52 protein-coding genes, 1 tRNA gene and 1 riboswitch are annotated in these 56,893 nt (G+C 71.4%); of the genes, 36 read left to right on the forward strand and 17 right to left on the reverse strand.

Annotation, left to right across the window (positions count from 1 at the left end; translation table 11 throughout):
* Positions 1-240: 240 nt before the first annotated feature.
* A complete protein-coding gene (locus H5397_RS05510; protein ID WP_182815444.1) occupies positions 241-864 on the reverse strand; it encodes a hypothetical protein in 624 nt (207 codons plus the stop codon).
* 36 nt (positions 865-900) lie between these two features.
* Here H5397_RS05510 and H5397_RS05515 point away from each other — a divergent pair.
* Positions 901-973, forward strand: a tRNA-Lys gene (locus tag H5397_RS05515).
* Positions 974-1,004: 31 nt separating this feature from the next.
* Positions 1,005-1,754, forward strand: coding sequence for an alpha/beta fold hydrolase (locus H5397_RS05520; protein WP_182815446.1), 750 nt, complete (start codon positions 1,005-1,007; stop codon positions 1,752-1,754).
* On the opposite strand, the gene H5397_RS05525 is transcribed toward H5397_RS05520, so the two are convergent.
* Both H5397_RS05525 and H5397_RS05530 read right to left on the reverse strand, forming a co-directional pair.
* The gene (locus tag H5397_RS05525; protein ID WP_182815448.1) at positions 1,755-2,876 is read right to left on the reverse strand and encodes an acyl-CoA desaturase; all 1,122 of its coding nucleotides are present in this window, start codon (positions 2,874-2,876) and stop codon (positions 1,755-1,757) included.
* A gap of 15 nt (positions 2,877-2,891) precedes the next feature.
* Positions 2,892-3,947 carry a ferredoxin reductase gene (locus tag H5397_RS05530; RefSeq protein ID WP_182815450.1) on the reverse strand — a complete coding sequence of 352 codons (1,056 nt, stop codon included), beginning with the start codon at positions 3,945-3,947 and terminating at the stop codon, positions 2,892-2,894.
* A gap of 193 nt (positions 3,948-4,140) precedes the next feature.
* Here H5397_RS05530 and glpX point away from each other — a divergent pair, with 193 nt between their 5' ends.
* The 9 genes from glpX to H5397_RS05575 all read left to right on the forward strand — a co-directional run bounded on the left by glpX (position 4,141) and on the right by H5397_RS05575 (position 13,337).
* Complete coding sequence (gene glpX, locus H5397_RS05535; RefSeq protein ID WP_182815452.1) at positions 4,141-5,148, forward strand: class II fructose-bisphosphatase; 1,008 nt, start codon at positions 4,141-4,143, stop codon at positions 5,146-5,148.
* Positions 5,148-5,558, forward strand: a complete 411-nt coding sequence (locus H5397_RS05540) for a rhodanese-like domain-containing protein (protein ID WP_182815454.1) — start codon at positions 5,148-5,150, stop codon at positions 5,556-5,558. Before glpX ends, H5397_RS05540 begins: the two co-directional genes overlap by 1 nt.
* Positions 5,559-5,662: 104 nt before the next feature.
* Positions 5,663-6,991, forward strand: a complete 1,329-nt coding sequence (gene lat / locus H5397_RS05545; RefSeq protein ID WP_220492029.1) for an L-lysine 6-transaminase — start codon at positions 5,663-5,665, stop codon at positions 6,989-6,991.
* 1 nt (position 6,992) lies between these two features.
* Complete coding sequence (locus tag H5397_RS05550) at positions 6,993-8,294, forward strand: VOC family protein (RefSeq protein WP_182815456.1); 1,302 nt, start codon at positions 6,993-6,995, stop codon at positions 8,292-8,294.
* On the forward strand, positions 8,291-9,811 hold the full coding sequence (locus H5397_RS05555) for an aldehyde dehydrogenase family protein (protein WP_182815458.1): 1,521 nt from the start codon (positions 8,291-8,293) through the stop codon (positions 9,809-9,811). Before H5397_RS05550 ends, H5397_RS05555 begins: the two co-directional genes overlap by 4 nt.
* Positions 9,812-9,850: 39 nt before the next feature.
* Entirely contained in the window at positions 9,851-10,798 is a 948-nt protein-coding gene (locus H5397_RS05560; RefSeq protein ID WP_182815460.1) for a GH25 family lysozyme, read from the forward strand.
* A gap of 16 nt (positions 10,799-10,814) precedes the next feature.
* Positions 10,815-10,945: riboswitch (FMN riboswitch) on the forward strand.
* 88 nt (positions 10,946-11,033) lie between these two features.
* Positions 11,034-11,843, forward strand: coding sequence for an ABC transporter permease (locus tag H5397_RS05565; RefSeq protein ID WP_309224285.1), 810 nt, complete (start codon positions 11,034-11,036; stop codon positions 11,841-11,843).
* Between the two features lie 13 nt (positions 11,844-11,856).
* Complete coding sequence (locus H5397_RS05570; RefSeq protein ID WP_182815462.1) at positions 11,857-12,867, forward strand: ABC transporter substrate-binding protein; 1,011 nt, start codon at positions 11,857-11,859, stop codon at positions 12,865-12,867.
* 14 nt (positions 12,868-12,881) lie between these two features.
* The gene (locus tag H5397_RS05575) at positions 12,882-13,337 is read left to right on the forward strand and encodes a cytidine/deoxycytidylate deaminase family protein (protein WP_375539338.1); all 456 of its coding nucleotides are present in this window, start codon (positions 12,882-12,884) and stop codon (positions 13,335-13,337) included.
* 30 nt (positions 13,338-13,367) lie between these two features.
* On the opposite strand, the gene H5397_RS05580 is transcribed toward H5397_RS05575, so the two are convergent.
* Positions 13,368-13,622 carry a PLDc N-terminal domain-containing protein gene (locus H5397_RS05580; protein ID WP_182815464.1) on the reverse strand — a complete coding sequence of 85 codons (255 nt, stop codon included), beginning with the start codon at positions 13,620-13,622 and terminating at the stop codon, positions 13,368-13,370.
* Between the two features lie 77 nt (positions 13,623-13,699).
* Between H5397_RS05580 and H5397_RS05585 the strand changes: the two genes are divergently transcribed.
* Positions 13,700-14,575: a 1,4-dihydroxy-2-naphthoate polyprenyltransferase gene (locus H5397_RS05585; RefSeq protein ID WP_182815465.1), complete on the forward strand. Its 876-nt coding sequence runs from the start codon at positions 13,700-13,702 to the stop codon at positions 14,573-14,575.
* On the forward strand, positions 14,575-15,039 hold the full coding sequence (locus H5397_RS05590) for a hypothetical protein (RefSeq protein WP_182815467.1): 465 nt from the start codon (positions 14,575-14,577) through the stop codon (positions 15,037-15,039). Before H5397_RS05585 ends, H5397_RS05590 begins: the two co-directional genes overlap by 1 nt.
* Position 15,040: 1 nt before the next feature.
* Here H5397_RS05590 and H5397_RS05595 read toward each other — a convergent pair whose 3' ends face one another.
* Together H5397_RS05595 and H5397_RS05600 are read right to left on the reverse strand one after the other, a co-directional pair.
* The gene (locus tag H5397_RS05595) at positions 15,041-16,732 is read right to left on the reverse strand and encodes a TM0106 family RecB-like putative nuclease (RefSeq protein WP_182815469.1); all 1,692 of its coding nucleotides are present in this window, start codon (positions 16,730-16,732) and stop codon (positions 15,041-15,043) included.
* Between the two features lie 17 nt (positions 16,733-16,749).
* Positions 16,750-17,451: a demethylmenaquinone methyltransferase gene (locus H5397_RS05600; RefSeq protein WP_260519432.1), complete on the reverse strand. Its 702-nt coding sequence runs from the start codon at positions 17,449-17,451 to the stop codon at positions 16,750-16,752.
* A 26-nt stretch (positions 17,452-17,477) separates the two neighbouring features.
* Here H5397_RS05600 and H5397_RS05605 point away from each other — a divergent pair, with 26 nt between their 5' ends.
* The 19 genes from H5397_RS05605 (at position 17,478) to H5397_RS05695 (ending at position 39,314) form a co-directional block, all read left to right on the forward strand.
* Positions 17,478-18,164, forward strand: a complete 687-nt coding sequence (locus H5397_RS05605; protein WP_182815592.1) for an ABC transporter ATP-binding protein — start codon at positions 17,478-17,480, stop codon at positions 18,162-18,164.
* Positions 18,164-19,867 (forward strand): DUF6297 family protein, encoded by a 1,704-nt coding sequence (locus tag H5397_RS05610; protein WP_182815471.1) that lies wholly within the window; start codon positions 18,164-18,166, stop codon positions 19,865-19,867. Before H5397_RS05605 ends, H5397_RS05610 begins: the two co-directional genes overlap by 1 nt.
* 192 nt (positions 19,868-20,059) lie before the next feature.
* Complete coding sequence (locus tag H5397_RS05615) at positions 20,060-21,346, forward strand: geranylgeranyl reductase family protein (protein WP_182815473.1); 1,287 nt, start codon at positions 20,060-20,062, stop codon at positions 21,344-21,346.
* A gap of 25 nt (positions 21,347-21,371) precedes the next feature.
* Positions 21,372-21,731 carry an NADH-quinone oxidoreductase subunit A gene (locus H5397_RS05620; RefSeq protein WP_182815475.1) on the forward strand — a complete coding sequence of 120 codons (360 nt, stop codon included), beginning with the start codon at positions 21,372-21,374 and terminating at the stop codon, positions 21,729-21,731.
* A 23-nt stretch (positions 21,732-21,754) separates the two neighbouring features.
* Positions 21,755-22,312 (forward strand): NADH-quinone oxidoreductase subunit B, encoded by a 558-nt coding sequence (locus H5397_RS05625; RefSeq protein WP_182815477.1) that lies wholly within the window; start codon positions 21,755-21,757, stop codon positions 22,310-22,312.
* A complete protein-coding gene (locus H5397_RS05630; protein ID WP_182815479.1) occupies positions 22,309-23,049 on the forward strand; it encodes an NADH-quinone oxidoreductase subunit C in 741 nt (246 codons plus the stop codon). Before H5397_RS05625 ends, H5397_RS05630 begins: the two co-directional genes overlap by 4 nt.
* A 56-nt stretch (positions 23,050-23,105) precedes the next feature.
* Positions 23,106-24,386, forward strand: coding sequence for an NADH-quinone oxidoreductase subunit D (locus tag H5397_RS05635; RefSeq protein ID WP_182815594.1), 1,281 nt, complete (start codon positions 23,106-23,108; stop codon positions 24,384-24,386).
* Entirely contained in the window at positions 24,383-25,117 is a 735-nt protein-coding gene (gene nuoE / locus H5397_RS05640; protein ID WP_182815481.1) for an NADH-quinone oxidoreductase subunit NuoE, read from the forward strand. Before H5397_RS05635 ends, nuoE begins: the two co-directional genes overlap by 4 nt.
* Positions 25,114-26,433, forward strand: coding sequence for an NADH-quinone oxidoreductase subunit NuoF (nuoF, locus tag H5397_RS05645; protein WP_182815483.1), 1,320 nt, complete (start codon positions 25,114-25,116; stop codon positions 26,431-26,433). Before nuoE ends, nuoF begins: the two co-directional genes overlap by 4 nt.
* The gene (locus H5397_RS05650) at positions 26,430-28,826 is read left to right on the forward strand and encodes an NADH-quinone oxidoreductase subunit G (protein ID WP_182815485.1); all 2,397 of its coding nucleotides are present in this window, start codon (positions 26,430-26,432) and stop codon (positions 28,824-28,826) included. Before nuoF ends, H5397_RS05650 begins: the two co-directional genes overlap by 4 nt.
* Positions 28,823-30,130: an NADH-quinone oxidoreductase subunit NuoH gene (gene nuoH / locus H5397_RS05655; protein ID WP_182815487.1), complete on the forward strand. Its 1,308-nt coding sequence runs from the start codon at positions 28,823-28,825 to the stop codon at positions 30,128-30,130. The genes H5397_RS05650 and nuoH overlap by 4 nt, the downstream gene beginning before the upstream one ends.
* Positions 30,130-30,690: an NADH-quinone oxidoreductase subunit NuoI gene (gene nuoI / locus H5397_RS05660; protein ID WP_182815489.1), complete on the forward strand. Its 561-nt coding sequence runs from the start codon at positions 30,130-30,132 to the stop codon at positions 30,688-30,690. Before nuoH ends, nuoI begins: the two co-directional genes overlap by 1 nt.
* On the forward strand, positions 30,687-31,502 hold the full coding sequence (locus H5397_RS05665; protein ID WP_182815491.1) for an NADH-quinone oxidoreductase subunit J: 816 nt from the start codon (positions 30,687-30,689) through the stop codon (positions 31,500-31,502). Before nuoI ends, H5397_RS05665 begins: the two co-directional genes overlap by 4 nt.
* Before the next feature lie 8 nt (positions 31,503-31,510).
* Positions 31,511-31,810, forward strand: a complete 300-nt coding sequence (gene nuoK, locus H5397_RS05670; protein ID WP_182815596.1) for an NADH-quinone oxidoreductase subunit NuoK — start codon at positions 31,511-31,513, stop codon at positions 31,808-31,810.
* Between the two features lie 55 nt (positions 31,811-31,865).
* Complete coding sequence (nuoL, locus tag H5397_RS05675) at positions 31,866-33,731, forward strand: NADH-quinone oxidoreductase subunit L (RefSeq protein WP_182815598.1); 1,866 nt, start codon at positions 31,866-31,868, stop codon at positions 33,729-33,731.
* Between the two features lie 13 nt (positions 33,732-33,744).
* Positions 33,745-35,253, forward strand: a complete 1,509-nt coding sequence (locus tag H5397_RS05680) for an NADH-quinone oxidoreductase subunit M (RefSeq protein WP_182815493.1) — start codon at positions 33,745-33,747, stop codon at positions 35,251-35,253.
* Positions 35,253-36,833 (forward strand): NADH-quinone oxidoreductase subunit NuoN, encoded by a 1,581-nt coding sequence (gene nuoN, locus H5397_RS05685; protein ID WP_255438648.1) that lies wholly within the window; start codon positions 35,253-35,255, stop codon positions 36,831-36,833. Before H5397_RS05680 ends, nuoN begins: the two co-directional genes overlap by 1 nt.
* Complete coding sequence (locus H5397_RS05690) at positions 36,830-37,813, forward strand: polyprenyl synthetase family protein (protein ID WP_182815494.1); 984 nt, start codon at positions 36,830-36,832, stop codon at positions 37,811-37,813. Before nuoN ends, H5397_RS05690 begins: the two co-directional genes overlap by 4 nt.
* A 106-nt stretch (positions 37,814-37,919) precedes the next feature.
* On the forward strand, positions 37,920-39,314 hold the full coding sequence (locus H5397_RS05695) for an amidase (protein WP_182815496.1): 1,395 nt from the start codon (positions 37,920-37,922) through the stop codon (positions 39,312-39,314).
* 100 nt (positions 39,315-39,414) lie between these two features.
* On the opposite strand, the gene aceB is transcribed toward H5397_RS05695, so the two are convergent.
* Together aceB and aceA are read right to left on the reverse strand one after the other, a co-directional pair.
* Positions 39,415-41,022 (reverse strand): malate synthase A, encoded by a 1,608-nt coding sequence (aceB, locus tag H5397_RS05700; RefSeq protein WP_182815498.1) that lies wholly within the window; start codon positions 41,020-41,022, stop codon positions 39,415-39,417.
* A 31-nt stretch (positions 41,023-41,053) separates the two neighbouring features.
* Complete coding sequence (gene aceA / locus H5397_RS05705; protein ID WP_182815500.1) at positions 41,054-42,334, reverse strand: isocitrate lyase; 1,281 nt, start codon at positions 42,332-42,334, stop codon at positions 41,054-41,056.
* Positions 42,335-42,454: 120 nt separating this feature from the next.
* Between aceA and H5397_RS05710 the strand changes: the two genes are divergently transcribed.
* From H5397_RS05710 to H5397_RS05725, 4 genes are all read left to right on the forward strand, one after another.
* A complete protein-coding gene (locus H5397_RS05710) occupies positions 42,455-43,939 on the forward strand; it encodes a helix-turn-helix domain-containing protein (protein WP_309224286.1) in 1,485 nt (494 codons plus the stop codon).
* A 44-nt stretch (positions 43,940-43,983) separates the two neighbouring features.
* A complete protein-coding gene (gene thrC, locus H5397_RS05715) occupies positions 43,984-45,420 on the forward strand; it encodes a threonine synthase (RefSeq protein WP_182815502.1) in 1,437 nt (478 codons plus the stop codon).
* A 101-nt stretch (positions 45,421-45,521) separates the two neighbouring features.
* On the forward strand, positions 45,522-46,154 hold the full coding sequence (locus H5397_RS05720; RefSeq protein ID WP_182815504.1) for a serpin family protein: 633 nt from the start codon (positions 45,522-45,524) through the stop codon (positions 46,152-46,154).
* Between the two features lie 32 nt (positions 46,155-46,186).
* Positions 46,187-46,981 (forward strand): hypothetical protein, encoded by a 795-nt coding sequence (locus H5397_RS05725; protein WP_182815506.1) that lies wholly within the window; start codon positions 46,187-46,189, stop codon positions 46,979-46,981.
* Between the two features lie 24 nt (positions 46,982-47,005).
* Here the strand turns inward: H5397_RS05725 and H5397_RS05730 are convergent, their stop codons facing one another.
* The 9 genes from H5397_RS05730 to H5397_RS05770 all read right to left on the reverse strand — a co-directional run bounded on the left by H5397_RS05730 (position 47,006) and on the right by H5397_RS05770 (position 56,842).
* Entirely contained in the window at positions 47,006-48,034 is a 1,029-nt protein-coding gene (locus tag H5397_RS05730) for a 2-oxoacid:ferredoxin oxidoreductase subunit beta (protein ID WP_182815508.1), read from the reverse strand.
* Positions 48,034-49,899, reverse strand: coding sequence for a 2-oxoacid:acceptor oxidoreductase subunit alpha (locus tag H5397_RS05735; protein ID WP_182815510.1), 1,866 nt, complete (start codon positions 49,897-49,899; stop codon positions 48,034-48,036). Before H5397_RS05735 ends, H5397_RS05730 begins: the two co-directional genes overlap by 1 nt.
* Before the next feature lie 18 nt (positions 49,900-49,917).
* Entirely contained in the window at positions 49,918-50,616 is a 699-nt protein-coding gene (locus tag H5397_RS05740) for a sirohydrochlorin chelatase (RefSeq protein ID WP_182815512.1), read from the reverse strand.
* On the reverse strand, positions 50,613-51,524 hold the full coding sequence (locus H5397_RS05745; protein ID WP_182815514.1) for a sulfite exporter TauE/SafE family protein: 912 nt from the start codon (positions 51,522-51,524) through the stop codon (positions 50,613-50,615). The genes H5397_RS05740 and H5397_RS05745 overlap by 4 nt, the downstream gene beginning before the upstream one ends.
* Positions 51,524-52,828: a sulfate adenylyltransferase subunit 1 gene (locus H5397_RS05750; protein ID WP_182815516.1), complete on the reverse strand. Its 1,305-nt coding sequence runs from the start codon at positions 52,826-52,828 to the stop codon at positions 51,524-51,526. The genes H5397_RS05745 and H5397_RS05750 overlap by 1 nt, the downstream gene beginning before the upstream one ends.
* Positions 52,828-53,748, reverse strand: coding sequence for a sulfate adenylyltransferase subunit CysD (gene cysD, locus H5397_RS05755; RefSeq protein ID WP_182815518.1), 921 nt, complete (start codon positions 53,746-53,748; stop codon positions 52,828-52,830). The genes H5397_RS05750 and cysD overlap by 1 nt, the downstream gene beginning before the upstream one ends.
* Positions 53,745-54,518 carry a phosphoadenylyl-sulfate reductase gene (locus H5397_RS05760; protein ID WP_375539412.1) on the reverse strand — a complete coding sequence of 258 codons (774 nt, stop codon included), beginning with the start codon at positions 54,516-54,518 and terminating at the stop codon, positions 53,745-53,747. Before H5397_RS05760 ends, cysD begins: the two co-directional genes overlap by 4 nt.
* Positions 54,519-54,568: 50 nt before the next feature.
* Complete coding sequence (locus H5397_RS05765; protein ID WP_182815522.1) at positions 54,569-56,290, reverse strand: nitrite/sulfite reductase; 1,722 nt, start codon at positions 56,288-56,290, stop codon at positions 54,569-54,571.
* Between the two features lie 270 nt (positions 56,291-56,560).
* Entirely contained in the window at positions 56,561-56,842 is a 282-nt protein-coding gene (locus H5397_RS05770) for a 4Fe-4S binding protein (protein WP_309224292.1), read from the reverse strand.
* Between the last annotated feature and the right edge of the window lie 51 nt (positions 56,843-56,893).

The following is a 56,893-nucleotide window of genomic DNA, read 5'->3' on the forward strand; positions in this document are numbered from 1 at the left end:
TTGCCTGAGCCAGTACAAGCTGACGAGGGTGCTCGCGGCAAGGGGATTCGCCGTCAGCCCTGAGAGCGGGACCCGCCGACACGCCGGGCGCGGGGGGAGAACCACATGGTTGTCATTTCAAGCGAACCGCGTCACGTTTCCCCTAGTCGGAAGGGGGTTCGGGGTGGCGGGGTGGGCGTGCCGGGCTGAGCCCTCCCCGGGGGCGGGGCCTCCCCAAGAGGACCCTGAGAGATCTCAAGGTCAGGTTGAGGGTGCCGGGGTGACCCACGAGTCGTCGAGGTCGGCCACCCAGGCAGCGCACGTCCCGCGCCGGTCGGCCGGCCACCAGCCGGAGCGGAGGTCGGCGTCCGGGACGACGGTCGAGCCGCACAGGGTGGCCGCGCGTGCGAGCAGGTCGGGGTCGGCCAGCTCGACGGGGACGGTGGTGACCCGGCCGGTGACGTGGTTGGCGCGCAGGGTCCCGAGCAGGGCCGGGCCGAAGCCGGGCGCCACGAGCACGAGCGCGCGGCGGTGGGTGTGGGCGGCGTCCAGCAGGTGGAGCACGAGCCGCTCGTCGTCGAGGTCGGTGTCCGTCACCACCACGTAGGGGTCGACGACGGCCGCGACGCCGCGCTGCGGGTGGGTCAGGAAGGCGCGGTCGGCCAGGCCCGCCGGGAAGGTCGGCTCCGGCCCTCGCGAGGCCAGCAGCTCGCCGAGCCGGTCCTCGGGGATGCCCGGTGGGGGAGCGGCGGCGGCCAGGTCCTCCTCGGTGGTGAACCCCTCGGACGCCGCGCGCTGGCGTCGGCGGTCCCACCACCAACCGCCCAGGATGATCGCCGCGCCCACGACGAGCAGGACAGGGATGCCCCACCACGGAGGGTTCATGCGGCCACTCTAGGCCGCCGGTAGAGTGGGCCGGCGGGGCCTATAGCTCAATTGGCAGAGCAGCGGACTTTTAATCCGCGGGTTCAGGGTTCGATCCCCTGTGGGCCCACCGCGGGGCCCCGGTCTGCTTGCATGGCCCCATGCGACGTCTCCTCAAGGTGCTGCTCGTCGTCCTGGTCGGCCTGCTCGGCTACGGGGTTGGGCTGGCCCAGCCCCATGTGCTCCGCCCGCCGCTGGTGCCGGGGCAGGACGCGGCGGGCGACCCCGCCGGCGCCCGGGCCGTGGTGTCGCTCGACGACGTGGGAGGCCGCGTCCTGTCGGTCCGGCCGGAGGCCGATGCCGACATCCTGTTCGTGCTCTACCCCGGCGGCCTGGTCCGGCCCCAGGCCTACGAGTGGCTGGGGCGCGCGCTGGCCGGCCGAGGGGTGCACACCGTGATCCCCGAGTTCCCCGTCGACCTCGCCGTGCTCGACGCCGGTCGGGCGCAGCGGTTGGTCGACCACTACGCCGCGGGGCGTCCGGTCGTGGTGGGGGGCCACTCGCTCGGCGGGGCGATGGCCGCCGCGTGGGCGTCCGACCACCCCGACGCCTTGGCGGGGCTCGTGCTGCTGGCCGCCTACCCGCCCGACGGCGACGACCTCACCGCGGCGGGGTTCCCGGCGGTGGTCCTGCAGGCCGAGCACGACCTCGTCGCCGACGGGGACGCCGTGCGCGGCGGGCTGGACCGCCTGCCGGCCGGCACCGACCTGGTCGTCGTCGAGGGCGCGGTGCACAGCTTCTTCGGCCGCTACGGGCCGCAGGCCGGGGACGGGATCCCGACGGTCAGCCGGGCCGAGGCCGAGGCGTCCATCGTTGCGGCCCTGACCGATTTCCTGGGCCGCGTCGCCTGATCAGCGCGCGACGGCGAGGCGGTCGGGCAGGCTGAGGCGGGCGATCGTGCGCCACGTCTGCGCGATCTGCCGGTGCAGGGGGCCGGAGGTGTACTTCAGGCCGTAGCGCTCGCAGATCTCCTTCACCTTCGGCGCCACCTGCGCGTACCGGTTGGAGGGCATGTCGGGGAACAGGTGGTGCTCGATCTGGTGGCTCAGGTTGCCGGCCATGATGTGGAACAGCCGCCCGCCGGAGAGGTTCGCCGAGCCGAGCATCTGGCGGACGTACCAGTCGCCGCGGGTCTCGCCCTCGATCGCCTCCTCGGTGAAGGACTCCACCTCGTCGGGGAAGTGCCCGCAGAAGATCACGGTGTGCGCCCAGATGTTGCGGATCGTGTTGGCCAGGAACGTGCCGGCCATCGCCTGCAGCCCCGACCGGGTGGCCAGGTGGGCCAGGCCGGGCGTGCCGGCGTAGTCCTTGCCGATCATGCGGGCGAACTTCACCCCGACGGCCTTGAGGTCGTCGACGAGCGCCTTCTTCGGCTTGCGTCCGGCCTTCACCTCGTCGATCTCGAGGTCGTAGATCGCGATCGCCCACTCGAAGAACGGGGCGATGAGCGCGTTCATGGGCACGTTGGCCAGGAAGCGGGGTTCCCACGGCTGGTCGCGGCTGACCCGCAGCACCGAGTAGCCGACGTCGCGGTCCTTGCCGACGACGTTGGTCCAGGTGTGGTGCACGTCGTTGTGGGTGTGCTTCCAGCCCTTGGCCGGGGCGACGAAGTCCCACTCCCACGTCGTGGAGTGGATGTCGGGATCGCGCATCCAGTCCCACTGGCCGTGGATCACGTTGTGGCCGATCTCCATGTTCTCGAGGACCTTCGACAGCGCCAGCATGCCGGTGCCGACCACGAACGCCGCCGGACGCCGCGCGCCCAGCAGCAGCGCCCGCCCGCCGACCTCCAGCATGCGCTGCATCTGGATGACGCGCTTGATGTAGGCCGCGTCGGCGGCGCCGAGGGAGTCCATGACCTCGGCCCGGATGGCGTCCAGCTCGCGGCCCAGCTCGTCGACCTGCGCGCGGGTCAGGTGGGACGCGCCGGCGGGCCGGGCGGCGGGCCGTTCGTCACGGATGGCGATGGTCATGGTCTCTCCCTGTCGTCAGGCATCGAGGTGGACGTCGCCCGCGGCGGCGGACACGCAGGTTCTGATGAGGTCGCCGGGCTCGCCGTGCACCTCGCCGGTGGTGAGGTCGCGGACGCGCCCGGCGTCCAGCTTGGTGAGGCAGGTGCGGCAGATGCCCATGCGGCAGCCGCTGGGCAGCGGGACGCCGTTGGCCTCGCCGGCCTCGAGCAGGGCGGTGGCCCCGTCGGCGGCGACCTCCTTGTCGGAGCGCGTGAAGGTGACCGTGCCGCCGGTGCCGGCGGGTGCGGCGATCCGGCTCACCTCGAACCGCTCCATCGTCAGGTGCTCGCCGGCGCCCTCGGACGCCCACAGCCGCTCGGCGTCCGCGACCAGGCCCTCGGGGCCGCAGACGTAGGCGGCGCGCTGCCTCCAGTCGGGGCACAGCTCCTCCAGGGCCGCGACGGAGGTGAGGTCGAGGCGTCCGCGCTCGCCGCTGAGCCACAGCACGTGCCGAACGTTCGGGGCGGAGGCGGCCAGGGCGTCCAGCTCGTCGACGAACAGCGCCTCGTCGCGGGTGCGTGCGGTGTGGAGGAGGACGACGTCGGCATCGGGCCGGCTGCCGGCCAGCGTGCGCAGCATCGACATGACCGGGGTGATGCCGCTGCCGCCGGTGACCATGAGCAGGGGTCGCGGGTGCTCGGGCAGCACGAACTCGCCCTGCGGCGGGTCGAGGTAGAGGATGTCGCCGCGTCGCGCCCGGCGCACGAGCGCGCCCGAGACGCGACCGATGTCGGTGACGGTGATGGCCGGGTCCTGGCCCGGGGCGGTCGACAGGGAGTACGACCGCCAGTGCCGGACGCCGTCGATCTCGACGCCCACCCGCACCCACTGGCCGGCCTGGTGCTCGCGCCAGCCGGGCGGGGGGTGGAACCGGATGGTCGCGGTGCGCGGCCCCTCGCGCACGACGTCTGTCACGCGGGCGCGCGGCTGCTTGGACGAGTAGCGCGGGTCGAACAGGGCGGTGATGTCGTCGACGTGCAGGGGGTAGGTGAGCGCGGACAGGATCTCGGCCAGGGGCCGTCGTCGGCGCATGGGATCCTCCCCCGAGAGACACCACCTACGCAGGCGTAGGTTCGGGGGCCAGTCTAGCCGTCCCCGGCCGTGGGGGTAGAACCCCTGCGGGTGACCCGGGTCGCCGTCGCGTGCGCGAACCCGGGGGATGCGGAAACATGGGGGCGGGACACAGCGCGGCCCGTCGACGCCGCGCCGGACGAGGAGGTCACGGATGGGTCAGGGTATGGAGCGGTTCATGCTGGCGGGTCACAACCTGGGGCTGGACCTGATGCGCGCGACCGAGGCTGCGGCCCTGGCCGCCGGCCGCTGGGCCGGGCGCGGCGACAAGGAGTCCGGCGACAAGGCCGCCGTGGACGCGATGCGTGCGATCCTGAACCAGGTGCGCATGGCCGGCACCATCGTCATCGGTGAGGGCGAGAAGGACGAGGCCCCCATGCTCGCCAACGGTGAGAAGGTCGGCACCGGCTGGGGCGACCGCATCGACATCGCCGTCGACCCCGTGGACGGCACCCGACTGCTGGCGTGGGGCATGCGCAACTCGATCGCGGTGCTCGCCGCGGCCGAGGGCGGCACCATGTACGACCCGCACATGTGCTTCTACATGGAGAAGCTGGTCGTCAGCCAGAACGCCGCCGACGTCATCGACCTCGACGCCCCCATCGCCGACAACATCCGCAAGGCCGCCGCGGCCGAGGGCAAGGACGTCTCCGAGTTCGTCGTCGGCGTGCTCAACCGTGAGCGCCACAACGACCTGGTCAACGAGATCCGCGCGGCCGGTGCGGCCACCCGCATGTTCACCGACGGCGACGTGGCCGCCGCCGTGGCCGCCGCGACCCCGGGCGTGAAGATCGACATGCTCGCCGGCATCGGCGGCAGCCCCGAGGGCGTCGTCACCGCGTGTGCGATGAAGTGCCTCGGCGGCCGCATCCTGGCCCGCCTGCACCCGACCACCGACGAGGAGCGCCGCCGCACCGCCGAGGCCGGCTTCGATGTCGACAAGGTCCTCGACACCAACGACCTGGTCGGCTCCGACAAGACCCTGTTCGTCGCCACGGGCATCACCGACGGCGACCTGGTCGACGGCGTCCGCTACATGCCGGGCGGCGACGCCCGCACGCACTCGGTCGTCATGCGCTCCGAGTCCGGCACCGTGCGCTGGGTCGAGGCCCACCACCGCCTCGACAAGGTCAGCGCCTGGCGCGCCGCCCACGGCGGCTGATGCTCACGCGTCGCGCAGCACTGGCCGTCCTCGGCCTGGCCCTCGTGGGGTGCACCACCCCGCAGGCCGGGCCCGCGGGCGGCCGGTCCGCGTCCGGGCAGACGCTGGACGCCGCGGGCTTCGCCGAGCTCGTGGCCACCCCGGGCGTGGTCGTGCTCGACGTGCGGACGCCGGAGGAGTTCGCGTCCGGGCACCTGCCGGGCGCGGTGAACCTCGACATCCAGGCCCCGGGCTTCACGCAGGGCCTCGAGGGGCTCGACAAGGCGGCCACCTACGCCGTCTACTGCCGCTCGGGCAACCGCTCGCAGGCCGCGCTCGACGCGATGGCGCAGGCCGGCTTCGCCGACGCCCACCACCTGGGCGGCGGCATCGGTGCGTGGCAGGCCGCCGGCGGCGAGGTCGTCCGCTAGGACTCCCTCGCCGCGTGTGCCGGACGGCCGTGAAGTGAAGAATCAAAGGTTGAACTGCGATTCGAGCGTAGATTTTGCGGCTACTCCCGGGGTATCGTCCCCGAATGGTTGACACGCTCACGAACGCCACCATCGCTCCCGACCAGGTCTTCGCCTCCTTGGGACGCCACATCCTCGTCGACGGCATGCCGCTGGTCCTCGACCTCAACCGCTCGCGCGGCACCACGCTGGTCGACGAGGCCACGGGGGACGAGTTCCTCGACATGTTCACGTTCTTCGCCTCCAACGCCCTGGGCATGAACCACCCGGGGCTGACCGAGGACGAGACCTTCCGCGCCGAACTGCTCGAGGCCGCGCTGAACAAGCCGTCCAACTCCGACATCTACACCGTCGCGATGGCCCGCTTCGTCGACACCTTCGCGCGCGTCATGGGCGCCGACCAGCTGCCCCACTACTTCTTCATCGAGGGCGGCAGCCTCGCCGTCGAGAACGCCCTCAAGACGGCCTTCGACTGGAAGTCGCGCCACAACGAGGCGCACGGCCGCAGCCCCGAGCTGGGCACGAAGATCATGCACCTGAAGGAGGCCTTCCACGGCCGCTCGGGCTACACCATGAGCCTCACCAACACCGACCCCAACAAGGTCGCCCGGTTCCCGAAGTTCGACTGGCCGCGCCTGTCCACCCCGTACTGGGCGGCCGAGCGCGACATGGACGCCGTCGAGGCGGCCACGCTCGCCGAGGCCGAGGCAGCCTTCGCCGCGAACCCGCACGACATCGCGGCGTTCATCATGGAGCCGATCCAGGGCGAGGGCGGCGACCACCGCTTCCGCCAGGGCTTCCTGGAGCAGATGAAGGCCCTGTGCCACGCGAACGACGCCCTGTTCATCTTCGACGAGGTGCAGACCGGCGGCGGCATGACCGGGACGCCGTGGGCCTGGCAGAACTACGGCGTGGCCCCCGACGTGATGAGCTTCGGCAAGAAGCTGCAGGTCTGCGGCATCGCCGCCGGCGGCCGCGTCGACGAGGTCGAGCAGAACGTGTTCAAGGTCTCCAGCCGGATCAACTCCACGTGGGGCGGCAACCTGACCGACATGGTCCGCTCGCGCCGCATCCTCGAGGTCATCGAGGCCGACGACCTCATGGGGCGCGCCCGCACCGAGGGCGCCCACCTCCTGGAGCGCCTCGAGGACGTCCAGTCCCGCCACGGCATCGTCACCAACGCCCGCGGCCTCGGCCTCATGTGCGCCATCTCCCTGCCGGACACCGCGACCCGCAACGAGGCCATCCGCCGGCTGCAGGACGACGAGAAGGTGCTCATGCTGGGCTGCGGTGAGCGCTCGCTGCGCGTCCGCCCGCCCCTGACCGTCGAGCGCGCCGCGATCGACAAGGCCGTGGACGCCATCGACCGCGTGCTCACCGCGATGGAGGGCTGACATGCACGACACCCACGCCCTGCGCGCGGCGTTCGCGCGCTCGCTCTCGGCGATGTACGGCACCGAGGTGCCCGCGTACAACACGCTCGTGGACGTCTCCACCGCCGTGAACGCCGACCACCTGGCCGCCCACCCCGACACGGCCGAGCGCCTCGGCCGCATCGACCGGGTCACGGCCGAGCGGCACGGCGCCATCCGCGTCGGCACGGCCCGTGAACTGGCGCGCGTCGCGCAGGTGTTCGCGGCGCTCGGCATGGAGCCCGTCGGCTTCTACGACCTGCGCGGGGACGCCGCCACGTCGCTCCCGATCGTGTCGACGGCGTTCCGGCCGACGACGAAGGAGGCGCTGGCGATCAACCCGTTCCGGGTGTTCTGCTCGGTGTTGGTCACCGACGACCGCCGCTACTTCGACGAGGCCCTGCAGGCCGAGCTGGACGCCTTCCTCGCCGACCGCGAACTGTTCGGCGACGACGTCGTGGCCCTGGCCGAGAAGGCCGAGCGGGACGGCGGGTTGGAGGACGCCGAGGCCGAGGAGTTCCTCCGCCTCGCCACCGCCTGCTTCGAGCTTTCCGACGAGCCTGTCGACCGGGCCTGGTACGAGCGCCTCTCCACGATCTCCGGCGTCGCGGCCGACATCGGCGGCGTCCGGGCCACGCACATCAACCACCTGACCCCGCGCGTGCTCGACATCGACGACCTCTACCGCCGCATGACCGAGCTGGGCATCGCCATGATCGACGAGATCCAGGGCCCCCCGGCGTGGGAGGGCCCGGACGTCCTGCTGCGCCAGACCTCGTTCAAGGCGCTGGCCGAACGCCGCCGCTTCCGCGAGGCCGACGGTTCGGTCGTCGACGGCACCCTGTCGGTGCGCTTCGGCGAGGTCGAGCAGCGCGGCATCGCGCTGACCCCGAAGGGGCGTGACCTGTACGACCGCCTCATCGTCGAGATCGACGAGCGCTCGGCCGGGATGTCGGCCGACGAGCGCAACCAGGTGAAGCTCGACGTGTGGCGCGCCAACTGGCCCGTCGACGAGGATGGCCTGGCCGAGGCCGGCCTGGCGTTCTTCGAGTGGGTCGACGGCGTCCGGACGCCCATCGTCTACGAGGACTTCCTGCCGCGCTCGGCGGCGGGCATCTTCGCCTCGAACCTCGCTCATGCGGGCAGCCGCGATGTCACGCTCGAGGGGTCGCACCGCGACGAGGCGTGGCTGGCCGAGGCGATGGGCCGCACCGTCCACGACCCGATGGAGTTGTACGCAGCACAGCAGCAGGCGTCGCGCGACGCCATGGAGGAGACCCGATGAAGACCACCGCCCAACTCCGCGAGCGCGCCGAGGCCGCACTGGCCGCCCTCGGCGTCGACCGGGACGCCTGGTGCGTCGACGACGGCGCCGTCCGCGCCCGCTCGCCGCTCACCGGCGAGGAGCTGTGCGGCGTCCGTACGCACACCCCGGCCGAGGTGTCGGACGCCGTGGCCGCGGCGTCCGAGGCCTTCGTCGCCTGGCGCGAGGTGCCCGCCCCCGTGCGCGGCGCGCTGGTCAAGCGCCTCGGCGAGCTGATCGGCGAGCACAAGGAGGACCTGGCCGCCCTCGTCACCATCGAGGCCGGCAAGATCCACACCGAGGCGCTGGGCGAGGTCCAGGAGATGATCGACATCTGCGACTTCGCCGTCGGCCTCTCCCGCCAGCTGTACGGGCAGACGATGCCCAGCGAGCGCGCCGGGCACCGGCTGCAGGAGACCTGGCAGCCGCTCGGCGTCGTCGGTGTGATCTCGGCGTTCAACTTCCCGGTCGCCGTCTGGTCGTGGAACACAGCGATCGCGCTCGTCTGCGGCGACCCGGTGGTGTGGAAGCCGTCCGAGCTCACCCCGCTGTGCGCCCTGGGCTGCGACGCCCTGCTGCGCCGCGCGATGGCCGAGGTCGGCGCCCCCGAGGGCCTGCACGCGGTCGTCATGGGCGACCGGGCCATCGGCGAGGCGCTCGTCGACGACCCCCGCGTCGCGCTGGTGTCCGCGACCGGCTCGACCCGGATGGGCCGCGAGGTCGGGCCCCGCGTGGCCGCGCGCTTCGGCCGCTCGCTGCTCGAGCTCGGTGGCAACAACGCCGTGATCGTCACCCCGAGCGCCAACCTCGACCAGGCCGTCAGCTCGATCGTGTTCGGCGCGGCCGGCACGGCGGGGCAGCGGTGCACCTCGACCCGGCGCCTGCTGGTGCACGAGTCCGTCGCCGACGAGGTCGTCGCGCGCGTGGCCCGGGCCTTCGAGTCGCTGCAGGCCGGCGACCCGTTCGCCGACGGCGTCCTGCTCGGCCCGCTGGTCAACGAGGCGGCCTACGACGCCATGCAGGCCTCGCTGGAGAAGGCGAAGGCCCAGGGCGGCGAGGTGGTCTCCGGCGGCGAGCGCGCCGACGTGGACGCCGAGGGCTTCTGGGTGCGCCCCGCCCTGGTGCGGATGCCCGCCCAGGAGGGCGTGGTGCTCACCGAGACCTTCGCGCCGATCCTGTACGTGCTCACCTGGTCGGACTTCGACGAGGCCATCGCGCTGCACAACGCGGTCCCGCAGGGGCTCTCCAGCGGCCTGTTCAGCAACGACGTGCTGGAGGCCGAGCGCTACCTCGGGGCGTCCGGCGCCGACACCGGCATCGCCAACGTCAACGCCGGCACCTCGGGCGCCGAGATCGGTGGCGCGTTCGGCGGCGAGAAGGAGACCGGCGGCGGCCGCGAGTCCGGCTCGGACGCGTGGCGCGCCTACATGCGACGGGCCACGAACACGATCAACTACTCGGGCTCGGTCCAGCTCGCCCAGGGCGTTGACTTCGGCTGACGTCTGATGTCTCCCGGATTTCGGGGTAGGGTGCCCCGGATGGGGGAGGGACGAGTCGTGCGAGCCCGCTGGGCAGCCGGCGCCGCCGTGCTCGCGCTGGCCGGCTGCGTCGGCCCCGCCGCGCTCTCGCTGACCCCGCCCGCCGTGGCGCCGACGGCGTCGGACTCCGTCGTCACGCCGGAGGCGCCCGCCGCGAGCCCCGTGGCCGTGGAGGCGGCCTCGGTCGACGCGGCCCAGGTCCGGGCCGCGCAGGCCGAGGCGGAACGGGCCAGGGCGCGGGCCGCAGAGGCGTCCGCGTCCGCGGCTGCCGTGGCGTCGAGCACCCCCGCACCCCCGGCCGAGGTGGACTGGCGCGCCGGCGAGGGCGTCGCGGGCGTCGACGTCTCCCGCTACCAGCCGCGGGTGGACTGGCCGGGCCTGCTGGCGTCCGGGCACCTCTTCACGTACGTGAAGGCCACGGAGGGCACCCAGCACGTGAGCCCCACCCACGACGACCAGCGCGCGGGGGCCCGCGGCGCGGGCCTGGTGCAGGGCGCCTACCACTACGCGCGGCCGGGGCAGTCGTCCGGGACGCTGCAGGCGCGCTTCTTCCACGCCAACGGCGGGGCCTGGCTGCCCGACGGGCGCACGCTCCCGGGGGCGCTCGACCTCGAGTTCGCCGAGGAGGGCGACCGCTGCCACGGGCTGGACCGCGAGCAGATGGTCGCCTGGGTCCGGGAGTTCTCCGACGAGTACCGCCGCCTGTCCGGCCGGAACCCGGTGATCTACACCAAGACCGAGGTGTGGGCCGAGTGCACCGGCGGCGACACCACGTTCGGCTCGCGCCCGCTGTGGCTGTTCGACCACGCGCAGGTCCCGGGCGAGCTGCCCGCAGGCTGGGAACGCCCGACGCTGTGGCAGCGCGCGGTGGAGAACCACCTCGACCGCAACGTGTTCTTCGGGTCCGCCGAGCAACTGCAGGCGTGGGCCGCACGCCCGGTGGGGTAACCTGACCTCGAACACACACGTGCTCCGGGGTCGGTGAAAATCCGAACCGGCGGTTACAGTCCGCGACCCAGTGGCCCACCAGGGCCCCTGGCTGACCCGGTGGAATTCCGGGACCGACGGTCAAAGTCCGGATGGGAGGCGCACGCGACGTGTCCGCGCACGCGCATCCGCGTGCGACCGGGCCCGTCGAGATCCTCCCACCCTGCCCCGGCGCAGAGCGAGAGGGGAGGGTCCGGTGTCGTCCAGCACACCACGCGAGCCGCGACGCCCGCGCCCCACCGGCCTGCTCGCCGCCGCCCCGTGGCTGTTCGGCCTCGGCCTCCTGGCCGCGTGGGCCCTCGTCGTGGTCGTCGCCGCCCCGCCGCCGTACATGCTGCCGTCCCCGCTGGCGGTCGCCGACCGGCTCGTCGCCGCCCTCGGGGCCGCGGCCTTCTGGCCGGCCGTGCGGGCGACCTTCACCGAGGCCGTCGGCGGCAGCCTGCTGGGCGCGGCGGTGGCGCTGCCCCTGGCGATCGCGATCCACCGCAGCCGCCTGCTGCACGCCGCCGTCACCCCCTTCCTGGGGGCGACGCAGGCCATCCCGGCCATCGCGCTGGCCCCGCTGCTGGCCATCTGGGTCGGCTACGGGCTGGGCCCCATCATCCTGCTGTGCGCGCTGATGGTCTTCTTCCCGATCCTCGTCTCGTCGGTCGTCGGGCTGCGCCACGTGGACCCCCAGGTCGTCGACGCCGCCCGCATGGACGGCGCGGGCAGCGTCGCGCTCCTGCGCCACATCGAACTGCCGCTGGCCCTGCCGAACGTGCTGGCCGGCCTCCGCAACGGCTTCACCCTGTCGGTCACCGGCGCCGTCGTCGGCGAGATGGTCATGGGTGGGTCCGGGCTCGGCCAGCTGCTCACCGTCCAGCGCGACTCGGTCGACACCGCCGGGATGTTCGCCACCATCGTCGTGCTCTGCGCCATGGCCTCCGGCCTGTACGGCCTCATCCACCTCATCGAACGCCGCAGCCGCACCCTCGCGTCGCTGCTGCGCACGGACCGACCCTGAAGGAAGGAATCCCATGCACCGCACCGTCCGCGTCGCCCTCGCCCTCGTGGCCGCCGTCGCCCTGGTCCTGACCGGGTGCGCCCGCACCCCCGTCGGCACCGACACGGGGCCCGCGAAGGCCACCGTCGGCCTCACCTACATCCCCGACATCCAATTCGCCCCCTTCTACGTCGCCGCCGAGGAGGGCCTGTTCACCGAGCAGGGTCTCGACGCGACCCTGCGCCACCACGGCGCGCAGGAGGGCCTGTTCACCGCGCTCGTCGCGGGCCAGGAGGACTACGTCGTCGCGGGTGGGGACGAGATGGTGCAGGCGCGCGCCGAGGGCATGGACCTGGTGGCGATCGCGCAGTACTACCACCGCTACCCGGTGGTGCTGATCGTCCCGGACGTGTCGCCGGCGCAGTCGGTCGCCGACCTCGCGGGCCTGCGGATCGGCCTGCCCGGCAAGTTCGGCGAGAGCTGGTTCGGCCTGCAGGCCGCGCTCGCCGGGGCCGGGCTCACGGAGTCCGACGTCGAGGTGGTCGAGATCGGCTACACCGCCCAGGCCGCGCTGACCACCGGCAAGGTGGACGCCGTGGTCGGCTTCTCCAACAACGACCAGGTCCAGTTCGGGCTGGCCGGCATCCCCACCCGGGCGATCCCGCTGGCCGCCGACGGCGAGCTCCCCCTGGTCAGCATCGTGCTGGTGACCACGGGCGCCAACCTGAAGGCCAACCCCGGGACGGCGCGCAAGGTCGCGCACGCCATGGTGGCCGGCCTGGAGCGGACCGTCGCCGAGCCCGCCAGCGCCGTCGCGGCGGGCAAGAAGCACATCCCGACCCTCGACCAGGCCGGGGCCGAGGCGTCCGCCCTCGCGACGCTCGAGGCGACCATTCCGTTGTGGACCGCGCCCGCGGGCCGCGCGACCGGCACAATGGACGCGCAGGAGTGGGCCGCGATGACGGACTTCATGCTCGAGACGGGGCTCATGACCGCCGCGGTCGATCCTGCCGAGGCGATGACGAACGAGTTCGTCGAGGGCTGACGAGGAGGTCTGACGTGGACGACGGCGTCACCGTGCCCGGGTGGGACGACTACTTCCTGGGGATCGCGGACGCGGTCGCCCGGCGGGCCAAGTGCACCCGGCGCCGGGTCGGCGCCGTGCTGGTCCACGAGCGGCGGATCATCGCCACCGGCTACAACGGGGCCGCGCCGGGGCGGCCGGACTGCCTCGAGGGGGCCTGCCCGCGCGGGCAGCTCGGCTACGACGCCGTGCCGGGCCTGGGCGACTACGACCGTCCCGGGACCCCCGGCTTCTGCATCGCCATCCACGCCGAGGTGAACGCCCTGCTGTTCGCCACCCGCGACACCAAGGGCGCCACCGCCTACATCACCGACCCGCCGTGCCCCGGGTGCCGCAAGGCCCTCGCCGCGGCGGGCATCGTCCGGGCCGTGTGGCCCGGGGGCAGCCACGACGCCGACGGGCTCGTGGACTGGGCCGGGAGCGACCGGTGACCGTGACCTCGGCGCCGCACCACGCCGAGGTCAGAGCCGGCGCAGGAAGTCGGGGTCGTCGTCGGGGGCGATCGGCGGACGGCGCCCCGGGCCGGCGATGCCCCCGCCCGGCGGGCGGCCGACGGCGAACCAGCCGACGGGGCCGACCACGGGCAGCGCCACGATCGCGACGAACCACAGCCAACGCGGCATGAGCCGGGTGCGGTTGGCCGGGGTCTGCGCGGCCTCCACCAGGGCGTACACCGTGACGGCGACGATGGCGAGGACGAGCAGGACGCGAGGCATGGCGTCCAATCTACCCGGCCACCGACGTGGGAGGATGGTCCGTGGTCGGGCGGGGGCCCGGGCGAGGAGGAGCACGCGTGGCGACGGTGGCCGAATGGGTCGAGGGGGCGCGCCTGCGCACCCTCCCGGCGGCGCTGGCGCCGGTGGTCGTGGGGTCCGCGGTCGCGTTGCACCTCGGGCAGGCCGACTGGCTGCGTGCGGCCCTCGCGGGGGTCGTGGCGCTCGCCCTCCAGGTGGGGGTCAACTACGCCAACGACTACTCCGACGGGGTGCGCGGCACCGACGCCGAACGCGTGGGGCCCATGCGTCTGGTCGGGTCCGGGGCGGCGACCCCGAAGGCGGTCAAGCTCGCGGCGTTCGCATCCTTCGGTATCGCCGCGGTGGCCGGCCTGGTGCTGGTCGTGCTGACCGGCCAGTGGTGGCTGCTCGCGGTCGGCGTGGCCTGCATCCTCGCCGGGTGGTACTACACCGGCGGACGCCGTCCCTACGGCTACGCGGGCCTCGGTGAGTTCTTCGTCTTCGTCTTCTTCGGGCTGGTCGCCACCGTGGGCACGACGTACGTCCAGACCCTGTCCGTCCCCGCGCCCGCCGTCTGGGGCGGCGTGGCGACCGGGGCCCTGGCGTCCGCGATCCTGGTCGCCAACAACCTGCGTGACCGGGCCGGCGACGCCGAGTCGGGCAAGCGCACCCTCGCCGTGCGGCTGGGTGACCGCGGGACCCGGTGGTTCTACGTCGCGCTCGTCGGCTTGGGCGCGCTCGGCATCGTGCTGCTCGCCGCGGGCACGACCTGGTGGGCGGCGCTGGGCCTGCTGGGGCTCATCGTCCTCGTCGGTCCGGTCGCCCGGGTGCTGCAGGGCGCGCGCGGCCCCGAGCTGATCCGGGTGCTCAAGGTGACCGGCATCGCCGAGGTGCTGGCGGCCGTGGGCGTGCTGGTGGGCACGGTGATCGGCTGATGGAGGGTCAGTTCCGCACGTTCTCGGGGCCGATGGTCGTCATCACCGGCCTCGTCGCCGTCGGGTGGTTCGTGCTCGGCGCCCTGTCGTTCGTCGGCCTCTCCCGCCCCGCGGGCCTGCTGCTCGGCGCGGCAGGGGTGCTCGGCGGGCTCGTGACGGCGTGGCTCGCCCTGTCCCTGCGCGTGCGCCACGACGACGCCGGCATCGTGCTGCCGCGCCTCGGCCACGTGCCGTGGGAGCAGGTGCACGCGGTCGAGGTACAGCCGGGCCTGGTCTCGGTGCCCTACGTCGTGGTGCGCCAGGGGCGCGCCCTGGCCGACGTCGCCCTCGACGGGCTGGCCTGGTTCGGCGGGCCCGACGGGTATGCCCGCGGGCTGGCCGAGCAGGTGGCCGCGGCCGCGGGCCTCGACCGCGTCGCGGTCCGGCCTCCGCGCGGCGGGTCGGCCGGGCGCCGGGCCGCGTAGCTCAGGCCTGCTCGCGCAGCCACCGGCGCAGGTGCCAGGTGGCGCGCACGTCGTCCTCGTTGTACTCCAGCACCCGCACGCGGGCCAGCTCGCGCACCCGCTCGTCGGGGTCGCCGACGGCCTCGGCGAACCAGCTCTGGGAGTTCAGGCCGCCCGGGTCCTCGTCGCGCCAGGCGAACCCCGTCACCGCGGCCGTGACCACCTTCAGTCCCAGCCCGTTGGCGCCGAAGTAGTTGCGCCGCACCACCTCGAACAGGTCGACGAACCCGTCGGCGGCCCAGGTGGTCGCCCAGGTGCCGACCTCGCCGAGCCGGTGGGCCAGCCGGTTCAGCCGGATCACCTCGTAGTCGGAGTAGTGGTAGACCGCCGCGTCGCGCCCGGCCACCACCTGGCGCAGCCAGCCCAGGGCGCGCCGGGCGAGGTCCAGCTCGGCGGCGTCGTCGAGGTCGGCGAAGGTCGCGAACTGCCGGCCGTAGGGCTCGCCGCGGGACGGGTCGTCGACCCAGAACCCCCACAGGTACACCCGGTCGTCGGAGGAGGTCTCGATGTCGACGTCGATCTCGAGGTCGTGGCGGGGCAGGTCCAGCGGGCCCTGCGTCTGGCGCTCGAGCTGGACGCCGGCGTCCATGAGGGTCGCCCGTCGGTGCGCCCGCCGCAGCCGCTCCTCGCTGCCGACCCGGTGGCTGGCGCGGGGGAGGTACTGCCCGAGCAGGTCGTCGAGGTCGGCGTGGGCGAGCTCGGCCACCGTGGAGATCCCGAGGCGGCGCAGGGTCCGCACCTCGTGGACGTCGAGCGGGGCCTTGGTGATGCGTAGGGACAGGTCGTCGGCGTCCAGCTGCGTCTGGCAGTGTTCCTGCCACACGCAGCCGCGGCACTCGCCGGACACGATCGGGGTGAGCAGCTGGTCCTGGCCGGAGGACGCCAACGCCGCCTGGGCGAGCTCGACGCGGTAGCGGTGCTCGTCGTCGTACCGGGCCAGCGTGCTGACGGGCTGGGCGTCCTCGGGTCGGTCGAGGTGGCGCGGGTCGGGCGGCACGCGCTCCTGGCCGAGGTTCAGCCAGGTGATCACCTGCTCGACCTGGCCGGGTTGCTCGGGGTCGAGGTTGATCTTGTCGATGCCGACGAGTCCGGCCCACGGGATGCGCGCTGCGTGCCCGCACGCCTCGAGGAGGCGCCAGTAGTGGGCCATCTGCAGCGCCGCGTTCAGGCGGCTGCCCCAACGGAACCGTCGTCCGGTGACCGTGACCGGCCGCCGGGGGGTGGTGAGGGACGCCACGTCGAGCGGCTCACCGTCGGGGTCGGCCTCCAGGACGCGGTGGAACTTCACCTGCACGGGGTGGTAGCCGCCGCCCTCGCCGCGCGAGCGCACCAGCAGGGACGGCCGGCCGCGGCGGTGCGAGACCTCGTCCTTGGGCAGCAGGCCGGCGATGACCACGTCGGCGCCGGACGCCAGCGCCTCGAGGCAGGCCGCCTCGGCGTCCGCGCTCGGGCCCTCGCGCAGCGGACGCAGGTCGACCACCCGGCCCGGGCCGCCGAGGACCGCCGCCATGACCTCGGCCTCGATGGCGTCGGCGTCACGGAAGAACGGCGGGTCGGGGCGCTCGAGGCTGGGCGCGACGAGGTTGGGGGTGAACAGGTTCACCGTCTTGAGCGGGCAGCTGCGGGCGGCGTAGGCGTCCAGGGTGAACGACATCGGTGGCTCCGTGGGGGTCAGGCGACCGCCCGGTGCAGGGCCACGATGCCGCCGGTGAGGTTCTTCCACTCGACGTCGTGCCAGCCCGCCTCGCGGATGAGGCCGGCCAGGGTCGCCTGGTCGGGCCACGCGTTGATCGACTCGGCCAGGTAGTTGTAGGCCGGGTTGTTGGTGGACAGCACGCGGGCGATCGCGGGCAGCACGCGCGGGATGTACTCGCGGTACAGGGTGCGGAACGGGCCCCACGTGGGCGTGGAGAATTCGGCCACGACGAGGACGCCGCCCGGCGCGGTGACGCGGCGCATCTCGGTGAGGGCGGCGAGGGTGTCCTCGATGTTGCGCAGGCCGTAGCTGATCGTGACGGCGTCGAAGGTGTCGTCGGCGAAGGGGAGCTCGAGGGCGTCGGCGTTCACGAAGCCCAGGTCGGGCTGGCGTTTCTTGCCCTCGGTCACCATGCCGAGGCTCAGGTCGGCGGGCACCACGAGGGCGCCCGCGTCGGCGAAGGTGCGCGAGGAGGTGCCGGTGCCGGCCGCGAGGTCGAGGATGCGCTGGCCCGGGCGGGGGTCGACCGCGCGCAGCGTCTCGGCGCGCCACGCGCGCACCAGCCCGCCGGTCATGGCGTCGTTCATCAGGTCATACCGCCCGGCCACGCCGTCGAACATGGCGGCCACATCCGCGCGGCGCTTGGCGAGCGTGGCGCGGGCATCGAACTTCTGCACCTGATGATCCTGCCATGCTTGAGGACATGGCGTCCCGCGCACCGGTCCTCACCGCGACCAGCATCTCCAAGTCCTTCGGCCCCGCCCGCATCGTGCACGACTTCTCGTTGTCGGTGCGCGCAGGCGAGGCCGTGGCCCTGACCGGGCGCAACGGTGCCGGCAAGTCGACGATCCTGCGCATGCTGGTCGGCGCGGTGCGTCCCGACGAGGGCCGCGTCGAGTTCGAGGGCACCCGGATGAGCGAGACCAACGCCACCATCCGCAAGGGCATGGCCTCGGTCATCGACGACCTCGACTTCTTCCCCGACCTCTCGGTCGTGGAGCACCTGGACCTGCTCGCCCGCGCCCACGGCGTCCCCGACCCCGAGTCGATCGTCGACGAGGTGCTCGAGGAGGTGCAGCTCGTCCCGCAGTCGGGCCAGCTGCCCGGCACGCTGTCGTCGGGCCAGCGGCGCCGCCTCGCGCTGGGCACGGCGTTCGTGCGCCCGCGCCGCCTGCTGGTGCTGGACGAGCCCGAGCAGCGCCTCGACGTCGAGGGCGTCGCGTGGCTCGCCGCCCGGCTGGCCGAGGAGCGCAAGCGGGGGCTGGCCATCGTGTTCGCCTCCCACGAGCCGTACCTGGTCGGGCAGGTGGCCACCCGCATCGTGCAGGTCGGCCCGCCGACCCCGGACGCCGACGCCGCGGCCGAGGCGGGGGCCGGGGTGGAGGCCTGATGGCCCGCGCGCGCCGCAAGGGCGCCAAGCAGCGGCACCAGCCCGAACCGCAGGTGGTCGCGCCCCAGCCCGTGGTGGTGCCGACCGACCCCTACGCCGAGTACGCCGACCGTGAGTGGGACTTCGCCTGGCTGCCCGAGGAGGAGCCCGAGGTCGTCGACGAGCGGGCCCTGCACGCGCTGGTGAAGTCCTGGCGCCACGGCCGCGCCACCCGGTCGATCCTCGACGTGCTCCAGGACGCGTACATCGCGATCTTCAGCGTGGCCATGATCGGTGCGATGGTCATCAACGTCATCGTGGGGAGCCAGACGCAGTCGGCGTCGTGTGACACCGCGGCGTGCCTCAACGGGCGCCTGCTGGTGCCATGGGGCACCTTCTTCGCGATCGCCGCGCTGGCGGTGTCGACCGCCCGCCTGTTCGGTCCGGTGCTGGCCTCGGCCGCCGAGGGCTTCTGGCTCATGGAGGCGCCGATCGGGCGCAAGCGCATCCTGCGCGGGCGCCTGTGGGCCGTCGTGCTCGGGGCCCTCGTGGTCGCGGGGCTGGTGTCCGCCGGCATCGCGGGCATCGCCGGAGAACCGCTGTGGGTCGTGGGGGCGTGGGCCGCGGCGTCCGGCCTGGTGGCCTCGGGACTGGTCGCCTGGTCGGCCTGGGAGCAGTCGTTCGAGCGGGTGAAGGCCCTGCGGGTCGGCCAGGCGGTCCTGGCCGCGCTGGCGGCGGTCGTGCTCGGCACGATGGTCGCCGTCGCCGCGGGCTGGCTGCACATCGAGCCGCCGGCCTGGGCGCGCGTGGTGCCGTGGGCCCTGGCCGGCCTGGGCCTGCTGATGACGGTCTTCTTCACCGTCGGTGCCCACCGCCGCCTGGACCGCTTCGCGCGCACCCGCCTGACCTCCGGTGGCTCGCTGGTCTCGGGGCTGCAGGGCGCGATGTTCGGCCTCGACCTGGGCCTGGCCCGCGACATCCTGGTCGACCGCGAGGCGATCGAGCGGGGCCACGTGAAGCCGGTGCCGGGGCGTGGACTCGGCGCGCAGGCGCTCGTGTGGCGCGACGTCCAGCGGCTGAAGCGCTTCCCGCGGCCGCTGATCGGGCTGGCCGGTGCCGTGCTGGCGCCGTACGCCTCCGACGCGATCGGGCTGGCGCTGCTGACCCCCTTCCTGTCGGCGGTCGCCCTGATGTTCGCCCTCGTGCCCATGCTGGGGGCGCTGCGCGTGCTCTCGCGCTCGAGCGGACTGGCCCGGGCGCTGCCCTTCACGACCGCGCAACTGCGCACGGCCACGTTCACCGTGCCGGCGGTGCTGGCGCTGGTGTGGTCGTTGGCGACGATCCCGGCGTTCCTGGGCGTCACGGGAGGCCTGCAGCGCTCACCGCTGGCGGCCGTGACGGTCGCCCTGGCCTGTGGTGTCGCCGGGCTCGCCGCCGCGATCCGGTGGCAGACCGCCAAGCCGGTGAACTTCGCGGTGCCGATGATGGCCACCGGCGCGGGCGCGGTGCCGCCCACGTTGGTGTTCAACCTGCTGCGCGGCTTCGACGTCGCCGCCCTCGTGAGCGCTCCGGTGCTGCTCAACGCCGACCCGATCTGGTCGCTGGCCATCGGTGTGGTCGTGCTGGTCATCCTCCGGACGGGCTTCAACCTGGAGGAGATGTCCGAGCAGGCCAAGGAGCAGCAGAAGCTCCTCGACGCCGAGAAGGCCGCGCGGGCCCGGTAAGGGGTTGGGTGCCCCTCGCCACCACCCCAACCCGCCATTTCCGCAACTGTTTCGTTTCGGATATCACGTCCATAACATGCTGCTGACTACGGGTGACACGAGGGCGGCCGCCAAATGGCGCTTGTCTGATGACTTCCCTAGACTGACCCGGAGTCGGGCGCCGCGGGGTGCCCTGAGGAGGGGTGTGATTCGATGACCGAGCAGCGCGCGGCGCAGTCGGTGGTCGAATCCGACGTCATCGTCGTCGGCGCGGGCCCGGGCGGTTCGACCGCCGCGAAGTGGCTCGCCGACCGGGGCCTCCAGGTCACGCTCCTGGAGAAGGCCACCTTCCCCCGCGACAAGGTCTGCGGCGACGGGCTCACCCCGCGCGCGACCAAGCAGCTCGTGCGCCTCGGCGTCGACGTCTCCGAGGAGGCGGGCTGGGTGCACAACCACGGCCTGCGCACCTACGGCGGCCACCCCGAGCCCTTCGAGTTCCGCTGGCCCGAGCTGGCCGAGTTCCCCAACTACGGCCTCACCCGCCGGCGCGGCGACTTCGACGAGATGCTCGCCCGCCTCGCCGTGGACGCCGGGGCCACCCTCCACGAGGGCGCGAACGTCTCCGACCCGATCATCGACGAGCGCACCGACCGCATCGTCGGCGTCCGGACGAAGGCGGGGGTCGAGTACCGCGCGCCGATCACCATCGCCGCCGACGGCAACTCCAGCCGCCTGGCCATCGCGATGGGCCTGGAGAAGAACCGCAAGCGCCCGATGGGCGTCGCGGCGCGCGCCTACTTCACCAGCCCGGCCCGCACCCACGACGACCTCATGGAGAGCCACCTCGAGCTGTGGGACGGCAAGCCGGGGGAGTCCAACCTCCTCCCGGGCTACGCGTGGCTGTTCGCCCTCGGCGACGGCACCGTGAACTTCGGCCTCGGCACGGTCTCCAGCTCGGCGGCGTCGGCGAAGATGAACTTCCGCGACCTGATGTGGAAGGTCCTCGCGAACTTCCCGGCCGAGTGGGGCCTCACGCAGGAGAACATGGTCGGCACGATCGGTTCGGCCGCCCTCCCGATGAGTTTCAACCGCAAGCCCGCCTACCACCGCGGGCTGGTCCTGGTCGGCGACTCCGCCGGCATGGTGAGCCCCTTCAACGGCGAGGGCATCCCGTACGCGATGGAGGCCGCCGACATGGCCGCCGACGCCATCGCCGACGCCCGCAGCAGGGGTTTCGGGACGCCCGGTGCCGAGAAGGCCCTCCACGGCTACCGCACCCGCCTCGAGGACGAGTGGGGTGGCTACTTCAGGCTCGGTCAAGTCTTCGTGTCGCTTATCGAGCGTCCCGAGATCATGCGGCTCTGTACGCGATACGGTTTGCCCAGGCCGACTCTGATGAAGTTCACGATGAAGCTGCTGGCCCATCTGTACGACACCAAGGACGGTGACTGGATGGACAAGACCATCACGTCGTTGACGAGGGTGGTGCCGTCGGCATGACGTACTACCAGAAGGGAAGGGTGCGATGAGCCCCTACGTTCCGATCCTTGGGGTGCTGTTCTTCTCGGCCATCCTCTTGGCCGTCATGATCGTGGCCTCGCTGGTCATCGGCCCGAAGACGTACAACAAGGTGAAGTACATGCCGTACGAGTGCGGCATCGACCCGACCCCCAGGGCCGCCGGCGGTGGGCGCTTCCCGGTGAAGTACTACATCACCGCGATGATGTTCCTCGTCTTCGACGTCGAGATCGCCTTCCTCTACCCCTGGGTGGTGGCGTTCGACCAGCTGAGCATGTTCGCCGTGCTCTCCATGATCGTGTTCCTCCTGCTGCTGTGCATCGCGTACTACTACGAGTACAAGCGCGGCGGCATGGAGTGGGACTGAGCCGGTAGGAAAGGGAATCTGAAATGGGTATCGAAGACGCACTCCCCGAGTCGGGAATCCTGACCACCACGATCGAGGGCATCGCCGGCTGGATGCGCCGCGCCTCGATCATGCCGGCCACCTTCGGCCTGGCCTGCTGCGCCATCGAGATGATGGCGTTCGGCTGCGCCCGGTACGACGCCGACCGCTGGGGCCAGGTCGCCTTCCGCGCCTCGCCCCGCCACGCCGACCTGCTGATCATCTCGGGCCGCGTGAGCCAGAAGATGGCCCCGGTCATGCGGCAGGTCTACGACCAGATGCCGAACCCGAAGTGGGTCATGGCGATGGGCGTGTGCGCCAGCTCCGGCGGCATGTTCAACAACTACGCCATCGTCCAGGGTGGCGACCACATCGTCCCCGTCGACGTGTACGTGCCCGGCTGCCCGCCGCGTCCGGACATGTTCATCGACGGCATGTTCAAGCTGCGTGAGATCGTGCTCCGCGACCCGATGGGCGCCCACCGCGCCAAGGTTCTGGAGGACCTGGAGGAGCTCCAGCTCGCCGCGACCCCCACGCTCGAGATGAAGGGCCTCATGCGATGAGCGACGAGAAGCTCCCCGGCGAGGAGAAGACGGTCGACGGCGACGTCGTCCCCAACCCCGACTCGGCCCCCGTGGCCGGCCTCGAGCGCGAGGACGTCGAGCCCAGCCCGCCCGTGACCCGGTCGGGCATGTGGTCCGAGGGTTCGCCCGACACCTCCGGCTACGGCGGCATCGTCCGCGAGTACCTGCCCGTGCAGTCGTCCGCGCGTCCGCTGGACGACGCGAACGAGCGCCTCCTCACCCGCCTGGAGGGTCTGGTCGACGGCGCGATCTCCCGCGTCCTGTTCGACCGTGGCGAGCTGACGATCTTCGTCCCCCGCGAGAAGCTGGCCGAGGTCGTCCGCGCCCTGCGCGATGACGCCCACCTGCGCTTCGAGGGCTGCATGAGCGTCTCCGGCGTCCACTACCCGTCGGACGCCGGCGCCGAGCTGCACGTGGTCTACCACCTGCTCTCCTACACCCACAACCGCCGCGTGCGGCTCGAGGTGACCGCTCCGGACGCCGACCCGCACGTCCCCAGCGTCGTCCCCACCTACCCGGCCGCCGACTGGCACGAGCGGGAGACGTGGGACATGTTCGGCGTCATCTTCGACGGGCACCCGGCCCTGACCCGCATCCTCATGCCGGATGACTGGGTGGGCCACCCGCAGCGCAAGGACTACCCCCTCGGCGGCATCCCCGTCGAGTACAAGGGCGCCGTTGTGCCGCCCCCGGACCAGCGGAGGGAATACCGGTGAGCCAGGACCACGACTACTACGCCCAGGGATCCGAGGCGACCACGGGCACGGTCTACATGCCCATGGGCGGCGACTGGGCCGACATCCAGCAGGAGCAGGCCGAGCGCGGTGACGAGACCCTCGTCATCAACATGGGCCCGCAGCACCCCGCGACCCACGGCGTCCTCCGCCTGATCCTGGAGACCGAGGGCGAGACGGTGAAGAGCGTCCGCCCGGGCATCGGCTTCCTGCACACGGGCATCGAGAAGAACATGGAGTTCCGCAACTGGGCCCAGGGTTCGGCGTTCGTGACCCGCATGGACTACGTCGCCCCGATCTTCAACGAGATGGCCTACTGCCTCTCCGTCGAGCGCCTGCTCGGCATCGAGGACAAGATCCCCGAGCGCGCCACGCAGATTCGCGTGCTGATGATGGAGCTCAACCGCATCAGCAACCACCTCGTCGCCATCGGCACCACGGGCAACGAGCTGGGCGCCACCTCGGTGATGATGGCCGGCTTCCGCGAGCGCGAGATGATCCTCGACTTCTTCGAGGCCGTCAGCGGCGTCCGCATGAACCACGCCTACATCCGCCCCGGCGGCGTGGCGGTCGACCTGCCCGAGAACGGCATCACCGACCTGCGCAACCTGATCAGCTGGCTGAAGAAGCACCTCCCGGAGCTGGCCCTGCTGATCAAGGAGAACCCGATCTTCAAGGGCCGCACCATCGACGTCGGCGTCCAGGACCTGGCGGCGTGCATGGCGATGGGCGTCACCGGCCCGCTGCTGCGCTCGGCCGGCTACGGCTGGGACCTCCGCAAGACCCAGCCCTATTGCGGCTACGAGACCTACGACTTCGACGTGCCCGTCGAGGACACGGCCGACTGCTACGGCCGCTACCTCGTGCGCTACAACGAGATGTGGGAGTCGCTGAAGATCGTCGAGCAGGTCGCCGATCGCCTCGAGCAGTCCGTCGGCCAGCCGGTGATGTACACCGACGCCAAGATCAGCACGCCGGCCGACCTCAAGGTGGGCCCCGACGGCCAGGGCAACAGCCACGAGCACATCAAGCACATCATGGGTGAGTCCATGGAGGCGCTGATCCACCACTTCAAGGTCGTCACGGAGGGCTTCCGCGTCCCGGCGGGTCAGGCCTACGTGCCGATCGAGGGCCCCAAGGGCGAGATCGGCTGCCACATCGTCTCCGACGGTGGCACCCGGCCGTACCGCGCGCACATGCGGGACCCAGGGTTCAACCACCTGCAGTCCGTTCCCCTGCAGTGCGAGGGCGGCATGATCTCCGACGTGATCATGGCCCTGGCTTCGATCGACCCCGTCATGGGAGGTGTTGACCGGTGAGCGGTCACGAGTTCCAGTCGTTCTTCCCCGAGTCGGGGGGCGTCGACCTCTCCGACCAGGCGACGAACATCACCGACGAGACCATCGAGGAGATGCGCCAGCTGGCGGCCCGCTACCCGCAGGCCCGCTCGGCGCTGCTCCCGATGCTGCACCTGGTGCAGTCGGTCGACGGCCGGGTGTCCCCGCGCGGCATCGAGGCCTGCGCCGAGGTGCTGGGCATCTCCGCGGCCCAGGTGTCCGGTGTGGCGACCTTCTACACGATGTACAAGCGTCGCCCGGCGGGCAAGCACCACGTCGGCGTCTGCGTCACTGCGCTCTGCGCCGTGATGGGTGGCGACGCCCTCATGGAGCACGTCGAGGACAAGCTGGGCATCCACCCCGGCGAGACCACCGCCGACGGCACCTTCAGCCTCGAGGCCGTCGAGTGCAACGCCGCCTGCGACTTCGCCCCGGTGATGATGGTCAACTGGGAGTTCATGGACAACATGGACCCCGAGAAGGCCGACCGTCTGCTGGACGACCTGGCCGCCGGCAAGCCGGTGGAGTCGACCCGTGGCGCCACCATCACCAGCTGGAAGGAGGCCGAGCGGGTCATCGCCGGCTTCCCCGACGGCCGTGCCGACGAGGGCCCCGCCGCCGGCGGCGCCTCGCTGGTGGGCCTCAGGATCGCCAACGAGCGTGGCTGGACGGCCCCGGACGTCCCGGCCCCGGTGAGCGAGGAGGAGAAGTGACGGACACCCTCACCCCGGTCCTCTCGGCCAACTGGGCCGACGAGCGTTCCTGGAAGATCACCAACTACGAGCGCCGCGGCGGCTACCAGGCCCTGCGCAAGGCGCTGAAGATGACCCCCGACGAGGTCATCAACGAGGTCAAGGACGCCGGCCTGCGTGGCCGTGGCGGCGCGGGCTTCCCGACGGGCATGAAGTGGAGCTTCGTCCCGCAGGACAACCCGAACCCCAAGTACCTCGTGGTCAACGCCGACGAGTCCGAGCCGGGCACCTGCAAGGACATCCCGCTCATGATGGCCAACCCGCACGCGCTGGTCGAGGGCGTCATCATCAGCGCCTACGCGATCCGCTCGCACTTCGCCTTCATCTACATCCGTGGCGAGGTCCTGCACGTGATCCGCCGCCTCCAGCAGGCGGTGCGCGAGGCCTACTCGGCCGGCTACCTGGGCAAGAACATCCTGGGCACCGGCCACGACCTCGAGCTCGTCGTGCACGCCGGCGCCGGCGCCTACATCTGCGGCGAGGAGACCGCGCTCCTCGACTCCCTCGAGGGACGCCGTGGCCAGCCGCGCCTGCGCCCGCCGTTCCCGGCCGTCGCGGGCCTGTACGCGTCCCCGACCGTCGTGAACAACGTCGAGTCGATCGCGTCCGTCCCGGCCATCATCGCCAACGGGGCCGCCTGGTTCTCGTCGATGGGGACCGAGAAGAGCAAGGGCCACGGCATCTTCTCCCTCTCGGGCCACGTGGCCAACCCGGGCCAGTTCGAGGCGCCGATGGGCATCACGCTGCGCCAGCTCATCGAGCTGGCCGGCGGCATGCGCAACGGGCACGAGCTGAAGTTCTTCACCCCCGGTGGCAGCTCGACCCAGATCCTGACCAAGGACGCCCTCGACATGCCGCTCGACTTCGAGGCCGTCGCGGCTGCGGGGTCGCTGCTCGGCACCCGCGCCCTGCAGATCTTCGACGAGACCACCTCGGTGGTGCGCACGACGCTGCGCTGGATCGAGTTCTACAAGCACGAGTCCTGTGGTAAGTGCACGCCGTGCCGCGAGGGCAACTGGTGGCTCGTGCAGATGCTGAAGAAGTTCGAGGCCGGGCAGGCCCAGGAGGGCGACATCGAGAAGATGCTCGACGTCGCCGAGAACATCGGCGGCCGGTCGTTCTGCGCCCTGGCCGACGGTGCCGTCGCCTGCGTGACCTCGGCGGTGAAGGAGTTCCGCTCCGAGTTCGAGGCCGGCTACACCACGCCCGCCTGGGAGCTGTTCCCCTACGCCAAGAGCGCCCTGTTCCCCGTCAAGACCGCTGGAGGCCACGCATGAGCGTCGACGCCAAGGCTGGAGCCGTCGAGAAGAGCGACCTGATCTCGGTCTTCATCGACGGCACCGAGGTGCAGGTGCCCAAGGGCACCCTCGCCATCCGTGCCGCGGAGATGATCGGCATCGACATCCCGCGGTTCTGCGACCACCCGCTGCTCGACCCGGTCGGCGCCTGCCGCCAGTGCATGGTCGAGGTCCCCGACATGGGCAACGGGCGCGGCATGCCGAAGCCGCAGGCGTCCTGCACGCTCGAGGTCGCGCCGAACATGCAGATCCAGACGCAGGTGAGCTCGCCGGTCGCGGAGAAGGCCCAGAAGGGCATGCTCGAGTTCCTGCTGATCAACCACCCGCTCGACTGCCCCATCTGCGACAAGGGCGGCGAGTGCCCCTTGCAGAACCAGGCGCTGAGCCACGGCTACGCCGAGTCCCGCTACGACGGTGTGAAGCGCACCTTCCCCAAGCCGGTGTCGGTGTCCGCGCAGATCCTGCTCGACCGCGAGCGCTGCGTGCTGTGCGCGCGCTGCACCCGCTTCTCCGAGCAGATCTCCGGTGACCCGTTCATCGCCCTGGTCGAGCGCGGTGCGCTGCAGCAGGTCGGCATCTACGCCGACGACCCGTACGACAGCTACTTCTCCGGCAACGTCGTCCAAATCTGCCCGGTGGGCGCGCTGACCAGCGCCGACTACCGCTTCCAGGCCCGTCCGTTCGACCTCGTGTCGACGCCGGTCACCTGTGAGATCTGCGCCGCCGGCTGCCAGCTGCGCTCCGACCACCGCCACTTCCAGGTCAAGCGTCGCCTCGCCGGCAACGCCCCCGAGGTGAACGAGGAGTGGAACTGCGACCGCGGTCGCTTCGCCTTCCGCTCCGGCCGCCAGGCCGACCGGGTCACGACCCCGCTGGTCCGCGACGGCGACGTCCTGCGCCCCGCGTCCTGGCCCGAGGCCATCGACGCCGCGGTGGCGGGCCTCAAGGCCGCCGGCAGCAGCGTCGGCGTCCTTACCGGTGGACGCCTCACGCTCGAGAACGCCTACGGTTACGCCAAGTTCGCCCGCGCCGTGCTCGGGACGAACAACGTGGACTTCCGGGCCCGCGAGCACTCCGTGGAGGAGGGCCAGTTCCTCGCCCACGCCGTGGCCGGCAAGCGCCTCGGCGACGGCGTCACCTACGCCGACCTCGAGCAGGCCAAGCAGGTCATCTGCGTGGACTTCGAGCCCGAGGAGGAGAGCCCGATCGTCTTCCTGCGCCTGCGCAAGGCGGCGCGCAAGAAGGGCCTCAAGGTCGTCGCGGTGGCCCCGTACCTGACCAACGGCCAGGCCAAGCTGTCCGCCCACCTCGTCCCGACCGTGCCCGGCACGGAGGCCGAGGTCGTGGCCAAGCTGGACGCCGACGCCACCACGATCGTCCTCGTGGGCGAGCGTGCCGCCGGGTCGCGCGCGACGCTGTCCGCGCTGGTGGACCTCACCCGCCGCACCGGGGCACGCCTGGCCTGGGTGCCGCGGCGTGCGGGTGACCGGGGCGCCATCGAGGCCGGCTGCCTGCCGAACCTGCTGCCCGGTGGCCGTCTGGTCACCGACGCCGGCGCCCGCGTCGACGTGGCTGCCGCGTGGGGCGTCCCCTCGCTGCCCGCGACGCCGGGCCTCGACGCCGGGGCGATGCTCTACGCCGCCGCGAACGGCGACCTGGCCGCCCTGGTGGTGTCCGGCGTCCAGCCGACCGACTTCGCCGACGCCGTCGCCGCGCGCGAGGGCATCGAGCGGGCCGGCTTCGTGCTGAGCCTCGAGACGCGTGTCTCCGAGGTCACCGAGCGCGCCGACGTGGTGCTGCCGGTCGGCCTGCTGGAGGAGCAGGCCGGCACGTTCCTGAACTGGGAGCACCGCGAGGGCCGGGTCAACCGCGTCGACAAGGCGCACGGTTCCCCGATGACCGACCTGCGCGCACTGGCGATGCTCGCCGACGCGCTGGGTTCGGACCTCGGCGTCCGCACCGCGAAGGCCGCCAAGGCCGAGTTCGACGAGCTCGGTGTCTGGGACGGCGAGCGCGCGGCGGCCCCGAACGAGGACCTGCCGGTTGCCCCCGCGGGCGAGGGCCTGGTCCTGGCCTCGTGGCGCCTGCTGATCGACGGCTCGGCCGCCAACGACGGCGCGGACGCGCTCAAGGCGACCGCCAAGCCGCTGGTCGCGCGCCTCAGCCCGGCCACGGCGTCCGGCCTCGGCCTCACCGAGGGCGACGACGTCACGATCACCGCGGGTGGCGGACAGGTGACCCTGCCGCTGTTCGTGGAGGACTCCATGGTCGACGGGGTCGTGTGGATCCCCGGCAACCGTCTCGGCGAGGGGCTCGGTGAGCTCCGCGTCACGGCGGGCCAGACCGTTACTGTCACCGGAGGTGCGGCATGACCCCTGAACCCTTCGTCATGAACGATCCGTGGTGGATCGTCGCGATCAAGGCCATCGGCATCGTTCTCCTGGTGCTGACCTGGCAGATCATCAACGTGTGGTTCGAGCGCCGTGTGCTGGGCAAGATGCAGCAGCGCAAGGGCCCAATCATGAACGGCCCCTTCGGTCTCGGGCAGACCCTGGGTGACGGCCTGAAGTTCCTCCTCAAGGAGGACTTCGCCCCCGGCATGGTGGACAGGGTCCTGTACACCCTGGCCCCGGTCATCGCCGGTGTGTCGGCCTTCACCGCCTGGTCGGTGATCCCGCTGGGTGGCCAGGTGAACATGTTCGGGGTGGAGACCCGCCTGCAGGTCGCCGACCTCCCGGTCTCCGCGCTCGTGCTGCTCGCCGCCGCCTCGACCGCCGTCTACGGCTTCGTGCTGGCCGGCTACTCGTCGCAGTCGCCCTACTCGTTGCTCGGTTCGATGCGCTCCAGCGCGCAGATGATCAGCTACGAGATCTCGATGGGCCTGTCCTACGTGGCGGTGTTCCTCTACGCCGGCTCGATGTCGACCGGCCAGATCGTCGAGGCGCAGGGCCTGCCCCTCTTCGGTGCCAACCCGCTCGGCCTGCAGCAGTGGTACTGGCTGCTCCTGCCGCCGTCGTTCGTGATCTACGTGATCTCGATGCTGGGCGAGTCCAACCGCGTGCCGTTCGACCTCCCCGAGTGTGAGTCCGAGCTGGTGTCGGGTCACATCACCGAGTACACCGGCTTCCGGTACGCGATCTTCTACCTCACCGAGTACATCAACATGACGACGCTGTCCGCGGTCGTCACCACGCTGTTCCTCGGTGGCTACAAGGCCATCTGGCCGCTGGGCTTCATCATCCCCGACACCGGCTGGTGGGGACTGCTCTGGTTCGTGATCAAGGTCCAGCTGATGATCTTCTTCTTCGTCTGGGTGCGCGCGTCGCTGCCGCGCTTCCGGTACGACCAGTTCATGAACCTGGGTTGGAAGTGGCTCATCCCGATCTCGCTGGCCTGGGTCATGGTCATCGCGCTGCTGCGCGGCCTGACGAACCACGGCCTGCTCCAGGGCCCGATGCTCTGGATCATCATCGGCGTCGTCTTCGCCCTCCTGCTCGCCGTCATGTTCCTCGGCGGTGGCAACGGCAAGGTGGACGGCATGGCCGACGTGGACGAGCCCTTCGACGCCTTCGCCGGCGGCTACCCGGTGCCCCCGATGCCCGGCCAGACGCTGCCCGAGCTCGCCGATGTGGTCCACGGCACGACCGAGACCGACGACAGGAAGGACGTGGAGTGATGGGCCTGTTCGATGGCTGGGCCGGCTTCGGCGTCACGTTCCGGACGATGTTCCGGAAGACCTTCACGCAGGGCTACCCCGAGAAGGGGCAGGAGAAGATCACGGCTCCGCGCTTCCACGGCCGCCACCAGCTGAACCGCTGGCCCGACGGCCTGGAGAAGTGCGTGGGCTGCGAGCTGTGCGCCTGGGCGTGCCCCGCCGACGCGATCTACGTGGAGGGCGCCTCGAACACCGAGGAGGCCCGCTACTCGCCCGGCGAGCGGTACGGCTCGGTGTACCAGATCAACTACCTGCGGTGCATCCTCTGCGGCATGTGCATCGAGGCGTGCCCGACGCGCGCGCTGACGATGACCAACGACTTCAAGCTGGCCGACCTGACCCGCGAGAAGATGATCTACACCAAGGACCGCCTCCTGGCCCCGCTGCTGCCGGGCATGGAGGAGCCGCCCCACCCGCGGCGCCTGGGCAACGACGAGAAGGACTACTTCCTCGGCCTGCCGCCCACCGGCGTCCCGGACACGCGCACCGGCCCCGCCGAGACCGAGGAGGTCGCCTCGTGAACACCCTGCTCGTTCCCCTCGTCACCGGGGCGGAGGTGACGTTCTGGGTGGTGGCCCCGCTCACCATCCTCGGTGCCCTCGGTCTGGTGCTGAGCCGGCGCGCCGTGTACGCGGCCCTGTCGGTGGCGGTCACGATGATGGGCCTCGCCGCCCTGTACGCGTCGCTGGACGCCCCGTTCCTGGCGATGGTGCAGATCATCGTCTACACCGGCGCGGTGCTGATGATGTTCCTGTTCGTCCTCATGATGGTCGGCATCACCACGCCCGACTCGACGGTCGAGACGCTGAAGGGCCAGCGCCCGCTGGCGATCCTCGGCGGCATCGGCATCCTGGCCTTCCTGTTCTTCGCGATCGGCGGCGCGCTCCACACGGAGCCGGCCACCGTGGCCGCGGCGAACAGCGAGTTCGGGGGCAACGTCGAGGGCCTGGCCAACCTGCTCTTCGGCCGCTACGTCTTCGTGTTCGAGCTCTCGGCCGCCCTGCTCATCGTCGCCGCCGTCGGCGCGATGCTGCTGGCGCACGGCCAGCGGGTCCGCCCGCGCAAGGGCCAGCCCGAGCTCGCCGCCGACCGCATGTACGCCTACAAGACCAAGGGCGAGCACCCCGGCTCGCTGCCGAACTCGGGCGTCTACGCGGGCAGCAACGCCATCGGCGTCGGTGCCCTGCTCCCGGACGGCACGGTGTCGGAGAAGTCGATCAGCCAGACGCTCGTCATGCGCGGCGCCACGATCGACCCGGCCCCGCTCACGCAGGTCACCGGCAGCACCTTCGCGGCCATCGAGGCAGTGCGCGACGAGGACGAGGAGGACTGATCACCGTGATGAACCCGGAGAACTACCTCTTCCTGGCCGCCATCCTGTTCGCCATCGGCGCCATCGGCGTGATGGTGCGCCGCAACGCGCTCGTCGCGTTCCTCTGCGTGGAGCTGATGCTGAACGCCTGCAACCTGGCGTTCGTGGCCGGTGCCCACATCACCGGAACCCTCGACGGTCAGACCACGGCCTTCTTCGTGATGGTCGTCGCCGCAGCCGAGGTCGTGGTGGGTCTGGCCATCATCGTCTCGATCTACAAGACGCGCCGCTCGACCTCGGTCGACGACGCCAACCTGCTGAAGCTCTGAGGTGGGCGACGTGATCCTTCTCGAAACCATCGCCGAACCGGTCGCCGCGACCGGGATGTTCACCTGGGCGTGGACGATGATCGCCGTCCCGGCGGTCGTGGCCGGTCTCCTCCTGCTGGCGGGCAAGCTGTCCGACGCGTGGGGGCACCTGGTCGCCACCGCGGCGGTGTTCTGGTCGTTCGCGATCGCGGTGTGCCTCTTCGCCGAGCAGCTCCTGGCCCCGGCCACCGAGCGTGCGGTGTCGGCCCCCGTGTACACGTGGTTCACCGTGGGGGAGTGGAGCTTCCAGGTCGGCCTGCTGGTCGACCAGCTCTCGATCCTCTTCGCGATGCTGATCACCGGCGTGGGTGGTCTCATCCACGTCTACTCGATCGGCTACATGAGCCACGACCCGCGCCGCCGCCGGTTCTTCGCCTACCTGAACCTGTTCGTGGCCGCCATGCTCCTGCTGGTGCTCGCCGACAACTACCTGATCCTGTTCGTGGGTTGGGAAGGCGTGGGCCTGGCGTCGATGCTGCTCATCTCGTTCTGGCAGCACAAGCCGTCCGCCGCCGCCGCCGGCACCAAGGCCTTCGTCATGAACCGTGTCGGTGACCTCGGCATGCTGATGGCGATCAGCACGATGCTCGCGATGTTCGGCAGCTCGACGTTCACCGAGGTGAACGCGGGCGCCGCCGGCACCGAGCCGCTGTGGGCCACCCTCATCGGCCTGTTCCTGCTCCTGGGCGCGTGCGGCAAGTCCGCACAGGTCCCGCTGCAGGCCTGGCTCCTGGACGCCATGGAGGGCCCGACCCCGGTGTCGGCGCTCATCCACGCCGCCACGATGGTCACCGCCGGTGTCTACCTGGTCGTCCGTAGCCACGCCCTGTTCGAGGCCGCGCCCACCGCCCAGATGGCCGTCGTGGTCGTCGCCACGGTGACGCTGCTCGCCGGTGCCTGGATCGGTACGAGCCAGGACGACATCAAGAAGGTGCTCGCCGGTTCGACGATGTCGCAGATCGGCTACATGATGCTCGCCGCGGGCATCGGGCCGGCCGGCTACGCGTTCGCGATCTTCCACCTGCTCACGCACGGCTTCTTCAAGGCCAACATGTTCCTCGGCGCCGGTTCTGTCATGCACGGCATGAACGACGACGTGGACATGCGCCACTACGGCGCGCTGAGCAAGGTCATGAAGGTGACGTTCCTGACGTTCGCCATGGGCTACCTGGCGATCATCGGGTTCCCGTTCTTCTCGGGCTACTTCTCCAAGGACCACATCATCGAGGCCGCCTTCGCCGACAACACCTTCATCGGTGTGTGCGCGCTGATCGGCGCCGGCATCACCGCGTTCTACATGACGCGCCTGATGCTGATGACGTTCTTCGGCGAGAAGCGTTGGCAGCCCGGGGTCCACCCGCACGAGTCGCCGAAGGTGATGACGATCCCGCTGATCATCCTCGCCGCCCTGTCGATCGTGTCCGGCATCGTGATGAACTTCTGGATCCAGGAGTGGCTGGCCCCCGCGGTGGGCAACCACCCGCACGAGCTCAGCCTCGTCCCGACCACGGTCGGCTGGATGACGATGGCCGTCGTGGCCCTCGGCGTGGTCGCCGCCTGGCTGGTCTTCGGCCGCGGCTCCATCCCGGTGACCGCCCCGGCGACCAACAACCCGATCACGCTGGCCGGACGCAACGTCCTGTTCGGCGACCAGGTCAACGACTTCCTGTTCGTGACCCCGGCGACCGCGATGGCCACGGCCGTCGACACCACGGACGCCAAGGGCATCGACCGGATGGTCGACGGCGGTGCGCAGGCCTTCGGTGGCCTGTCCACGCAGATGCGCCGCCTGCAGACCGGGTACGCCCGCAGCTACGCCCTCACCATGGTGCTGGGAGCACTGGTCGTGGGTGCCGTTCTGATCCTCACCCAGCTGGGTTGAGGGAGGAGTTGACATGACATTCCCCTGGTTGACCTTCCTCGGCCTGCTGCCGCTGATCGGCGGTGTGCTGCTGCTCCTGCCGATGGGCAAGGGTGCGGCGCGGGCGCTCGGCCTGGTCTTCACCGGCATCACGCTAGCCGTGGCGATCACCGTCGCGGTGCTCCACGCTGGCGGCACCGACCTCGCGGTCCAAGTGCCCTGGATCCGCGCGTTCGGCGCCTGGTGGGCCCTCGACGTCGACGGCATGGGCATCGCGATGGTGCTGATGACGGCGATCCTGACCCCGCTGGTCCTGATCGCGGAGTGGGAGCCCCCGGCCAACCGCTGGAGCGCGCAGGCGTTCTTCGCGCTGGTGCTGATCCTCGAGGGCCTCTCGCTGTTCGTCTTCATGGCCAACGACGTCCTGCTGTTCTACCTCTTCTTCGAGGCGACGCTGATCCCGACGTACTTCCTGATCGTCGGCTTCGGCGGCGTGCGGCGCAGCTACGCGGCGGTCAAGTTCCTGCTGTTCAGCCTCGCCGGTGGTCTCATCATGCTGGCGTCGGTCGTCGGTGTGTACGTCGTGGGCGCCGCCCAGGGCGTGCCCTCCTACCTCGTGCCCGACCTGGCCGCGATCCGCTTCGACGGTGACCTCGGCCGCTGGCTCATGCTGGGCTTCCTGATCGCATTCATCATCAAGGCGCCCATGGTCCCGCTGCACACGTGGCTGCCGGACGCCGCCGAGAACGCGACCCCGGGCACCTCGACCCTGCTGGTCGGCGTGCTCGACAAGATCGGCACCTTCGGGATGATCAAGTTCTGCCTGGGCCTGTTCCCCGAGGCGTCCCTGTGGATCACCCCGTTCATGGTGTGGTTCGCGGTCGTCTCGATCATCTGGGGTGCCCTGGGTGCCATCGGCAGCCGCAACCTGCTGCGCCTGGTGTCCTACACCTCGGTCAGCCACTTCGGGTTCATGGTGCTGGGCATCTACGCCTTCACCACCGCCTCGATGAGCGGCTCGATCCTCTACATGCTCAACCACGGCTTCTCGACCGCCGCCATGTTCCTCGTCGTGGGCTTCATGGCCAAGCGCACCGGCAGCTACGACATCGCCGCGTACGGCGGCGTCCAGAAGGTGGCCCCGGTCACCGCGGGCGTCCTGCTGGTCTCGGGCCTGTCGGTCCTGTCGCTGCCGGGCCTCGGGCCGTTCGTGAGCGAGTTCATGGTGATCGCCGGCACGTGGAGCCGCTACCCGATCGTGACCGCGGTCTCGATCATCGGTGTCGTGCTCGCCGCCGTGTACGTGCTCCGCATGTACCAGCGCACGATGACCGGCCCGATCAGCGAGGCCACCGCCGCCCAGTTCACCGGTCGCGACCTGACCGGCGTCGAGAAGGCGGTCATGGTCCCGATCATCGGAATCCTGCTGTTCCTCGGGTTCGTCCCGCAGCCCGCCGTGCAGCTCGTTGAGCCCACCGCCAAGGCGACCTTGGCCTACGTCGGTACCACCGACCCGGCCCCGGTCGTGAAGGGAGCCAAGTGATGTCGACGTTCCTCATGCCGGTCCTGGAGATGGCGGCGCCCACGCTTGAGTGGCGCGCGCTGGCCCCGGTCCTGCTCGTCTTCGCGGCGGCGTGCGTCGGTATCCTGCTCGAGGCCGTCCTGCCCCGGGCGTACCGTTTCCTCGCCCAGATGACCCTGGTGTTCGCCACCGTCGTGGTGTCGATCGCCTTCCTGGTCATCAACTGGCGCGGCCAGTACGGCGGCCGCATGGCGATGGGTTCGCTCATGCTCGACGGCCCGACCTACTTCATGTGGGGCGCGCTGCTGGTCTTCGGCACCCTGGCGTTCATGGTGTTCTCCGAGCGCCAGCTCAACGGCGGTGTGACCGCGTTCGCGGCCTCCGCCGCGTCGGTGCCCGGCTCCCTCGAGGAGTCGGACGCCACGGCCGCCCGCTACGAGCACACCGAGGTCTTCCCGCTGGGCCTGTTCGCCCTCGGCGGCATGATGGTCTTCCTGGCCTCGGCCGACCTGATCGTCATGTTCGTGGCCCTCGAGGTCTTCTCGCTGCCGCTCTACCTGCTCTCCGGCATGGCGCGTCGTCGCCGCCTGCTGAGCCAGGAGGCCGCGCTGAAGTACTTCCTGCTGGGTGCCTTCAGCTCGGGCTTCTTCCTCTTCGGCATCGCGATGCTGTACGTGTTCAGCGGCTCGCTCGACCTGCGCGGCATCCACGAGGCCATCGCGGCCAACGCGGGGAGCAACGGCCTGGTGCTGGTCGGCCTGGCGTTCCTCGCCATCGGCCTGCTGTTCAAGGTCGGCGTCGTGCCGTTCCACAGCTGGACGCCCGACGTCTACATGGGTGCCCCGACCCCGGTCACCGGCTTCATGGCCATCGCCACGAAGCTCGCCGCCGTCGGCGCCACCATGCGCGTGTTCTACGTCGCCCTCGACGGCGAGCGCTGGACCTGGCAGCCGCTGTTCGCGGTGCTCGCGGTCCTCACCATGGTCGTGGGCATCATCGGCGCCCTCACCCAGACCGACATCAAGCGCCTGCTGGCCTACAGCTCCATCGCCCACGCGGGCTTCATCCTCGTGGCGATCGTCGGCGCGACGCAGGTCGTCCCGGCGGGCCAGGGCACCTCGGCCTCCGCGATCATGTTCTACCTCGCGGCCTACGGTTTCGCCACGGTCGGCGCCTTCGCCATCGTGACGATGGTCCGCAACGCGGCCGGTGAGGAGAACACCATCGCCGGGTGGTCCGGCCTGGCGGCCAAGAACCCGTGGGTGGCCGGCCTGTTCTCGCTGTTCATGCTGAGCTTCGCGGGCATCCCGCTCACCGGTGGCTTCATCGGCAAGTGGGCCGTGTTCACGGCGGCGTGGCGCGGCGGCTACTGGTGGCTCGTGGTCGTGGCGGTCCTGGCCAGCCTCGTCGCGGTGTACTTCTACCTCCGCGTGATCGTGGTCATGTTCGGCGGCACGGCGGCCAAGGGCGTCTACGTCGGCAACGCGAGCGCGTGGACGTGGATCCCCGTGGTCATCGGCGCGGTCGCCACCGTCTGGCTGGGCCTCGTGCCAGACCAGGTCATGCAGCTCGCCACCTTCGCAGGCGGCTTCCTGCGGTGACCTCGCTCAACGTCGACGTCGATCCGGCGTTCGAGGCGGTCGTGCGCGACCGCCTCGACGCTGTTGAGACACGCCTCAAGGACACCGCGGCCGCCCAGACCGCCTTCACCACCGACGCCGCCCAGCACCTGCTGGCGGCCGGGGGGAAGCGGTTCCGGCCGCTGCTGGTCGTCCTGGCCTCCCAGCTCTACCCGGGCGCCGAGGCGTCCGCCATCGACCGCGCGGCGGTCGTCATGGAACTCACCCACGTCGCCAGCCTGTACCACGACGACGTCATGGACGAGGCCGAGATGCGCCGGGGCGTCCCCTCGGCCAACAGCCGGTGGGACAACACCGTCGCCATCATGGTCGGCGACTTCCTGTTCTCCCGCGCGTCCTCGACGGTCGCGACCCTCGGCACCGACTACGTGTTGCTGCAGGCCGAGACGTTCGCCCGCCTCGTGCAGGGCCAGATCGCCGAGACCCGCGGCCCCGGCGCCGAGGACGACCCGCTCGAGCACTACCTCGAGGTGGTCGCCGACAAGACCGGGTCGCTGATCGCGGCGTCCACGGTGTTCGGCGGCATGGTCTGCGGCGCCCCGCAGGAGGTGCTGGACGCCCTGGCCGCCTACGGCGAGGAGATCGGCGTCGTCTTCCAGCTGAGCGACGACCTGATCGACATCGCGTCCGACACGTCGGGCAAGACGCCGGGCACCGACCTGCGGGAGGGCGTCCCGACGCTGCCCGTGCTGATGCTGCGTGCGTCGGCCGGCCCCGACGACGCGCGCCTGCTCGAGCTGACGTCGCGGCCGATCACCGACGAGGACGAGGTCGCCGAGGCGCTCGCCGCCCTGCGCGCCCACCCGGTGCTGGAGGAGGCCCGCGCCGAGGTCGAGCGCCGGGCCGAGCTGGCCCGCGGCTACCTGTCCCGCCTGCCCGAGGGGCCCGCCCGCGACGCACTGTCGGCCCTCTGCGACCAGGTGGTCTCCCGCTCCCACTGAGCCGCCGTGACATTTCCGGGTGGCAGGACCCCAAGGATCCTTGGGGTCCTGCCACCCGGAAATGTCACGGGAACCGTCACACGCCCCGACGCGCTAGCTTGGGCGCATGAGCATCGATCCGCACGCCCCCGCAGTCGAGGTCGCCCGGCGCGTCCGGGCGGGGGAGTGGAGCGCGGTCGAGGTGACCCGCACCGCGCTCGCCGCAGCCGAACGCCTCGACCCCGTCCTCGGCGCGTTCGCCGCGATCACCCGCGAGCGGGCGTTCGCGCAGGCTGCCTCGGTCGACGCGGCCGTGGCGCGCGGCGAGGACCCCGGGCCGCTGGCCGGCGTCCCGGTGCCGATCAAGGAGCTCACCGAGGTCGAGGGCCTCCCCTTCGAGGCCGGCAGCCGCGCGCTCGTCGGCAACATCGGCCGCCGCACCGACGCCGTCGCCCAGCGACTCGTCGACGCAGGGTCCACCACGCTCGGCACCACCGCCGCCCCCGAGTTCGGCTTCCCGGCCTACACCGAACCGGCCGGCCGCCTCCCGGCCGTCAGCCCCTGGGACACGCGGCGCGGCGCCGGCGGCTCCTCCGGGGGAGCCGCCGCGGCCGTGGCCGCCGGCATCGTCCCGATCGCGCACGCCTCCGACGGGGGCGGCAGCATCCGCATCCCCGCGGCGTCCTGCGGCATCGTCGGGCTCAAGCCCTCCCGGGGCGTCGTGAGCACTCTCCCCACCCGCACGCCCGGCCCCGGCCTGGTCTGTGACGGCGTCGTCAGCCGCACGGTCGCCGACACGGCGCTCGGCCTCGACGTGCTGGCCCCGGACGCCCCATGGGGCAGCCTCCTCGCCGCCCTCGACCGGGAGCCCGGCCGCCTGCGCATCGGCGTGACCACCCAGCCGGTCATCTCCGACACCGCCGCGGTCCACCCGGCCTGCGTCGCGGCCGCGACCACCGTGGCCGGCTGGCTGGCCGACCTCGGCCACGAGGTCTCGGACGCCCCGCGCGCCTTCCCCGCCGAGCGCTGGGCGGCCTTCGACGTGGTCTGGGCAACGGGGGCGGCCTCGATCCCGCTGCCGCCCGAGGTGGAGGACGAGCTGACCCCCATGACGTCCTGGCTGCGATCGCGGGGGCGCCGCGTGAGCGGGGCCGAGTACGCGCAGGCGATGGCCGCCATCCAGCTGCTTGAGTACGAGGTCGACCAGAACTGGGCCGGCCTGGACGTCGTCCTGACCCCCACGCTCGCCCAGCCGCCAGCCTTCGTCGGGGCGCTGCGCAACGACGCCGACCCGGCCGCAGACTTCGCCGCCCAGATCGACCACACGCCCTGGACGTCGGTGGCCAACCTCACCGGGCGTCCGTCGATCAGCCTGCCGCTGGTGCGGGCCGAGGTCGACGGCCAGACCCTGCCCATCGGCGTCATGCTGACCGGCCGCCGCGGGCGCGACGACGTCCTCCTCCGGCTCGCTGCACAGCTGGAGTCCGCCCACCCGTGGCCACCGGTGGCGCCGCTGGCCTGAGCCCGCGGCGTCCGGGCCCGGAACACAGAGGGCCCCCTCGCCCGCGCGCATAAGGAGCTACACGCGGGAGAGGGGGCCGTTCTGGGTTGCCCCGTGGCGGTCAGGCCACGTAGCGCTGGTACGCCGGCAGGGTGAGGAAGTCCGGGTACTCGTCGGCCAGGGCGACCTCCTGGAAGAGGCCGCGGGCGTCGTCGTACCGGTCACCCTCGAAGCGCTCGAGGCCGTTGAACACGTCGTCGAACACCTCGCCGAGCCACTCGGTGGTGACCTCGTTGCCCTCGACGGTCGTGACCCCGGCGTTGCGCCACTGCCAGATCTGCGAGCGCGAGATCTCGGCGGTGGCCGCGTCCTCCATGAGGTCGTGGATCGCCACGGCACCGTTGCCCCGCAGCCAGGCCTCGATGTAGCGGATGCCGACATCGATGTTGGTGCGGACGCCGGCGTCGGTCACCGTCGAGCCCGGGATCTCCAGGGAGATCAGGGCCTTGTCGTCGGGGACGACGTCCTCGCGGAGGCGGTCGATCTGGTTCGGGTTGTCCCCGAGCTTGGCGTCGAACACCTCCTTGCAGACGGGCACGAGGTCCGGGTGCGCCACCCACGAGCCGTCGAAGCCGTCGTCGGCCTCGCGGTTCTTGTCCTCGCGCACCTTGGCCAGCGCGTTCTCCGTGACCTCCGGCTTACGGCGGTTCGGGATGAACGCCGCCATGCCGCCCATCGCGCTGACGCCACGGCGGTGGCAGGCGCGGACGAGCTGCAGGGCGTAGGACCGCATGAACGGCACCGCCATCGTGACCTGCGCGCGGTCGGGCAGGACGAAGTCCTCGCCACGGTCGCGGTAGTTCTTGATGATGCTGAACAGGTAGTCCCAGCGCCCGGCGTTGAGGCCGGAGCTGTGCTCGCGGAGCTCGTAGATGATCTCCTCCATCTCGAACGCGGCCGTGATCGTCTCGATCAGGACCGTCGCGCGGATGGTGCCCTGGGGCAGGCCGAGGAGGTCCTGGGCCTTGACGAAGATGTCGTTCCAGAGGCGGGCCTCGAGGTGGCTCTCGATCTTCGGCAGGTAGAAGTACGGTCCACGGCCCCGAGCCAGCAGCTCACGGGCGTTGTGGAAGAAGTACAGGCCGAAGTCCACGACACCGGCGACCATCGGCTTGCCGTCGACAAAGAGGTGCTTCTCGTCGTAGTGCCACCCACGGGGGCGGACGATGATGGTCGGCGTCCTCTCGGCGGTGACCGCGTACTCCTTCTCCGGGGAGGAGAACGAGATGGTGCCACGGATCGCGTCGTAGAGGTTCTGCTGCCCGCCGATCATGTTGTCCCACGCCGGCTGGTTGGCGTCCTCGAGGTCGGCCAGCCAGGTCAGCGCACCCGAGTTGAGCGCGTTGATGGTCATCTTGCGCTCGGTGGGGCCGGTGATCTCGACGCGGCGGTCCTCCAGCCCGGGGGCCAGGGGAGCGCCCTTCCAGCTGTCGTCGGCCCGGATGTGGGCCGTCTCCGGCAGGAACGTCGGGTCGGTGCCCTGCGAGATCGCCTCACGCCGGGCCTTGCGGGCGGCGAGGAGCTCGTCGCGGCGCTCGGTGGCCAGGTCGTTCAGCTCGACGATGAAGTCGACGGCCTCCGGGGTGAGGATCAGCTCCTCGCCCGGAGCGGTGTCGGGCGCCTGCTTGCTGAACCGCGGGTTGAAGTCAGGGTTGGTTCCCTGGGTCATGTGTTTTTCCCTTCCCGGTTGGGGCTGCCTGTCAGTGGAACTGCTCGGACTCGGTGGAGCCGGCCAGCGCCGTGGTGGAGCTCTCGGGGTTGACGATCGTGGCGACGGCGTCGAAGTAGCCGGTGCCGACCTCGCGCTGGTGCTTGGTGGCGGTGTAGCCGCGGGACTCCGAGGCGAACTCCTCCTCCTGCAGCTTCACGTAGGCGGTCATGCCCTCGCGGGCGTAGCCGTGCGCCAGGTCGAACATCGAGTAGTTGAGCGCGTGGAAGCCGGCCAGCGTGATGAACTGGAAGGCATAGCCCATGGCGCCCAGCTCGCGCTGGAACTTGGCGATCGTCGCGTCGTCGAGGTGCTTCTTCCAGTTGAACGACGGCGAGCAGTTGTAGGCGAGCAGCTGGTCGGGCTTCTCGGCCTTGACAGCCTCGGCGAACTGACGGGCGTACTCGAGGTCGGGAGTACCCGTCTCCATCCAGATCAGGTCGGCGTAGTCGGCGTAGGCGATCGCGCGGTCGATCGACGGCTCGATGCCGTTCTTGACCTTGTAGAAGCCCTCGGAGGTGCGCTCACCGGTGATCCACTTGGCGTCGCGCTCGTCGACGTCGGAGGTGATCAGCGTGGCGGCCTCGGCGTCGGTGCGGGCGATGATGACCGACGGGACGCCGGACACGTCAGCCGCGAGGCGAGCGGCGTTCAGGGTGCGCTCGTGCTGCTTGGTGGGGATGAGCACCTTGCCGCCCAGGTGGCCACACTTCTTCTCGGACGCGAGCTGGTCCTCCCAGTGCACGCCGGACGCACCGGCGGCGATCATGCCCTTCATGAGCTCGTACGCGTTGAGCGGGCCACCGAAGCCGGCCTCGGCGTCGGCCACGATCGGGACGAGCCAGTTGTCGACGGTGGAGATGCCCTCGAGGTGCTCGATCTGGTCGGCGCGCATGAGCGCGTTGTTGATGCGGCGGACGACGGCCGGCACCGAGTTGGCGGGGTACAGGCTCTGGTCGGGGTAGGTCTGGCCCGAGAGGTTGGCGTCACCGGCGACCTGCCAGCCGGACAGGTAGATGGCCTTGAGGCCGGCCTTGACCTGCTGAACGGCCATGTTGCCGGTCAGCGCGCCGAGCGAGTTGATGTAGTACCCGTCGCCCTTGTTGACCTCGTCCCACAGGATCTCCGAACCACGCTTGGCGAGGGTGAACTCCTCCTGCACCTTGCCACGCAGGCTCATGACGTCCTCGGCGGAGTAGTCGCGACGGACGTTCTTCCAGCGGGGGTTGGTTGCCCAGTCGTTGGCCAGGGATTCGGCGGTGATCTCCGACATGTTCTTCTCCTTATGTGTCGGTGGCTGCGTTGCCTCCGTGACTTCATCTTCTCGACGTCGAGATACAGCCGCCAGAGGGTTCCCATGTCAATTTCTGACGTTTTTCACTAGACTGAAATTGTGACTTCGTCGCCCTGGCAGCGCCGCCAGAACGCTCCTGAACCCGACCCGATGGACGATGCCTTCACCCTCGGGAGGCGGCTGAACGCCCTGCGCAAGAGCCGCCGGATGACCCTCGCCCAGGTGTCGGAGGCCATCGGCGTCGCGATCTCCCAGCTGTCGCTGATCGAGAACGGCAAGCGCGATGCCAAGCTCTCCACCGTGCAGGCGCTGGCCAAGCTGTACGGCGTGACGCTGGACGCCCTCCTGGCTGGCCCGACCACCAAGCGGACCCAGCTCGAGATCGAGCTCGACGGGTTCATGCGCTCGCCGCTGGCGACCTCGCGGGGCCTCCCGCCGATCCGCGTCGGGCCGCGCACCCCGACCGACGTCCTGGAGGCGATGGTCGCGCTGCACCGCGAGGTGCTCCGCCTCTCGGAGCAGCACATCGCCACGCCCGAGGAGGCGCGTCGGGCGAACACCGTCCTCCGCGGCCAGATGCGCGACCGGGGCAACCACTACGGCGAACTGGAGGCCAAAGCGTCCGAGCTGTTGAGGGCCGTGCGGCACGACGGCGGGCCGTTCACCACCAAGGACGTCAACGCGCTCGCGCGCCACCTGGGCTTCGAGGTCCGGCACGTCGACGACCTGCCCCACTCGACCCGGTCGGTGATCGACCTGCGCAACCACCGGATCTACCTGGCCCGGCAGGCGTCCACGGTCGGGCACGACCAGCGCTCGGTGCTGCTGCAGGCGCTCGGCCACCACGTGCTCGGGCACACGCCGCCGGCCGACTACGCCGAGTTCCTCGCCCAGCGCGTGCAGACCAACTACCTGGCCGGCGCGATCACCCTGCCCGAGGCGGGGGTGGTGGCGATGCTGCGCGCCGGCGCCGACGCGCGCGACCTCGACGTGGGCGACATCGCCGACGCCTTCAAGGTGTCGTGGGAGACCGCGGCGCACCGCGTCACCAACCTGACCACCCGCCACCTCGGGTTCCCGCTGCACTTCGCGAAGGTGCACGAGACCGGCACCGTGTACAAGGCGTACGAGAACGACGGCATCGTCTTCCCCATGGACCCGACCGGCGCCATCGAGGGCCAGCCGGTGTGCCGGCAGTGGGCCTCCCGGCAGGTGTTCGAGCGGGGCGTCGCCGAGGGCGAGGCGTTCCACCAGTTCACCGACACCCCGGCGGGCACCTACTGGGACAGCGTGCGGGTCGAGCGCACCGCCGGCGGGCGCTACTCGATCGCGCTGGGCACCGACTTCGTCAACGCCAAGTGGTTCCGGGGCCGGGACACCCGGGTCCGCACGCGCTCGACGTGCCCCGACGAGGCCTGCTGCCGGCGCCCTCCGACCGACCTGCTGGCCGCGTGGGGCGGGCAGGTGTGGCCGAGCGCCCGCGCGCGCACGCACATGATGGCCGCGCTGCCGCCGGGCGCCTTCCCCGGCGTCGACGAGACCGAGGTGTACACCTTCCTGCAGGCGCACGAGGCCGACGGCTGATCGGGCCCGGCCGGCGGGGCGGCCCGCCGGTAGGCTCCTGCCTCGTGAAGTACATCTCCACCCGCGACGTCGACGGCCGGGCCCCGCTGCCGTTCTGCGACATCCTGCTCGAGGGCCTGGCCCCCGACGGCGGCCTCTACCTGCCCGAGAGCTACCCGAGGGTGGACGCCCCGACGCTGGCCTCGTGGCGTGCCCTGCTCGCCGTCGAGGGCTACCCGGCGCTCGCCGCGGCCGTGCTGGGGCTGTACGTCGACGACATCGGCGACGCCGACCTGCGTGCGATCTGCGAGCGTGCGTACACCGCCGAGAAGTTCTCCGACGCCGCGATCGTGGGGCTGACGGACCTGGGTGACGGCGTCTCGCTGGGGCACCTGAGCAACGGGCCGACCGCCGCGTTCAAGGACATGGCGATGCAGCTGCTCGGCGAGCTGTTCGAGTACGAGCTCGAGCGCCGCGACCGCACGCTGACGATCCTGGGCGCCACCTCGGGCGACACCGGGTCGGCCGCCGAGTACGCGATGCTCGGCAAGGAGCGCGTACGGGTGTTCATGCTGACCCCCGCGGGCCGGATGAGCCCGTTCCAGCAGGCGCAGATGTTCAGCATCGACGACGCGGCGATCACCAACATCGCCCTCGACGGCGTCTTCGACGACTGCCAGGACCTGGTCAAGGAGGTCAACGCCGACCTGGCCTTCAAGGCCGAGCACTCCCTCGGCGCCGTCAACTCGATCAACTGGGCCCGGCTCGTGGCGCAGGTCGTCTACTACGTCGCGCTCTGGCTGCGCGCCACCGAGCGCGACGACGAGCGGGTCACCTTCGCCGTGCCCTCGGGCAACTTCGGCAACATCTGTGCCGGCCACATCGCCCGCGAGATGGGCATCCCGATCGACACCCTCGTGCTCGCCACCAACGAGAACAACGTGCTCGCGGAGTTCTTCGCCACCGGCGTCTACCGCGTGCGCGGGACGGCCGAGACCCTCGAGACCTCGTCGCCGTCCATGGACATCTCGAAGGCCTCCAACTTCGAGCGGTTCGTCTTCGACCTGATCGGCCGCGACGCGTGGGCGATCCGGCGGCTGTTCGGGCGTGACCTGTCCCGCGACGGGCTGTTCATCCTCACCGGGTTGCCCGAGTTCGTCGAGGTGCGCGAGCGCTTCGGCTTCGTGGCCGGCTCCTCGACCCACGCCGACCGGCTCGAGACCATCCGCGCCGAGGCCGCCCGCTCGGGCTATGTGGTCGACCCGCACACCGCCGACGGGGTCAAGGTCGCCCGCGACCTGCTCGCCGCCGGCGAGGTCACCGGCCCGGTGATCGTGCTCGAGACCGCCCTGCCGGTGAAGTTCTCGGCCACGATCGTCGAGGCCCTGGGCCACGACGTGGAGCGCCCCGAGCGCTTCGCGGGCCTGGAGGACCTGCCCCGCCACGTGCTGGCCCTGCCGAACGACGTGGACGCCCTCAAGCGCCTGATCGCCGCCGGCTGACCGCCCACAGCCCGCCTTCCGGCCGCCGACAGCCTGCGGCGACTGCAACGCGGTGCCCCTCCGGAGCGTGGATCCGGTGACGGACTCTCGAAGGAGCACCCATGGACCGCCGCGATCTCTTCCGCACCGCTCTGGCGCTCGGGCTGGCCGCGTGGGCCACGGGGTGCGCGTCGAGCACCACCGGTGGCCGCGAGGTGCTCGGGCAGGACGCCTCGACGCTGGCCGCCGCCGTGAACACCACCTGGCAGGCGATGACGGGCGAGGAGGGCGTCGAACTCGACGGCGCCAACGCGATCTGGGCCCAGCGCGACCACGGTTGGAAGCAGCCCTACCTCGACGCGCTGACCTCGCACGCCCTGCCCGCTCTGCTACGCGCCGAGACCGCGCCGGTCTCGGTCGGGCTGCCGAAGTTCGAGGTCCGCACCGAGGCGGCGCTGGCCGACGCGCTGGCGGCGATCGGCGTCCGGGACGCCTTCGACCCCGACCGGGCCGACTTCTCGCCCATGACCGCCCGTGAGCGGTTGCACATCGGGTTCGTCCAGCACCAGGCGGTGGTGGCCATCGACGAGAAGGGCATCGAGGCCGCGGCGGCGACGGCGATCGGGATGGAGGCCGGCGGCTCCGCCGGCCCGCCCAAGCAGCTCACCTGCGACCGCCCGTTCGGCTACGCGCTGGTGCACCTCGCCACGGCCACGCCGCTGTTCGTGGGCGTGGTGGCCGACCCCAGCGCCTGACACCCCTTGGGCAGGTCTGGTAGGCAAGGGGCATGAACACCCCCGTCCTGGACCGTCCCCTGCTGACCAACCTCGCCCGCGCCGCCGCCTACGGCGGGCTCGCGCTGGTCGACCCCAACCGCGTCCGCGGCCTCGCCCGCGGCGCCTACTGGACCGCGCTGGCCGGCGCCAGCGCCGCCGAGGTCGTGGCCACGCCCGACACAGACCCCCGCGACACCGCCCCGTGGGCGGTCGCCGCCGGCAGCCTCGTGGTGGCCTCCATCGGCCTGTGGGAGCGCACGGACGCTTGGATGATCCGGGCCCTGCGCGACGCCGGCGCACGGCGTCCGCGCCTGTGGATGGCCGGGCTCACCGTGGCCGGGGTCGCCGTGCTCGCCGTGGTCGAGCGCCGCCTCGAGCGGTGGTCCGACGGCACCGACGATGAGTTCCTCCTCGACGACGACCTGCGCCGAGTGGGGGATGTCCCCGCGGACGTCCACGGCATCGTCTCCGCCCTGCTGGACGCCGTCGACGGCTACGATGCCGACCGCCTCCGCGCCCAGCTGGCCACCGCCCGCTCGGGCTCGATCGGGGACCCGCAGGCGCTCGGCTTCGAGGTCGCCGCGGACGCCCCGGCGGCCCTGCTGCACGACTTCGTGTGGCCCGTCGTGGCGACGTTCGAGCGCGCCGGGCGCTCCCACGAGGTCGTGCTCGAGGTCTCCGAGGGACGCCTGTGGCGCCTGTCGCAGTTCGTCGACGACGAGGACCTCGACCCCGAGACCGTCGACTGGTCGTGGCCGTCCGCCGACCAGCTCAGCGTCACGCCCGGCAGCCGCACCTGGGAGTGAACCCCGGGCGCGCCCCCGGCACGCTCAGATGACCGTCCACGTGTCGGGGCCCGACACCAGCCGCTGGAGGGCGGCCTCGCGGTCGGCGGGCATGGAGACCTGGCGCCGCGCCTCGTCGTCGAACACCGGGCGCGACACGTTGCGGAAGATCCCGATCGGGGACGCCGACAGGTTCTGGGTGTCGGTCAGCTGCGACAGCTCGAAGGCGAGGGTGGCGTCGGCGGCGTGCGCGTCGTGCACGACGATCGAGGCCGGGTCCACGTCGGAGGTCGCCTTCACGGCCAGCCGGCCGTCGGCGCCCCGCACCACGCACAGCTGGCCGCCAGCGTAGGTGATCGGCTCGCCGTGCACCAGCGGCATCACGGTCGGCGAGTTCAGCTCCTTCAGCGAGTCGAAGGCGCCGTCGTTGAAGATCGGGCAGTTCTGGTAGATCTCCACCAGCGAGGCGCCCCGGTTCGAGATGGCCGCCTCGAGCACCGACGTGAGGTGCTTGCGATCCGAGTCGATCGTCCGCGCCACGAACGAAGCTTCGGCGCCCAGCGCCAAGGTGATCGGGTTGAACGGGTGGTCCACCGACCCCGCCGGGGACGACTTCGTAACCTTGCCCGCCTCCGAGGTGGGCGAGAACTGGCCCTTGGTGAGGCCGTAGATGCGGTTGTTGAAAAGCATGATCGTGATGTTCACGTTGCGGCGCAGCGCGTGGATGAGGTGGTTGCCACCGATCGACAGGGCGTCCCCGTCGCCGGTCATCACCCACACCGCGAGGTCGGGCCGGGCGATCGCCACGCCGGTCGCGATCGACGGCGCCCGCCCGTGGATCGAGTGCATGCCGTAGGTGTCCACGTAGTACGGGAACCGCGACGAGCAGCCGATGCCCGAGACGATGACGGTGTTCTCGCGCTTGATCCCGAGCTCGGGCATCAGGCCCTGGAACGCGGCCAGCACGGCGTAGTCACCACACCCGGGGCACCAGCGCACCTCCTGGTCGGAGACGAAGTCCTTGCGGTTGAGCGGGGTGACCGCGAGCGGGATCCCGGCGAGTCCGGTGCTCATCAGGCGTCCTTTCCGTTGCTGGCACTGCCATCGATGACGTCGACCAGGTGGGCGGCCAGTTCGGCGGGGCTGATCGGCAACCCCCGCACGCGGCTGTAGCTCTTCACGTCGACCAGGTACTTCGCCCGCAGGATCATCGCGAGCTGGCCGGTGTTCATCTCGGGCACGATCACCTGGTCGTAGGCGCGCAGCACCTCGCCGGTGTTGGCCGGCAGCGGGTTCAGGTGGCGGATGTGCGTGACCGCGATCTTCCGCCCCGTCTCGCGCACCCGGCGCGCGGCGGCCGCGTTCGGCCCCCACGTCGAGCCCCAGCCGAGCACGAGCACGGACGCCTCGCCGTCCGGGTCGTCGACCACCAGGTCGGGGATGTCGGCGACGATCCCGTCCACCTTGGCCTGGCGCAGGGCGACCATGCGCTCGTGGTTCTCGGGGGCATACGAGATGTTGCCGGTGCCGTCGGCCTTCTCGATGCCGCCGACGCGGTGCTCGAGCCCGGGCGTCCCGGGGATGGCCAGCGCACGCGCCAGCTTCTCGTCGCGCAGGTAGGGCAGGAACGTCCCGTCCGGACCGTTGGCCTCGGTCGCGAACGCGGGGTCGATCGGCTCGATCGTCGACAGGTCGGGAATCAGCCACGGCTCGGCGCCGTTGGCGAGGTAGCCGTCCGACAGCACGATGACCGGCGTCCGGTAGCGCAGCGCGAGGCGCACGCCCTCGACGGCGGTGGTGAAGCAGTCGGCAGGCGACTGCGCGGCGATCACGGGCAGCGGGGCCTCGCCGTGGCGGCCGTACAGCGACTGCAGCAGGTCAGCCTGCTCGGTCTTGGTCGGCATGCCCGTCGACGGCCCTGCCCGCTGGATGTCGACCACGACGAGCGGCTGCTCGAGCATGACGGCCAGCGAGATCGTCTCCGACTTCAACGCCATGCCCGGGCCCGACGTCGACGTGACACCCAGGTGGCCGGCGTACGACGCCCCCAGCGCGGCACCCGCGGCAGCGATCTCGTCCTCGGCTTGGAACGTGGTGACGCCCTGGTCCTTGGCGCGGCTCAGCTCGTGCAGCACATCGGAGGCCGGCGTGATCGGGTACGCCCCCAGGAACAGCGGCAGCCCGGCCTTCGCAGACCCGGTCATCAACCCGAGCGCCATCGCCTTGTTGCCCGTGATCTGCCGGTAGGTGCCCGGGGGCACCGGCGCGGCGGCCACCTCGTAGCGCACCGCGAACGTCTCGGTCGTCTCACCGAACGCGTGCCCGGCCAGGAAGGCCGCCTTGTTCGAGTCGCGGATGTCGTGGTCGCGGGCGAACTTCTTGTCGAGGAAGTCGAGCGTGTGCTCGGCCGGGCGCGTGTACAGCCACGTCAGCAGCCCGAGGGAGAACATGTTCTTGGCGCGCGAGGCCTCCTTGCGGCCCAGCTTGAACTGCTCGACCGACGCCACCGTCAGGCCGGTGAGGTCGAGCGCGTGCACCTGGTAGTCGGCGAGCGACCCGTCCTCGAGCGGGCTGGCGGCGTAGCCGACCTTGGCCAGGTTGCGCTTGGTGAACTCGTGGGTGTCGGCGATGATGACACCGCCGCGCTTGAGGTCGGCCAGGTTGGCCTTCAACGCGGCCGGGTTCATCGCGACCAGCACGTCAGGCTTGTCGCCCGGCGTCTTGATGTCGGCGTTTGCGAAGTGCAGCTGGAAGCTGGACACGCCCGCGATCGTCCCTTGTGGGGCCCGGATCTCGGCGGGGAAGTTGGGCAACGTCGCGAAGTCGTTGCCCAGGCTCGCCGAGTCGGAGGTGAACCGGTCACCGGTGAGCTGCATGCCGTCGCCGGAGTCCCCGGCGAAGCGGATCACGACGCGGTCGAGTGTTTGGACGTCAGTCACGGCACTTCTTTCTGAGGGTCAAGACTCAAGGGTCAACAGTAGTCGCTGGTCGAACCGGGCGGCAGCGCGGAACCGCCCCACGATCGCGCTCGCCACATCGGCGTGGTCGCCCAACGGCTCGGTGATCCGGACGCCCAGGCGTGCGATCCGCTCGCCCCACAGCCCGGGGGCCAAGGTGTAGGGCAGGACGAGCACATCCGGTCCCTGAGCCTGTCGAAGGGATTCCACAGCCTCGGCGACCGAGGGCTCGCTCAGGTAGATGTTTCCCACCCGCACGGGCACGCCGAGGGCGGCCTCCAACCGAGAAGCCACCACGGCGACCTCGGCCAGCGCCTCGGGCCGCTTCGACCCGGCCGCCGCCAGCACGACCGCATCCCCCGGACCGCCCGCCTCGGCCACCCGCGACAGCAGTGCCCGGTGCAGCGCCCCGCCCAGGTGCGGTGTCACCACCACCTCGTGCGGCACGGACGCCACCGCCTGCGGCACGTCGTGGGTGACGTGGTAGCCGGCGGCGAGGAAGCAGGGCACCACCGTGCAGTCGCCGACCGCGGCGAGGGTCTCGGGCAGCAGCACGGGCTCGATGTCGACCCACGCCGTGTGGATCGTCACGCCTGGCAGCAGCGCGCCCACCCGCCCGGTGATGCGCTCGATCAGCTCGCGCCCGGCGGGGTTGCGGGAGCCGTGCCAGGCCAGGACCAGCGTGTCGGTGGTGCTCAAATCGACCACTCCGTCTGGGCGGCCTCGGCCTCGGCCAGCGCCGCGCGGCGCTGGCGCTCGTGGCGGTAGGCGGTCCAGGCCGTCAACCCGAGCCACCCTGCCGCGAACAGGGTGAAGCCGACGGTCACCTGCTCACCGGTCAGCGCCGTGGCGTCGAACAGCGTCTTCAGGTTGGTCATGATGATCAGCCCGCCGACGGCCACGCCCATGATCCGCGCCGGGATGCGCGAGACCAGCCACGCCGCGATCGGCGCGGCCAACAGGCCGCCGACCAGCAGGGCGACCACGATGCCCCAGTCGATTCCCAACAAGCCCAGGTTCAGCACGAACCCCAGCGAGGCGGCGAACGAGACCAGGAACTCCGAGGTGTCCACCGAGCCGATCACCGTGCGCGGCGCGGTCTTGCCGGCGCTGAGCAGCGACGTCGTCGAGACCGGCCCCCAGCCGCCGCCACCGGTGGCGTCCACGAACCCGCCCGCGAGGCCGAGCGGCACGAGGAAGCGGGCAGTGTGCGGCGAGCGGCGGGCGTGCGCCACCTCCGGCGGCCGGAACGCGTAGCGCAGCAGGATGTACATGCCCAACCCGCCCAGGATCGCCGCCATCAGTGGCTTGGCCAGCGCCGTCGAGATCTGCGCCAGGAACGTCGCCCCGGCGAACGCGCCGAGAGCCCCGGGCACGCCGAGGCGCAGGACGAGCCGCCAGTCGACGTTGCCCAGCCGCCAGTGCGAGACGCCCGAGGCCACATTGGTGCCGAGTTCGGCCAGGTGCACGGACGCCGACGCCATCGCCGGGCTCAACCCGGCGATGAGCAGCAGCGACGTCGACGTGACGCCGTAGCCCATGCCGAGCGCCCCGTCGACGAGTTGGGCGGCGAACCCGACGATCCCGAGCAGGAGCAGTTGGCGCATCAGATCGACCAGCTCACCGTGGCGGCCTCCTCGGCGGCCACGTCGAACGCGCCGAACCCGCGCACCATCCCGGCCGCGAGCGTGCCGCCCGTCTGGGGGTCGACCAGCAGGAACGACCCGGTGCGGCGCGACGTCGTGTAGTCGTCGGGCGCGATGGGGGAGGCCAACCGCAGCGCGACGCGTCCGATGTCGTTGAGCTCGAGGGTCTCGGTCGGCACCGGCGCGAGCGCGTCGAGGTCGAGGCGCCCGCTGATCTCGCGGACGATGCCCTGCACCGTGCGCGTGCCGTGCTTGACCAGCACGCGCGCGCCGACGCGCAGGGGCTTCTCGGCCAGCCAGGCGACCAGGCCGCTGACGTCCTGCGTCGCCTCGGGGGCGTCGGACGCCGCCGCGATCACGTCGCCGCGGGTGATGTCGATCTCGTCGGCCAGCCGCAGCGTCACCGACTGGGACGCGAACGCCTCGGCCAGCGGCCCGTCGGCGGTGTCGATGCCGGCGACCGTCGTGCGGCGGCCCACGGGCAGCACCACGACCGGGTCGCCGACCTTCACCATACCGGTCGCGACCTGGCCCGCGTAGCCGCGGTACTCGCGGTATTCGGGGGCGGCGTCCTGCGGGCGGATCGTCAGCTGCACCGGTAGCCGGAACGGCAGCTCGGTGAGCTCGGCGCCCGCCGGGGCGGCCTCGAGGAACTCCAGCAGCGAGGGTCCCTCGTACCAGGGAGTCTTCGCCGACCGCTCGACAATGTTGTCGCCGGCCAGCGCCGACACCGGGATCGTGTGGATCTCCGCCACCCCCAGCTCCGAGGCCACGGCCCGCACCTCCGACGAAACCCGGGTGAAGGTGGCCTGGTCGAAGTCGACGAGGTCCATCTTGTTCACGGCCACGACGATCGTCGGGACCCGCAGCAGCTGCCCGACCGCGAGGTGGCGGCGGGTCTGCTCCAGGACGCCCTTGCGCGCGTCGACCAGCAGCACGAGCACGTCGGCGGTCGAGGAACCCGTGACCGTGTTGCGCGTGTACTGCACGTGGCCGGGGCAGTCGGCGAGGATGAACGTGCGGTTCGCGGTCGCGAAGTAGCGGTAGGCGACGTCGATCGTGATGCCCTGCTCCCGCTCGGCGCGCAGGCCGTCGGTCAGCAGCGCGAGGTCCACGTGGCCCAGGCCCTTGGCGGCGGAAACCCGCTCGACGGCGTCCAGTTGGTCGGACAGCACCGACTTGCTGTCGTACAGGAGGCGGCCGACGAGGGTCGACTTGCCGTCGTCCACCGACCCGGCGGTGGCGAGGCGCAGCAAGGTGCTCATCAGAAGTACCCCTCCTTCTTGCGGTCCTCCATGGCCGCCTCGGTGAGGCGGTCGTCGGCGCGGGTGGCCCCGCGCTCGGTGATGCGGGTGGCGGCGACCTCGGTGATGACGTCGGCGATGGTGGTGGCGTCCGACTCGACGGCACCGGTGCAGCTCATGTCGCCGACCGTGCGGTACCGGACGCGGCGGGTCTCGACGACCTCGCCCTCCCGCGGCTCGACGACCTCGCCGACCGCGAGCCACATGCCGTCGCGGGCGAAGACCTCGCGGTCGTGGGCGTAGTAGAGCTCGGGCAGCTCGATGCCCTCGGCCTCGATGTAGCGCCACACGTCGAGCTCGGTCCAGTTCGACAGCGGGAACACGCGCACGTGCTCGCCCGGCCGGTGCCGCGGGTTGTAGAGCGTCCAGAGCTCGGGGCGCTGGTTGCGCGGGTCCCACTGGCCGAACTCGTCGCGCAGGCTGACGACGCGCTCCTTGGCGCGGGCCTTCTCCTCGTCGCGGCGTCCGCCCCCGAAGACCGCGTCGAAGCGGTGCTCGGCGATGGCGTCCAACAGCGGCTGGGTCTGCAGCGGGTTGCGGGTGCCGTCGGCGCGCTCGAGCAGGCGGCCGTCGTCGATGTAGTCCTGCACCGCGGCGACGACCAGGCGCAGTCCGTACTTCTCGACGACGCGGTCGCGGTACTCGATCACCTCGGGGAAGTTGTGGCCCGTGTCGACGTGCATGACCGGGAACGGCACGCGGCCCGGCCAGAACGCCTTCAGCGCGAGGTGCAGCATGACCACGGAGTCCTTGCCGCCCGAGAACAGCAGCACCGGGCGCTCCAGCTCGCTGACCGCCTCGCGGATGATGTGGATGCCCTCGGCCTCCAGCTCGCGCAGGTGGCTGAGCTGTCGGGCGGGGGCGAGCTCGGTGATGCTCACTTCTCCTCCTCGGGGTGGGTGTCGGTGACGTGCAGGCCGCACTCGCTCTTGGCCAGGCCGGCCCAGCGGCCCGCGCGCGGGTCCTCGCCGGGGGCGACCGGGCGGGTGCAGGGTGCGCAGCCGATCGAGGGGTAGCCCTCCGTCAGCAGCAGGTTGATCGGGACGCCGTGGGTGCCGGCGTACTCCACCACCTCGTCGAACGTCCAGGCCGCGATGGGGTTGATCTTGACCATCTGGTGGGCGGAGTCCCACTCGACGAGCGGGGTGTCGGCGCGCAGCGGGGAGTCCTCGCGGCGCAGGCCGGTGACCCACGCCTCGTAGCTGGCCAGTTCGCGGTTGATCGGCTCGACCTTGCGCAGGCCGCAGCATTGCCGGGCGTCCCGGTCGTGGAGCTTCTCGCCGAAGGTGGCGTCCTGCTCGGCGACCGTCTGCACCGGCCACACGTCGACGATGGTCACGTCGGTGGTGGCCTCGAGCGCATCGCGGGTGCCGATGGTCTCGGGGAAGTGGTAGCCGGTTTGCAGGAACAGGGTGTCCACGCCGGGGCGGTGCTGTGCGACGAGGTGCGGCACCACCGTGTCGCCGGCCATCGAGCACGCCACGGCCAAGCTGTCACCGAACGTCTCGGACGCCCACGCCAGCACCTCGTCGGCGCTCGCGTCCGCGAACCGCTCGGACGCCTCGCGCGCCAGCGCCTCCAGCTCGGCGGCCGAGCGGCGGCGTCCGGGACCGTGCGGTGCCGGGACCACCCCGAGCGCCGAGGGCTCCACTTTTTCCTGCCGAGGGCTTGGGTTTCGGACGCCGAGGGCTTGGGTTTGGCTCATCGCAGTGCCTCCTCGTCGGCGCGGTGGGCCCACGTGGCGAACGACTCGCCCGGCGTGCGCTCGGCGGCGAACCGGCGGGTGACGCGTTCGACGTAGTCCGGCATCTCCTCGGCGGTGATCTTCAGCCCGCGCAGTGTGCGGCCCAGGCCGGCCTCCTCGCGGTCGGCCGAAGCCAGCCCGCCGCCCAGGTGCACCTGGAACGCGAACTCGTCGGCCCCGTCCGGGCTCTTGGCGATCTGGCCCTTGAGGCCGATGTCGGCGGTCTGGATGCGCGCGCAACTGTTGGGGCAGCCGTTCACGTTGAGCGTGATCGGCACGTCGAGCCCGAGGTCGGCCAGCCGGTTGTCGAGCACCTCCACGGCCGCGGTCGCGGTGTCCTTGGTGTCGACGAAGGCGAGCTTGCAGAACTCGATGCCGGTGCAGGCCATCGTGTTGCGCCGGAACGCCCCCGGGTTGGCGGTCAGTCCGAGTTCCTCGGCGGTGGCGAGCAGGGCGTCCAACCGCGCGGGGTCGACGTCGAGCACGACGACCTTCTGGTGCGGGGTGAAGGCGATGCGGCCCGACCCCGCCGCCTCGGCGGCGTCGGCCAGCTTCAGCAGCGTCGACCCCGACGAGCGGCCCACGACGGGCGCGAGGCCGACGTAGCGGCGTCCGTCTTTCTGCTCGTGGACGCCCACGTGGTCGGCGTCCCCACCCGAGGCCACGGCGGCCGGGCCGTCGGGCAGGGCATAGCCGAGGTACTCGGTCTCGAGCACCTGACGGAACTTGGCCGGCCCCCACTCGGCGAGCAGGAACTTCAGGCGAGCCTTGTTGCGTAACCGGCGGTAGCCGTAGTCGCGGAAGATCCGCACCACGCCGTGCCACGCGTCGGCGGCCCGGTCGGGGGCGACCCAGACGCCCAGCCGCTCGGCCAGGCGGGGGGCCGTCGACAGCCCGCCGCCGACCCACAGGTCGTAGCCGGGCCCGAACTCGGGGTGCACGACGCCGACCAGGGAGACGTCGTTGATCTCGTGCACCACGTCGAGGCTGGGGTGCCCGGTGATCGCGGACTTGAACTTGCGCGGCAGGTTGGTCAGCTCGGGGTCGCCGATGAACCGGTCGACGATCTCGGTGATGGCGGGGGTGGGGTCGATGATCTCGTCGGCGGCGATGCCGGCCACCGGCGAGCCGAGGATCACGCGCGGGGTGTCGCCGCACGCGGTCGTGGTCTGCAGCCCGACCGATTCGAGCCGGCGCCAGATCTCGGGGACGTCCTCGATCCGGATCCAGTGGTACTGGATGTTCTGCCGGTCGGAGATGTCGGCGGTGTCGCGGGCGAAGTCGACGCTGATCTGGGCGACGACGCGCAGTTGGTCCAGCGTCAGGGCGCCGCCGTCGATGCGCACGCGCAGCATGAAGTACTCATCGGACAGCTCGTCGGCCGACAGGTTGCCGGTGCGGCCGCCGTCGATGCCCTGGCGACGTTGGGTGTAGAGGCCCCACCAGCGCATGCGGCCGTGCAGGTCGTCGTGCGGGATGGAGGCGAAGCCCTCGCGGGCGTAGATCGTCTCGATGCGCTCACGGACGTTCAGGCCGTTGTCGGCGGCCTTGAACTCCTCGTTGTGGTTGAGGGGGTCGTGGCCGTCGACGAGCCACTGGCCGTTGCTGCGGCCCTCGCGGGGTGGGCGTACCTTCGCGCCCGGCAGGGCGGCGGAGTGCACGGAGGTGTCGGTGCTCATGGTGGTGTCCTCGGGTTGCGGCCCCGCTGACCGGACGCACGCCCAAGGGTGGCTTGGGCATGGCGAAGAATGGGGAGTCCGGGCAACGCGGCCCGGCGGTCAGATGGAGAGGTGCGGGCGCGTCAGCAGCCGCGACAACACTGCGAGGAACGGACGCGCGCGAAGTCCACGTGGGCGCGGCCCACGAGCTTCGGCATCCGGTTCAGCATGGTTGAACGCTAACGGACTGCGCGGCCGGTCACGAACTGGCGGTCCAACATGTGGGCGCCTTTACGTGAGTTCTTCGACCAGGTCGCCTGCGGACGCCGCGGGCTTCGGCAAGTCGTCGCTCCACTCGAGGGCGTCGAAGGGGCACTCCTCGATGCAGATGCCGCAGTACAGGCACAACGACCAGTCGATCGAGAACGCGTCCAGGATGTTGTGGGTGCGCTGTCGCGGCCCGGGCGGGCTGCCCGGGATCGGTTCGGCGTGGCTGCTCAGCGCGATGCACCAGGCGGGGCACTCGCGCACGCAGATCATGCACGAGGTGCACTTGTCGTAGATGAGCTTGATCGACCGGTGGGCCGGACCCGATCCCTGAGCCTGTCGGTCGGGTCCCTGAGC

Source organism: Propioniciclava sp. MC1683 (assembly GCF_014164675.1).
GTDB lineage: Bacteria > Actinomycetota > Actinomycetes > Propionibacteriales > Propionibacteriaceae > Propioniciclava.

Bases quoted from the DNA above. Each gene is read 5' to 3' on its own strand.
- H5397_RS05520 (WP_182815446.1), top strand. From the start codon at position 1,005: ATGCGACGTCTCCTCAAGGTGCTGCTCGTCGTCCTGGTCGGCCTGCTC.
- H5397_RS05725 (WP_182815506.1), top strand. From the start codon at position 46,187: ATGAACACCCCCGTCCTGGACCGTCCCCTGCTGACCAACCTCGCCCGC.
- glpX (WP_182815452.1), top strand. From the start codon at position 4,141: ATGGGTCAGGGTATGGAGCGGTTCATGCTGGCGGGTCACAACCTGGGG.
- H5397_RS05625 (WP_182815477.1), top strand. From the start codon at position 21,755: ATGGGTATCGAAGACGCACTCCCCGAGTCGGGAATCCTGACCACCACG.
- H5397_RS05550 (WP_182815456.1), top strand. From the start codon at position 6,993: ATGCACGACACCCACGCCCTGCGCGCGGCGTTCGCGCGCTCGCTCTCG.
- H5397_RS05590 (WP_182815467.1), top strand. From the start codon at position 14,575: ATGGAGGGTCAGTTCCGCACGTTCTCGGGGCCGATGGTCGTCATCACC.
- nuoH (WP_182815487.1), top strand. From the start codon at position 28,823: ATGACCCCTGAACCCTTCGTCATGAACGATCCGTGGTGGATCGTCGCG.
- H5397_RS05730 (WP_182815508.1), bottom strand. From the start codon at position 48,034: ATGAGCACCGGACTCGCCGGGATCCCGCTCGCGGTCACCCCGCTCAAC.
- H5397_RS05560 (WP_182815460.1), top strand. From the start codon at position 9,851: ATGGGGGAGGGACGAGTCGTGCGAGCCCGCTGGGCAGCCGGCGCCGCC.
- H5397_RS05650 (WP_182815485.1), top strand. From the start codon at position 26,430: ATGAGCGTCGACGCCAAGGCTGGAGCCGTCGAGAAGAGCGACCTGATC.
- H5397_RS05510 (WP_182815444.1), bottom strand. From the start codon at position 864: ATGAACCCTCCGTGGTGGGGCATCCCTGTCCTGCTCGTCGTGGGCGCG.
- H5397_RS05745 (WP_182815514.1), bottom strand. From the start codon at position 51,524: ATGCGCCAACTGCTCCTGCTCGGGATCGTCGGGTTCGCCGCCCAACTC.
- H5397_RS05605 (WP_182815592.1), top strand. From the start codon at position 17,478: ATGGCGTCCCGCGCACCGGTCCTCACCGCGACCAGCATCTCCAAGTCC.
- H5397_RS05720 (WP_182815504.1), top strand. From the start codon at position 45,522: ATGGACCGCCGCGATCTCTTCCGCACCGCTCTGGCGCTCGGGCTGGCC.
- nuoK (WP_182815596.1), top strand. From the start codon at position 31,511: ATGAACCCGGAGAACTACCTCTTCCTGGCCGCCATCCTGTTCGCCATC.
- H5397_RS05525 (WP_182815448.1), bottom strand. From the start codon at position 2,876: ATGACCATCGCCATCCGTGACGAACGGCCCGCCGCCCGGCCCGCCGGC.
- nuoN (WP_255438648.1), top strand. From the start codon at position 35,253: ATGTCGACGTTCCTCATGCCGGTCCTGGAGATGGCGGCGCCCACGCTT.
- H5397_RS05540 (WP_182815454.1), top strand. From the start codon at position 5,148: ATGCTCACGCGTCGCGCAGCACTGGCCGTCCTCGGCCTGGCCCTCGTG.
- H5397_RS05595 (WP_182815469.1), bottom strand. From the start codon at position 16,732: ATGTCGTTCACCCTGGACGCCTACGCCGCCCGCAGCTGCCCGCTCAAG.
- H5397_RS05635 (WP_182815594.1), top strand. From the start codon at position 23,106: ATGCCCATGGGCGGCGACTGGGCCGACATCCAGCAGGAGCAGGCCGAG.
- H5397_RS05530 (WP_182815450.1), bottom strand. From the start codon at position 3,947: ATGCGCCGACGACGGCCCCTGGCCGAGATCCTGTCCGCGCTCACCTAC.
- aceA (WP_182815500.1), bottom strand. From the start codon at position 42,334: ATGTCGGAGATCACCGCCGAATCCCTGGCCAACGACTGGGCAACCAAC.
- nuoL (WP_182815598.1), top strand. From the start codon at position 31,866: ATGTTCACCTGGGCGTGGACGATGATCGCCGTCCCGGCGGTCGTGGCC.
- H5397_RS05630 (WP_182815479.1), top strand. From the start codon at position 22,309: ATGAGCGACGAGAAGCTCCCCGGCGAGGAGAAGACGGTCGACGGCGAC.
- H5397_RS05615 (WP_182815473.1), top strand. From the start codon at position 20,060: ATGACCGAGCAGCGCGCGGCGCAGTCGGTGGTCGAATCCGACGTCATC.
- H5397_RS05620 (WP_182815475.1), top strand. From the start codon at position 21,372: ATGAGCCCCTACGTTCCGATCCTTGGGGTGCTGTTCTTCTCGGCCATC.
- H5397_RS05580 (WP_182815464.1), bottom strand. From the start codon at position 13,622: ATGCCTCGCGTCCTGCTCGTCCTCGCCATCGTCGCCGTCACGGTGTAC.
- H5397_RS05750 (WP_182815516.1), bottom strand. From the start codon at position 52,828: ATGAGCACCTTGCTGCGCCTCGCCACCGCCGGGTCGGTGGACGACGGC.
- H5397_RS05695 (WP_182815496.1), top strand. From the start codon at position 37,920: ATGAGCATCGATCCGCACGCCCCCGCAGTCGAGGTCGCCCGGCGCGTC.
- H5397_RS05765 (WP_182815522.1), bottom strand. From the start codon at position 56,290: ATGAGCACCGACACCTCCGTGCACTCCGCCGCCCTGCCGGGCGCGAAG.
- H5397_RS05570 (WP_182815462.1), top strand. From the start codon at position 11,857: ATGCACCGCACCGTCCGCGTCGCCCTCGCCCTCGTGGCCGCCGTCGCC.
- H5397_RS05610 (WP_182815471.1), top strand. From the start codon at position 18,164: ATGGCCCGCGCGCGCCGCAAGGGCGCCAAGCAGCGGCACCAGCCCGAA.
- nuoI (WP_182815489.1), top strand. From the start codon at position 30,130: ATGGGCCTGTTCGATGGCTGGGCCGGCTTCGGCGTCACGTTCCGGACG.
- H5397_RS05555 (WP_182815458.1), top strand. From the start codon at position 8,291: ATGAAGACCACCGCCCAACTCCGCGAGCGCGCCGAGGCCGCACTGGCC.
- lat (WP_220492029.1), top strand. From the start codon at position 5,663: ATGGTTGACACGCTCACGAACGCCACCATCGCTCCCGACCAGGTCTTC.
- H5397_RS05680 (WP_182815493.1), top strand. From the start codon at position 33,745: ATGACATTCCCCTGGTTGACCTTCCTCGGCCTGCTGCCGCTGATCGGC.
- aceB (WP_182815498.1), bottom strand. From the start codon at position 41,022: ATGACCCAGGGAACCAACCCTGACTTCAACCCGCGGTTCAGCAAGCAG.